Raw genomic sequence first — 54,768 nt, 5'->3', positions numbered from 1 at the left:
TCAGGCGTAGGCGCAGTCATTGAAACCTATGACTTCATCGGCTTCGGCACAGCCGCCGCACTGTACTTCGGTACGGCATTCTTCCCGGGCGCCGACCCGGTGACCGGTACGTTGGCCTCCTTCGCGACCCTCGGCGTCGGGTTCGCTGCCCGCCCGCTGGGCGGCATCATCGGCGGCCACCTTGGTGACAAGCTGGGCCGCAAGCCAGTCCTCGTTGCCTCGCTCATCCTCATGGGCCTGGCGACGTTCGCCATCGGCCTTCTTCCCACGTACCAGCAGGTGGGCCTCCTCGCGCCGGCGCTGCTGGTGATTGTCCGCATCATCCAGGGCCTCGCCTTCGGCGCTGAATGGGGCGGGGCCATCCTCATGAGCTACGAACACGCACCCTGGAAACGCAAGGGCCAGTTCACGGGCATCGTGCAGGCCGGCTTCCCCGTAGGCCTGCTGTTGGCGAACCTCGTGTTCCTGGGCAGCGTGGGCCTGGGCGGTGAATGGGCCTGGCGCGTTCCGTTCCTCGCCAGCATCGTGCTGGTGGCAGTCGGACTGATCATCCGCTCCAAGGTCCCCGAGTCCCCCGTGTTCGAGGACGTCAAGACCAAGGGCGACATTGTGAAGTCCCCGGTCGTCGAGGTCATCAAGACCGACTGGCGCAACATTGTCCGCGGCATCGGCCTCCGGGTCGCAGAAACCGCAGGCTACGCCGTTTCCGTGACCTACATGATCTCCTACCTGCACAGCAACCAGCTGGCCGACAAGACCCAGACCCTGGTGGCACTGTGCATCGCTGCCGGCATCGGCATCTTCGCCACCTACGCATGGGGTGTGCTGACAGACAAGGTTGGTCGCCGCCCGGTCTACATCTGGTCCACGGCCTTTGCTGTTGTCTTCGGCATTCCGATGTTCCTGATGGTCAACACCGGCCTCTTCATCTGCATCATTGCCACGATCGTCATCGCCTACGCCGTATGCCAGAACTCCCTCGCCGGTGCCCAGGGTGCCTGGTTCCCGGAGCTCTTCCAGGCAAAGACCCGCTCCTCCGGCGCCTCCCTGGCCTACCAGATTTCCGCCATGGTTTCCGGTTTCACGCCGTTCATCACCACCCTGCTGTTCGTGAGCTTCGGCTGGGTGGGTCCGGCCGCACTGTTCAGCATCTACGGCGCCATTGGTCTCTGGGCCGCAGTTGTCACCAAGGAAACCTGGGGCAAGCGTGAGCGTCAGCTCGCCGAAGAAGCCGCCAGCAAAACCCCCCAGACGGTAACCGCCTAAGCAACCACTCGACGTCGGGCGCGTTCTCTCCATCAGTGCGCGCCCGACTCCGGAAGGAAACCAGTGTCTCTTTCAGCAGCCCAGGCGGCTCCCACCGCCGCAACCTCGCCCGAGCGCGTCGAGCGTATCCGTGCCGCTGCGTACCGCATCCGCCATCACGCCCTGAACATGGGCGAAGTCCAGGGCCAGGGCTACGTGGGTCAGGCCCTCGGCGCGGCGGACATGCTCGCTGCGGTCTACGCCGATCAGCTCACGTACCGCATCGAAGACCCCCACTGGGAGGGCCGGGACCGGTTCCTGCTCTCCACCGGGCACTACGCAATCGGCCACTACGCGGCCCTGGCCGAGGCCGGAATCGTTCCGGTTGACGAACTTGAGACCTACGGCTCGGACGATTCGCGCCTGCCGATGTCGGGCATGTCCACGTACACCCCGGGCATGGAAATCTCCGGTGGTTCGCTGGGCCACGGTTTGACGATCGCCGTGGGCATGGCACTCGGTCTGCGGGCGCAAGGTTCCGCTTCCCGGGTCATCAACTTCCTCTCTGACGGTGAACTGGACGAGGGTTCCACCTGGGAAGCGGCCATGGGCGCGCACCACCACCAGCTCGGGAACCTGACTGCGATGGTGGACATCAACGCCCTCCAGGCCGACGGGGCCACGAACACGGTGCTGCGCACCGAACCGGTGACGGAGAAGTGGGAATCGTTCGGTTGGTACACCCAACGGGTGGACGGGAACGACGTCGGTGCGCTGCTGGCTGCGTTCGACAACATCGCCTCTGTTGCGGCTCCGGTTGGCCGGCCGTCCGTGATCCTGTGCGATACGAAAGTCGGCCGCGGCGTTCCCCTGCTGGAGACCCGCGAGAAGGCGCACTTCATGCGCATCGAAGAACACGAGTGGCAGATCTGCCGTGAGCAGCTGACCGCTGGATATGAAGGGACGGCCACGGCATGAGCACCGCAACAGAGGCCCGCAACACCACACGGGCTGCCAAGCCCAAGCTGAAGACTTCGGCGATGATCGCATCCTTCGCAGACCCCGGACAGAAGACCACCTCTGCTCCCTTCGGGCACGCACTGGTTGCCGCGGCCGAGGCGAATCCGAAGATCGTCGGGCTCACCGCAGACCTGGGCAAGTACACGGACATGCACATCTTCGCCAAGGCGTTCCCGGAGCGGTTCTTCCAGATGGGCATGGCGGAACAGCTGCTGTTTGGTGCGGCAGCGGGCATGGCCGAGACAGGGCTGGTGCCGTTTGCGTCCACGTACTCCGTCTTCGCTGCCCGGCGTGCGTACGATTTCCTCTGCCTGGACATCGCCGAACCGAACCTCAACGTGAACATCGTGGGCGGACTCCCCGGCCTGACCACGGGCTACGGTCCCAGCCACCAAGCCACCGAAGACATGGCGATCTTCCGCGGTATGCCCAACCTGACCATCGTGGATCCGTGCGACTCCGTGGACATTGAACAGGCAGTGCCGCAGCTTGCAGCCTCCGATGGGCCTACCTACCTGCGCTTGCTCCGTGGCAACGTGCCCACTGTGCTGGACGAGTACGACTACACGTTCGAACTCGGCAAAGCCAAGGTGCTGCGCGGCGGCAACGACGTGGTGTTCGTCTCCTCCGGGTTGATGACCATGCGCGCGTTGCAGGCAGCCGATGCACTGGCAAAGCACAACGTGGACGTGGCCGTGGTGCACACGCCCACCATCAAGCCTTTCGACTCCGCGACGGTACTTGCGGAGCTGAACACCGACCGGTTGGCCGTCACCCTGGAGAACCACACGGTTGTTGGCGGCCTGTTCGAAACTGTTGCCTCCGCCGTCGTGACCGCAGGGCTCGGCAAGCGGGTGGTTCCCATCGCGCTGCCGGATCAGTTCCTCGACGCCGGTGCGCTGCCAACGCTGCACGAACGCTACGGACTGTCCGTGGACCGGATTGTTGCGAAAGTGCTGTCCGAACTCGGCTAAGCACTTGTCCTCCAGGGGCGCGGGACCGGCATACTGCCGGTCCCGCGCTTCTGGCCGTAGTATCGACTGTTAACAGTCGCCCATTGACACCAAGGAACATCATGGCCCTGAGCGCATCCCTGCTGGGACTGGAAAAGAAGAGCCTCCGCGAGCAAGCGCTCTCGGCACTCCGTACTGCCATCACCAGCGGTGAACTCGAACCCGGGCGTCATCTGGTGGAAACCGAACTTTCCGACATGCTGCAGATCAGCCGCGGGACACTCCGCGAAGCCCTTCGCCAGTTGGAGCAGGAAGGGCTTGTATCCGCAGGAGCGCGGGGCCGCCTCTCTGTGCGGCACCTGGACGTCAAGGAGATCCGCGACATCTTTGCCGTCCGGGGCGTCCTGGAATCGCTCGCTGCGCGTACCCTCAGCGACATGCCGGACAAGGAGGCCGCGCTCGCCGAGTTGCGTGCCGCCGTCGACACCATGGCCAAGGCCGGGGAAGCCTCCCTGGAACAGCAGATCGAGGCCGACCTGGAGTTCCACCGCACCCTGTGCCGCCTCTCGGGCAACGAGACACTGCTGCATCAATGGGAGTCGCTGGAAGGCTCCATCCGGATGTCCATCATGTTCGCCGGCCTGGAACGCGCCACGAGGAACATGAGCGTCGGGCGGCACCACGACATTGTGGCCGCAATCGAGACAGGCGATGCCGCCAAGGCCCGTGAGACGATCATCGCGCACATGGATGGCGCGGCCGAGAACCTGGTGGGTTAGTTTCCCGCGTCCTTCAGCAGATGGTCCGGCAGCCGGTTTCCCGGGGCGCGCCCCCTGATTTCCAGCAGTTCGCGGGCATGCGCGTGGAGTTTCCTGTCCTCGTCAGACACCGGGATCCAGGCAGGAATGGGTACCGCGGTTCCGGTTTCGTCACGGGCCACCATGACTGTCAGGCAGTACGTGGTGAGGTTCATGTCCTTGGTCTTTGGATCACCGGAGCGGACATGTACCGCGATGTGCATACCTTTGGCACCCGTGTAGACGAGCCGGGCTTCTACCTCCACCACGTGGCCGATCAGGAGGGGACGGTAAAAGCGGACGCCTCCCGAGAACACGGCGACCGTGTCCTTGCCGCAGTAGCGTGAGGCGCATACGTAGGCGGCCTCGTCAATCCACTTCATGACGATGCCGCCGTGGACTTTGCCGCCCCAGTTCACATCGGTGGGGGACGCCATGAACCGCAGCGTGACGCGTTCGGCGGTACCGGCGTCGGTATATTCCTGGGCGTTCATGGCATTGACGATCTGCTCGCGGACTTCGATACGCGCCAAGGCATGGTCCCGGGCTTCGATTTCACCGGGTGTCTTTGGTTCGAACTGGGGGACGGGGATCGGCTTGCCGTCCGGGCCAACTGCCACGAAGATCACCATGCACTGGCTGTGCATCGTTTCCGGTCCGCCCTTGGGATCGTGGGAACTCACCACGGTGTGGATGTGCATTGAGGAGCGGCCCGTGTACACGATGGTGGAGGTTACCTCCACCATGTCGCCGCTGTTGACGGGATCAGCGAAGTGGATGTTGCCCACGTACGCCGTCACGCAATACGACTTTGCCCAGCCCACAGCCGCCGCGTAGGCCGCTTTGTCCACCCACTCAAGGACGGTTCCGGCGTCGACGGAGCCGCTGTGGCCCACGTCCATGGGGGCCGCGAGGAAGCGGAGGGTCACAGAATTCGCGGGGGACTCGCTCATGCTGGAAGTTTACTGGCGGGGTGGGTTTGTTACGGCTCTGCTCCTTGGTCGGCAGCCGATTTGCCCCTTATATGAGAATGAATATCATTTAACTCATGTCACTCCCTTCATTTCCTTTCCTGAGCCTGCCCGGACGCCGCCCCGGGACCAAGTCCATGATCGCCGTCGGGCTTTCCGCGCTTCTCCTGGCCGGCTGTGCCGGACCGGCCGCCAATCCCGGCGCCGCCCCCACTGAAACTTCCGCCTCCAACGCGAAGGAGGCCGGCGCGCCTACGCCCCGCCTCGTGTACACCTACGACGGCGGTGTGGCCGTCCTCGACGCAAAGTCGCTGGAGCCGGTAGGTGCCGCTGCGGAACTGGACGGATTCAACCGGCTGAATCCAGCCGGCGACGGACGCCATGTCTTCATCTCCACCGGCGATGCGTTCCGCGTGTTCGATGCCGGATCCTGGAGCGAACCCCATGGCGATCACAGCCACCATTACGTGGCCGATCCCAAGCTCACCGATCTCTCCTTTGAAGCGAACAAGGCCGGGCACGTCGTACGTCACGCCGGCAAGACGGTCCTGTTCAGCGATGGATCAGGCAAGGTGGAAACTTTCACGTCAAGTGAGCTCTCGGACGCGGCAGAAGAGGGCAAGCTCCCCGCCACGGACGTCTACACCACGCCTGAAGCCCATCACGGCGTGGCGGTGGAGCTGGAGGACGGCAAGCTGCTGGTCACCCTGGGAAATGAGGAAGGCCGCTCCGGGATCGCCGTCCTGGATGCCGGAAAGGGACAGGAGCGCAAGGAAATTCTCCGGAATGAGGAGTGCCCAGGCGTCCACGGTGAAGCTGTTGCTGCCGACGAGGCCGTGGTGGTTGGCTGCGAAAACGGCATGCTGATCTACAAGGACGGCAAGATCACCAAGGTGGCCAGCCCGGATGCCTACGGGCGAATGGGAAACCAGGCCGGCTCGGAAGAATCGCCGGTCATTCTGGGCGACTACAAGGTAGACAAGGAAGCCACCCTGGAACGGCCCACGCGCATCTCCTTGGTCAACACGGAAACCGCGACGCTCCAGCTCGTTGACCTGGGTGCGAGCTACTCCTTCCGTTCCCTGGGCCGTGGTCCGGCGGGCGAGGCCTTGGTGCTGGGAACGGACGGCGCGCTTCGAGTGATCGACCCTGCTTCCGGAGCCATCACGTCCACCATCCCGGTGGTTGGCGCCTGGGAAGAGTCCGAGACATGGCAGGACCCGCGGCCCACGCTCTTCGTCCAGGGCTCGACGGCGTTCGTCACCGAGCCTGCCACGCAGACCCTTCACGCTGTGGACCTGAAGGTTGGAAAGGTCGCCAAGTCGGCCAAGCTCGAGCACGTGCCCAACGAGCTGACCGGCGTTAAGGGCTAGCGTCCCTCTCTCACCTATCGGCGCCGTGAGCCGGATGCTCTCTCACCTATCGGCAGCGTGAGCCGGATGCTCTCTCACTTAACGGCAGCGTGAGCCGGATGCTCTCTCACCTAACGGCACCGTGAGCCGGATGCTCTCTCACCTATCGGCAGCGTGAGCCGGATGCTCTCTCACTTAACGGCAGCGTGAGCCGGATGCTCTCTCACCTATCGGCAGCGTGAGCCGGATGCTCTCTCACTTTCTTCAGGGGGTGAGAGAGCATCGGCGTTTTCGCGGTGTTAGGTGAGAGAGCGTCGGTGGAAAGGGGGTGTTAGGTGAGAGAGCGTCGGTGGAAAGGGGGTGTTAGGTGAGAGAGCGTCGGGGGGTGGGGTGGTTAGGCGAGGACGCGGAGCTTGGAGCCCGGGCGGCCGAACAGGGCGTTGTCGGCGGAGATCCGGCCTGCGCCTGCCAGGGCGAGTGCCAGGGCAGCTCCTGCGAAGAGTAGCACCAGTTCGTATCCGCCATTGGTGACGAAGACGCCGGCGGGGGCGTGCACCAGGAACAAAGCGCCCAGCATGTTGACGGTCAGGAGCGCCGCGAAGACCCTGGTCAGAAGGCCGACGATCAGCGCGATCCCGCCCACGAGTTCCAAAGTGGCGACGATGGGTGCTACCGCGGAAGCTCCGGGGACGCCCATCTGCGTGAAGGCTGCCTGCGTGCCGGCGATGGTGAATTCGTTGAACTTCTGCCAACCGTGTGCGGCGAAGAGAAATCCTGCAACAACACGCAGGATGGTCAGGGCTGTGGTGGTCAGGGTGGACTTGTTCATGTCTTCAACCCTCCCGAATAAAAGTTGAAGAGTCAACCAATCACGACTTAAAGTGACGCTTCCCACGCGGCCTTTGCAACCACGGCTGTAACAAACGGGTGGTGATGGGTAGGAAAATGTACGTCATCAGCGGCGTCAGAATCACGATCGTCAGCAGTACTTGCAAAACCAAGGGCCAGTCCTGTGTGAGCGGATGCAGGAGGAAGTTGGCCAGCAGGCTCAGCGGGAAAAATGGCAGGAAGATACTGACGGCCTGCTTCCAGCGCGGAGGCACCACGGTCTCCGGAACCACAACAGAGACATCCCCCGGCTGCGAGAACCAGCCCTCGATGCCGGTGCGGCGCTCCACCCGCGTGGTCTCCATCATGTCCCGGGCACTGTCGATCCACCACCGGCGTTCCTCCGACTGCTCCCAAGCCTGCAGGGTGTCAGCACTGGAGAAGCGGTACAGCATGTGCCATTCCGTGGAATCGTCGCCATTCCGAACCCAGCCCGACCCCAAGTATCCGGGCCATTCGCGGGCCAGCTCCTGGCCGGCATGTGCCCAAGCGTTGGCCTGCCGTGTATAGCCGGGAAGGATGGTGCGGGCTACGGAAACAGTGACGGGATGCTCGTGTGACACGCCCCAAATGTACCCGCCGTCCAGCGGTCTACCCTTGTTTAGTGCCTGAAACCACAACCACTCCCGCCCGATCCAATGCCCGCGAAATCCTGCGCCTTGCCGTCCCGGCCTTCGGAGCCCTCATTGCCGAGCCGCTGTTCCTGTTGGCTGACTCCGCGATCGTGGGCCATCTGGGCGTGGCAGAGCTGGCCGGCGTGGGGCTCGCATCCACTGTGCTGCATACGGCTGTAGGCCTGATGGTTTTCCTGGCGTACTCAACCACACCTGCGGTCGCCAGGGCGATCGGTGACGGGAAGCTCGGCAAGGCTTTGGCTGCAGGGCGCGACGGCGTGTGGCTGGCTGTGCTGCTGGGCGTGGTGCTGGCGGTCGTGGGGTGGATCATGGCCGGGCCGCTTGTTGGCCTGATGGGCGCCACTGGACAGGTGCGGGACTTCGCTGTCGATTATCTGCGCTGGTCCATGCCCGGACTGGTGGCAATGCTCCTGATCTTCGCCGGAACCGGTGTGCTCAGGGGTTTGCAAGACACCCGCACGCCGCTGTTGGTGGCAACTGCGGGGTTTGCCCTCAACATCGCCCTCAACTGGTTCCTGGTTTATGGGCTCGATCTGTCCGTGGCCGGTTCGGCAATCGGTACCAGCATTGCGCAGTGGGCCATGGCGGCGGTGTACCTGGTCATGGTGGGCCGCAATGCACGGAACCATGGCGTCTCCCTCAGGCCCGACTGGCGCGGCATCCGCGCCCTGACGAGGGTGGGCTCGTGGCTGATGCTCCGAACGTTGAGCCTGCGCCTGGCGATCCTGGCGACGGTGCTGGTTGTGACCGCCCAGGGCGAGGTGAACCTGGCGGCGCACCAGCTGGCCATGACCATTTTCTCGTTCCTGGCCTTCGCGCTTGATGCACTCGCCATTGCGGCCCAGGCCCTGATCGGCAAGGAACTGGGCGCGGGGAACGCGGTGCGGGTCCGGGAGCTGACCCGGACCATGGTCCGTTGGGGCCTCGGGTTCGGAGTGATCACTGGCGTCTTGCTGGCGATCGCTGCACCGTGGGCAGGATACGTCTTCACCTCCGACGCCGGCGTCATCAGCGCCCTGACTTTTGCCCTGTGGGTCCTCGCGGCGGGCCAGCCCCTCGCGGGGTACGTGTTCGTGCTGGACGGGGTGCTCATCGGGGCAGGTGACGCACGCTATCTGGCGATTGCCGGCGTCGTGAATCTTGCTGTTTACTTGCCGCTGTTGGCGGCGGTCCACTTGACGCAGCCCGACGGCGCGGCGGGGCTGGTGTGGCTGTGGCTCGCGTTTGCGCTGGGCTACATGCTGGCGCGGGGAGTGACCCTGGGGGTGCGTGCGAGGACCGATCAGTGGGTGGTGCTGGGTTCGCACTAAACTGGACGGGTGACTCTCCCCGCAAATTCGTCCCGGACTCCTTCTGCTCCTGCAGCTGATCTCTGGAAGCCCGTGCTGCTCCGGGCCGTGATTGCGCTGGTTTTTGGCGTGGTGACAGCTTTTTGGAGCAGCCCGTCGGTGCAGGTCCTTGCCTGGGCTGCGGGTCTCTACCTGCTGGCCACTGCCGGTGCCGTGTGGATGCTGCGCTCTCTTCCGGTTGTAGTTCCGGTGGTTGTAGCGCTGGGCGGAGTGGGTGCCTTGGTGACCCAGTCAGACGCCGGTGTTGCGTTGTCCGCGGTTGTTGCCCTGGGCGTCCTTGGCGTGGCCGAACTCGTGCAGGGGCTGCGCAAGCGCGATCAGCTGGCCCGCGACTGGCTGATCTCCGGCATTGTGGGTGTGGGCACGGCGGTGACTTTACCGTTCTTTATCGGGCTTGGTGCGCACGCGCTTCTGGGTGTTGCCGGGGGCGGCGCCATCATTGCCGGTGTGCTGTGGATACTGTCCGGGCTGAGCCTGCGGCACGATATGCGGTCGCGTAGCGGACACCATGCGCCCGGCGCTTCCCCGGAGGCCGTAAACTAGTAGCTGGACGTTCTACTGGCTGTAGAACTATTGCAAAACGGGCGGGAACCGAACAGTCCCGCCATCATTGGAGGAATGACCGTGGCTGACCAGACACCAGGAGAACCGCGCAAGATGCGGACCTCGGTCAAGGGACCGCTCATGTTCTCCGCGTTCTTCGGCGTCCTCGCGTTCTTCGCCGTGCTGATCTTCGCGTCCGGCGGCAGCGCCCGGGCTCCGCGGTTCGACCTCGCCTTCACGGGCGCGGGAATCGCGTTTATCGTGAGCCTCGTGATCGCAGCGATGTTGTCCATGAGCCACAAGGAGAACGCCGAGCACCTTGGCAAGGGGTCCGGCGTCAACCTCAGCTCCAAGCGTCCGGGCCATGGCGGTTCGCCCGCGCCTGGTGCCGCGGACCAGCCGGAAAACCCCGACGCCGACCGCTGAGTCCCAGCGCTTCTCCACTTCTGGTGGGGGAGCGCTTTTGTTTTCCCGCCAGCCTTGGTTGCTCCGGTAGCGCAGTCTGCCGGCCGTCAATGCGGAGCTAGTCCCCCTGGGCGGCTTTCCTTTTGCGGTAGGCCGCCACGTGGGCCCTGTTGGCGCAGTTGCCGGTATCGCAGTAGAGCTTTGAGCGGTTCCGGCTGAGGTCGAGCAGAATGGCGTCGCAGTCGTCGGCAGCACAGACGCGCATCCTGTCCATTTCCTTGCTGCGGATGACGTCGATGATGGCCATGGCGGCTTCCGTGCCCATGCGGTCCGCGAGTGGTGCTTCCGGGGTTGTGGCGTGAAGATGCCAGTCCCAGTGATCGTGTTTGACCAATTGGGGAAGGGCTTTGGCATCGGCCAGGAGCTTGTTCACTGACTTGGCGGCGGTATTTTCCTCGGCGGCCCAGAGTGCTGCCAATTCGCTCCTGAGGCGTTTGATGCTGCGGAGCTCGGCAGCGTCGTGGGTGCGTGAACCGGAGAATTGCTCGGCTGCAAGGAACGCATCCAGGTCGGCAGGGGTGGCCAATGCTTCTTCGCCGTTCGCGGCAGTGTTGACCAGGTTGACGACGCTGCGGAGGGCAACCTCAGTGTCAGGCGCAAAAAGCACTTTGACTCCTTACATGGTTCGGGAGTAATGTCATGACCATAAGCCCACTTTACTCCTGACAGGAGGCTGCTGTGTCAGCTGCAATGACCCCGGCTGATGCAAAGGGTTTCCTCGCATCGGGACTCGGCATCGCCCTCTTCTCATCCGCTGTCTTCGGCACCTCCGGTTCGTTCGCAAAGTCCATGCTGGAAACCGGCTGGTCACCCGGCGCGGCCGTTGCCGTGCGCCTCACAGGTGCGGCACTGATCCTGGCGATTCCCGCCGTCGTGGTTTTGCGCGGCCGCTGGCACCAGCTCAAGGACAACTGGCTCACCATCCTGCTGTTTGGCCTGATCGGTGTAGCGGGCTGCCAGCTCTTTTACTTCAACGCCGTGGCCCGGCTTTCCGTAGGTGTTGCGCTGCTGCTTGAGTACCTGGCACCGGTGATGATCGTGCTGTGGCTGTGGATCTCGAGCCGGCGCCGTCCCCGCGCCCTCACGTCCATCGGCGCGCTGCTTTCCCTGGGCGGCCTGGTCCTGGTTCTCGACCTGACGGGTGCCGTGAAGGTGGACTTCATCGGCGTGCTCTGGGGGATGGCCGCGGCTGTCTGCCTGGTGATCTACTTCTTCATCACTGCCAAGGAAAACGACACACTGCCGCCATTGGTGCTCGCTTCGGGCGGGCTGGTGGTGGGTGCCGGCGTGATGTGGTTGGTGGGCCTGGCAGGGCTGCTGCCCATGTCTTTCAACACTGCCGACACCAAGCTCGGCCCGTGGACCACGCCGTGGTGGGTCTCGGCCGCGGGATTGATCATCCTTGCCACCGTGCTGGCCTACGTCTCAGGCATCATGGCAGCCCGCAGCCTGGGTTCCAAAGTCGCTTCGTTCGTGTCGCTGACCGAGGTCTTGTTCGCCGTCGTGTGGGCCTGGCTCCTGCTGGGTGAGCTGCCCGGGCCGATCCAGCTGATGGGTGGGGCGCTGATCGTTGGGGGCGTTGTCCTGGTCCGTGTTGACGAACTACGGGGTGATCGGCGCAGTGGTGTGTCCCTGGCCGACACGGAGGCGTCGCGGGTGCTTGACCATGCCAACGACGTCGAACCGGTCCCATCCGGGCCCGTCACCAAGGGACCGCGCACTTAGCTCGCAGCGGCCTGAGCCACGAAACGCGGTTTCAGAGCCAAGAACGCTTAAAAGGCAAAATGCCCCGGACGACCATGCGTCCGGGGCATTCCCAACTGTCTTAGTTGGAAGCCTGCTGCTGCTGCTCGGCGTTCTTCTGAGCGCGGTCGCCGGCTTCGCGGAGGGCGTCAGCAACCTTCTTCAGGTTGGAAGCGTGCTGGCTGTCCCACTCGCCGCGGAACTTGTCAGCGTCCGGGCCCTTCCAGTCGGTGCCGTCAAGAGCGCCCTTGAGCTGGGAGCGCTGCTGCTCGATGTTCTCGGCACCGGCCTTCAGCTTGTTGCCGAGCTGGCGAAGCTGTTCAACGTCTGCACCCCAAATAGCCATGAGATATCTCCTTCTTTGTTCGGACCCGAGCTCTTCGGCATCCCCAGCGGCCTCCGGCTCATCCGGAAGATCCAATACCTAAAACCTATCCCGGGATTCCGAACATCGTCGATGGGCACCCCTCCCCATGCACGTCTGCCCATGGTTAGCATGGGTTTATGTGCCGCAATATCCGGACCCTCCATAACTTTGAACCGCGTGCCACCACGGAGGAAGTGGAGGCCGCAGCGCTGCAGTACGTGCGCAAGATCAGCGGTTCCACCAAACCTTCCAAGGCCAATGAGGAAGCCTTCGCCGAGGCTGTCCACGAGATCGCCCACATTACGCAGCACTTGCTGGACTCCCTGGTGAGCCACGCACCTGCCAAGAACCGCGACGACGAAGCGGCCAAGGCGAAAGCCCGGGCGGCCGTCCGCTTTGGAACGGCCTAGCCCGGACCGCTGTTTTTGCAGTGGCTGCTACTTCCCGAAGGAGCGCAGCCGCAGGGAGTTGGCGACCACCAGCACCGAGCTTGCAGCCATTGCTGCGCCCGCGATCATCGGATTCAGCAGACCGACCGCTGCCACCGGGATGCCGATGGCGTTGTAGAAGAAGGCCCAGAACAGGTTGGTCTTAATGGTGGACAGCGTCTTCCTGGACAGCTCGATGGATTGCACCAGTTGGTGCAGATCGCTGCCCATCACCGTAAGGTCCGAGGCCTCAATGGCCACATCCGTGCCCGAGCCCATCGCGATGCCGAGATCCGACTGTGCCAACGCTGCGGCATCGTTCACGCCGTCGCCGGCCATGGCCACGGTAGCGCCGGTTGATTGGAGCTTCCGGACGGCTTCCACTTTGCCTTCGGGCAGCACTCCTGCGAACACGTCCCCTTGCGGGATTCCGACGGCGGCCGCCACCTGCGCGGCCACTGCAGCGTTGTCGCCGGTCAACAGCATGGGGCGGATTCCGAGGTCCTTGAGCTGCTGAATGGCGGCGGCCGAACCGGGCTTGATGGTGTCCGTCAGGCTGATGATTCCAGCCGGTTGACCATCCACCGCTACCCAGATGGCGGTAGCTCCGACGTTCTCCTGCTCCGTCAGGGCTTCCCGCTGTTGGGCGTCCACGGTGATGGAGTTTTCCTCGAGCCACCCGGTACGTCCAACGACCACGCTCCTCGTGGTGCCATCAAGGGCGACGGTGCCGCGGACGCCACCGCCCGGTGCGGAGGTGAATCCGTCCACGTGCGGGAGGGTTGCGGACCCGGGAATCGCGGCGTGGGCCGCAGAAGCGATCGCCTGCGCAATGGGGTGTTCCGAGGCGGCTTCCACAGCGCCCGCCAGTGTCAGGACATCGGCGGGGGAGTGGCCGTTCAAGGCAGTGGTGTGGTCCACGGCCAGTTGGCCGGTGGTGACTGTCCCCGTCTTGTCCAGCAGGATCGTGTCAACATGGCGGGTATCCTCGAGGACCTGCGGCCCCTTGATGAGGATCCCCAACTGGGCTCCCCGCCCCGTGCCCGTCAATAGGCCCACTGGTGTAGCCAGGCCCAGGGCGCAGGGGCAGGCAATCACCAGTACCGCGACTGCGGCGGTGAACGCGGCGTTGGGATCGCCGGTCAGGATCAGCCACGCCAGGAAAGTGACGAGGGCGATGGCCAGTACGATCGGCACGAACACGGAACTGATCCTGTCAGCCAGTCGGGCGATAGGTGCCTTTCCCGTCTGGGCCTGGCTGACCAGGCGTCCCATCTGGGCCAGCGTGGTGTCAGCCCCGACGCGGGTGGCCCGCACCAGGAGACGGCCCGAGGTGTTGATGGTGGCTCCGGTGACCGAACTGCCGGGACCTACCTCCACTGGCACGGATTCACCAGTGACCAGGGAGGCATCGACGGCTGAAGCACCTGCTGTGACAACCCCGTCCGTGGCGATCTTCTCGCCCGGGCGGACAACGAAGACGTCATCCACCAGAAGCTGGTCGGCAGGGATTTTCTGCTCACGGCCGTCCACCAGGAGGGTGGCATCCTTGGCGCCAAGGTTCAGCAGTGCCTTCAGGGCATTGCCTGCTTTGGCTTTTGCGTTGGCTTCAAGATAGCGGCCCAGGAGCAGGAAGGTGGTGACCACAGCGGCAACCTCAAAGTACAGGCCTCCTCCGGACATGCTCTCCATGCCTGGGTGCTCGGTCATCCGGGGATCACTGAACAACTGCCACGCTGAGTAGAGATAGGCCGCGATGACACCAATCGACACCAGGGTGTCCATGGTGGAGGCGAGGTGCCGGGCATTGACTGCAGCGGCCCGGTGGAAGGGCCATGCCGCCCAGCTCACCACAGGCAGGGCGAGTGCTGCGGCAACCCATCCCCAGTGCGGGAACTGGAAGGCCGGAATCATGGACACGGCAAAGACCGGGACTGTGAGGACCGCGGCAAGGACCAGCCTGGGGCGCAGGGTGGACGCCGCGGGGCCGTGGTCCATGTGGTTCTGGTGTGCTTGGTGGTCTGTGGGTTTGTGTCCCGCATGTTCGGGCTGGTCAGGGTAATCGGACTGCTCAGGCTGCCCAGGCTGCGGAGGCTGCTTGGGCTGCTCAGGCTGCCCAGGGTGCGGAGGCTCCCCAGGCTGCGGGCGCGCATGCGCGGCAGGGGTTTGGCGGATGGTGGCCTTGTAGCCCGTGGCGTTGACCGTGTCTACGAGTTGCTGATCCGTGACGGTCGACGGGACGGTGACATGGGCTGACTCCAGGGGAAGGTTGACGGTTGCTTCGACGCCCTCAAGCTTGCCGAGCTTCCGTTCTACTCGATTGACACATGAGGCACAGGTCATGCCTTGGATGTCGAGTTCAACGACCCGGGTATCGGGTTTGCTGAAAATCTCCTGGTTGGTCAACAGAAACTCCTATGCCTGGTTGGCTACCACCACGTAGCCGGCTTCAGCCACGGCCTCGCCGATTTCCGACGGCGAGAGCTCGCTGGTGGATGTGATGGTCACGGCGGACAGGCCGCCGGGATTGAGGTCCACCTTGACGTCCTGGACGCCGCTGAGTGCCTCGAGTTCTTCACTGACGCTGGATACGCAGTGACCGCAGGTCATGCCGGAAACGTTGATGTTGGTCTGGATGGGCTCGCTCATGATGCGCTCCTTGGTTGAGAGTTGGATGGAGTGGTGTGTTCCGGCGGAGTTACCGCAGCAGGCGCCCGATGGCATCGGTAGCCTCCTTTACCTTGGCGTCGATATGTTCGGCCCGAAGGTCGGGGTCCGGCTCAGAGGCGGCACCCACCACGCAGTGGCCGATGTGCTCCTCAACGAGTCCCAGGCTCACCGCATGCAGCGCCTTGGTGGCTGCAGCCACCTGCGTGAGGATGTCGATGCAGTACTTGTCTTCATCGACCATGCGGGCGATGCCCCGTATTTGGCCTTCTATGCGCTTCAGGCGGCGCAGGTAGGCGTCCTTGTTGCCCGTGTAACCGTGGGGTGCTGCATGTTCAAGATCCACCTCCACGGTGGGCAGCGCACCCGGTTGGGTGAGGTCTGCGTTGGTCATGTAAACCAACATATACCCCCAGGGGGTACCGAATCAAGTACCCCCGGGGGGTATATTCCCAGCTGTGGCCAAGAAGTGAGATCACAAAAGGAACCGCATGAACTCCCAGCCTTGCCCAACCCGGGAAACGGGAAGCCATCCGCCCGCACCAGCTCCCGGATACAGGATCAGCGCACCGCCGGCATCCCGTGCCAGCACGTCCGGCCGGCCATCTCCGTTGAAGTCACCAGGCGCAACGAGTGCATTCATCACATTCCAGCCCTGGCCGACCTGCCGGCGTTCGCTGAGCCATCCTCCCTTGCCGTTCCCGGGGTGCAGCCACAGCGTTCCCGAGCCGTCGCGCGCCAGGACATCAGGCGCACCGTCCGTGTCGAAGTCACCCGGCCCCAGAATCGCGGTCGTTTCATTCCAGCCCGTACCAAGGCTGGCCCGCGGCAACCATCCTCCCTTGCCGTTTCCGGGGTACAGCCACAATGTTCCCGAGCTGTCGCGGGCCAGGACATCCGGGTGGCCGTCACCGTTGAAGTCGCCCGGTGTGGCAAGGGCAGACATGTCATTCCAGCCTGAACCGACCTGCAAGCGCGGCAGCCATCCGCCGGAACCATTGCCCGGATACATCCACAGATAACCGGCACTGTCCCGGGCCAGTACGTCAGGTTTCCTGTCGCCGTTGAAGTCGCCGGGACTTACGACGGCGGTCATCGGGTTCCAGTCGGAGCCCACCTGGGCGCGGGGGAGCCATCCGCCGGCGCCGTTGCCGGGATAAAGCCACAGCAAGCCCTGGGGGTCGATGGCAAGGAGGTCCGATGTGCGGTCCCCGCTGAAGTCGTTTTTCAGTGGGGTGGGCATGTCGCCGTCGATCACTGCCATGGGATCCTGGGACGTGGTGATGTATGCCTTGTTGGTGACGTAGTTGACCGCGAGATCATTGACGGGGCCTGTGCTGAACGTGGACAGCGCCGACGTCGCGGGGTCGTAGACACCAGCCCCTGCGCCCAATTTCAGGTATGCCTTCTTTGTCATGCGGTTGACGGCAACATCCCCGGGGGCCGACCCGGTGGGCACGTGCTTGGTGCCTGACCCGCTGAAGATCGACAGGACGCCTGTCTGCGACAAGGCTGCGGACCCGCTGTTCTGTGAGCGGCCCAGATACACGGTATTCGCCGTCTCATCGACAGCCAGTGCGGTCGGGTAGGAGTTGGAGTCGGAATAGAGGACGGTGGCGGCGTTGGTGGCGCCGTCGACAACCTCCAACACCATGGTCGACCGGAGGCTTGAGGCGACATAGACCTTGTTGTTTGACTGGCTGAGTGCAAGCTCCCTGATGGGCAGCACGCTGTTACCCAGCGGGACGGACGTCACCGAGTGGGTGATGCCGTCTATCGCTTTGAGCCCGCCGGCCACGGCATACACCCGGTTGCTTGCTTGATTGACCACCAGCTCGGACGGCCGGTCCATGCCGATGGCGACGGTGGAGTTGGTGTTTCCGTTAATGACGGAAACACCTGCGTTGGTAGCTACATATATCTTGTTGGTGAGCTGGTTGACGGCGACGGTTTTCGGCTCCGGACCTACGGCCACTTTGGTGACGGAGAGTGTGGCGCCGTTGAGCACCGCCACCGTTCCGCTGCCGGTCATGCTGGCGTAGATCCTGTTGCTGGCCGCATTCACGGCTATCGCCGCCGGCGCCCCACCCAGCGCCACGGTCCTGGTGGCGTGGGTCTTACCATCCACCACGGTCACCCCGGTCCGGGTGGCAACGTACACCGTGTTGGTGAGCGGATTGACCGCGACCCCTGCGGCACCGGACCCGGCGTTCACCCGGTGAGTGACGTCGTCGGCGTTTGCAGGACCGCCGGTAAGGCTGGAAGCCAGCAACAACGCTGTGGCCAATGCACCAAGCAGGACACGCCTGAAGCAGTGCCCCGCGCCCCTTGTAACAGGTTTCACCGCAATCCCCCCACCGCGCCGGTTACCGTGGTCGTGGCCCGGATTCTACCGGGAGCTGGAAGGCAGGAACAGCCCCGACGGCGGTACCAGCCCCGGTGCGCCCCGCGCCGGGGCCCGTTCATGTTTCCTTCACCATCAGTTGCTAGGCTGCCGCGCACAAGCGTGACGCAGAGATCGGCCGACCAGGAGGAACGCATGACGGACGCTACCCCGCCAACTACCGAACTTGACGATTGGTGGGTCCGGGACAACCTGCGTGAAACCATCGACCACCTGGTGGAGCTGGGTTACACCATCAACGGCGGGCAGGGCGAGGACCCGGACCTCATTGATCCCGGCGGATCCGCAGTGCAAACGTGGCACGAGGACTATCCATATGAACAACGGATGACCCGCGAGGAGTACGAGATCGAAAAGTACCGCCTGCAGATCGAGCTGTTGAAGTTCCAATACTGGGGGCAGGACCTGGGACTTAAGCACGTGATCGTGTTCGAGGGCAGGGACGCGGCCGGCAAGGGCGGAACCATCAAACGGTTTACCGAGCACCTGGATCCCCGGTCCGCGCGCACGGTGGCACTCGGGAAACCGTCCGACCGTGAGCAAGGCCAGTGGTACTTCCAGCGCTACGTCCAGCACCTCCCCACGGCCGGTGAGATCGTGATGTTCGACCGCTCCTGGTATAACCGCGCCAACGTTGAACGCGTCATGGGTTTCTGCACCGAGGACGAATACACCACGTTCATGGGTCAGGCGCCGGTCTTCGAAAAGATGCTGGTGGATGCGGGAATCCACGTCACCAAGTTCTGGTTCTCCGTGACGCGCCAGGAGCAGCGGACCCGTTTTGCCATCCGCCAGATCGACCCGGTGCGTCGGTGGAAGCTCTCGCCCATGGACCTCGCTTCGCTGGATCGGTGGCACGAATATACGGACGCGAAGGAACAGACCTTCCTCCACACTGACTCCGACCACGCGCCCTGGACCACCATCAAGTCCAACGACAAGAAGCGGGGCCGCATCAACGCCATGCGCTACTTCCTCAACCAGTTCGACTATGAGGACAAGGACACGTCCGTGGTCTACGCTGCCGATCCCCTGATCGTCCGCCGCGGCCGCGACGCCGTAGGCGACTGACGCCAGGCCGCGCCTTGGCCGGCCACCGGTAAACCACGACGCCGGCACTCAACGCGAGTGCCGGCGTCGAGCCTTGGCGGGTAGATCTGGAAAGTCCGTTACATTTTTCGGATTGCCGGACATTAACCGGTTATGAGCTTGCAAACGGGCCAAGGAGATCGCGTGGAGACAGCGAGGGAGAAGCGCTTTCTCGCAGCCCACACAGCCTGCCATGACGAGGTTTACCACTACTTCCGGCGTCGGACAGAAGGAATAACAACAGCCGAGGACCGCGAGGTTCTCCTGCTGACGTACTGGGACGGATTCACCTCCGCCGAGGTGTCCCAGCTGCTCAATGTCACCGCGCCAGCGGTAAGGATGCGCCTGCACAGGGCACGGAAGGAACTCAGCCGACTGCTTCTGTCGGATCAAGCCACGGAGGAACGCCAGCAATGAGCAGTAAGAAGATGTCAGCGCTTGACCGCCTCACGGCAGCCGACCCGGCCTTGTTGGTCATCGAAGAAGACCTGGTCCGCAGCCGCCGGAAAAGCCTGGCCGTCATGCACCGTGATGCGGACCAGCTCACCGTGAACGCCTCCGGGGCCGATCTTCACCACCGGCCTTCGTCCCGCCGTTTTCGGGTGACGGCGGGGATTGGGCTGGTGGCGGCCACGGCTGCGGTGTTTGCCGGAGTCGTTATGTCAGCCGTGCCGGCACCGCTGGCCGGAGTGCCTGCGCCGGGTGTGGCAGAAACTCCTGCCACGGAGCTTGGTATTGCCCCGGAAACAGGATCCGCCGACCTTCCGCCGATGCCCGTGGTGACGCCCGCCCCTTTGCCGACAGTGGAGGCCGGGATCGTTACCGGCCGTGCAGGGACGGTGGCCGTTTCCACGCCGGACATCGACCGTCAATTGACCGAGGGCATTCAGATGCGTCCGGATGTTCTTCGGCACCTGAAACTTGGCGCGGACCAGAACGGCTGCATCGGTCAGGGCTTCCTGTTCCCCACCGGCACCAAAGTCTCCGACAAAGGCTTGGTGATGCCCGACGGAAAATCCTTCAGCATGGGTGACGTCATCCAGTTCGGAGGGATCGAGCTGGAATCAAGGGCCGTGGGAGTATGCTCGGACGGCCGTCCGCTCGTCTATGTCGAGGATGTGCGGGCTGCCGACCAGGCCATGCCCGGACTTAGCGGGTGACGCCAAAACCCGACGCCGGCACCCGGCTTGAGTACCGGCGTCGAGCGCTTTATTCGGCGGGCTCGTCCTCTGCGACCGGCTCCCTCAAGACCAATGCCGTCCCCTGGAAGGCACCCAGTTCCAGGAAGAAGCTGTGGAGATCGTCCACCTGGCCCACGTCCTCGCCGCTGAAGAGGTCGTGGACGATGGATCCTGGCACAAGGTGCGGGGACTGGATGCTGCCGGAGATGTCCTGGTCGGAGAAATTCAGGACCGTCACCTCCAACGCCCCGGAACCAAGCTGGTTGACCAGGACCAGAAGGCCGCGATGTGAAACGTCCGGGACATCCAGGAGCGTGCTGGTGGCGATGCCCGATTCCTCACGCACCGTGAGGATCTTCTGCAGCCGCCGCGCGTAGGACTCCGGGTCCTTGAGCTGGTCAGGCAGTGAACCATAGAGGCTCCGGGCGCGGGGCATGCCCGCCAGTGAGGTCTTGGCTTCCGGGCTGGTTCCCATGAGGTCGTGCGCGCCGCGGTTGATCCAGCGGGTGTCGCCCTGTGAGGTCAGTTCGGCCACCCTGTTGCGATCCAGGGCGGTGACACCGGTCAGGTCCCAGCCGGAGAGCGCGAACACGCCCGGCTGCAGGGCGTTGTACATGGACAACAGCACGTGCGCGTCGAGAATCCGGGCTTCCTGCTCCTTGGTGATGGCCTCGGGATCCTTGATGCCCAGGGCTGCCATGATGAAACTGACGGTGGTGCAGGCGATGCCGTTGGTAGTGAAAACGGCGTTGTAGGGACCGTTTTCCCCGGTCAGCCGTTCGCGCATGGTGTTTTGGACCTTCTCCGCCACCTCGGCTCCGGTAAGTTCCTCACCGCCGAGTTCGAAGATGTCTTCCCGGTGGCCGGCGGCGAAATGCAGCAACTCGTAGGTCAGCTCATCGTGGTTCTGGAGCGCATGGACCAGGGAGGCCTGATCAACGCCGATCTCCATGGCGAGCTTGATGGTGAGGCGCAGGAACTCGGTGTCGGCGGTGACCAGTGCGTAGTGGTACGCCGGCCTGGTGATGAAGTCGTAAGACAGATCGGCGCCGGACACCGACTGGGCTTTGATGTCGTCGATGGTCAGGTTGAGTTCCTGGAAGGAGAAACCCCCCACCTTGCGGATCATCGAACCGATCAGCTGGTTGGCGGCCTCGGACAAGGGGTGGCCCTCGGACCAGCCCGGCTGCTCTTCCGCACTCTTTTCCACACCCAGGAATCCGTTGGCATCCAAGCGCAGGGCGCCGGTTCCGAGGTCCAGGAGCGAGTGCAGCGCATCGCCCACCACCAGGCGCATGCCGGCAAAGGTGGGGTCAAGCCAGTTGATGGACGGTTGCCCGGCTTTGAAGTAGTGGAGATAGACCCAGCGGCGCGTCTTGCCGGTGGTGTCCACGATGGGACGGGTGGCGCTCCAGTTGGTCTCCTTGACGCCCGGTTCGTAGAAGATGACGCGCTGGAGGCGTCCGATGATGTACCCGGCCTGCTGCAGCGCTTTCTCGGCCTCGGGACTGATGTTCACCGAGTCCGCACCCTCGGGAACGTCCGGCAGCAGGTGCCAGTCTTCCTCCGGGATGTCCACCATGTGGTAGATGCCGGGGTAGTCACGGAAGTTCATTTCGGCGAGCCGGAAGTCGGCTCCCTTGCCCGTGTGTCCCGGGACAATATCGTCGATGATCGTGCCGTCGTGGTCTGCGGCAACCTCGCACATCTGGCGGAACTCTTCCTCCGTGCCGAAGGCAGGATCGATCGCCATGCTGATGCGGTCGAAATGCCCGTCAACACTGGGCGTCTGCGACCATCCACTGATGCCGCCGGCCAGCTTGACCGGACCCGTATGGAGACCGCGGATGCCGATTTCACGGAAGGCTTCCCACAATTCCGGATCGCCCAGGGCGGAGAGGAAGGACTGGCCATCGCCGGTAATGAAGGACAACGGGTAAGCGGTGAACCAGACAGGTGCACGCTCTACCGCGGACCGTGGGTTGGGACGGGCGTAGGCGTTCTGCCACATGCTGGCCTGCCCGGAAAGCTGCCGCGCCAAGGTGTTGGCGTCGCCCAGCATGGACTGGTTGCGCAACCAGTCGACATAGGTGGCGTTGCGGCCGTCCAGTTCCAGCGACGGACGGGCGGCAAAGAACTGGCGACGGCGGGCGATGGGCCGCAGTGCCTTGGGCCGGGCCGGGTAGAACTGTTCGTCGAAGGTGATCTCGGCGGCGTCGCTGGCCGGGGTTTCTTCCGTTGCCTCCACGTCCTCCGCTTGGCTGGGGGCTTCCGCAGGCCCCGCAGTTGATTCCGACACACGCTCGCTGACTACAGGCTCCCGCACAGCATTCTCCTTTACGTGGCCACCGCGTCTACGGCGACCGTCCGAGGGGTCGTTCAAGAGGTCACGTACCCAGGCTTGCCGGGCGTATTCATGCTAAGCATCCTTGGCAGCTGTTTGTCGAGCCACCCATGTACATCCCACTTCACAACCCCGAAGCTTAAGGAACGGAATCCGGGGGAGCATCCATGTACAAGGCACCCAGCAAGGAAGCCACGGACACGTGGCTGGACCACGGTTTCTTTGTCCTGGCCGGAGCAGCTGCCGTGTGGCTGGCATTCCTGTTGGCGGGCGAAAGCCTCCAGCTCGGCTGGGGCCAGCTTTGGTCCTGGTTGGTGTTCTGGGCGTTCCTTGCCTACCTGCTTTTGCCGCGCCTCCACCGGATCCTGACCACGATCTATGTGCCGGGCTATTTCATTGGCCGGGCCCGGACCAGCGACGGACTGCTTGGTGATCCCGTCAATGTGGCACTCCTTGGGACCGAACGGCAGATCCACGCCATCATGAACCGTGCCGGCTGGACCATCGCGGACGACGTCACCTTTGCCAGCAGCCGCCGCATCGTCACCTCCACGCTCTTGCGGCAAAGCTACGAGCAGGCTCCGGTCAGTCCGCTGTACCTTTTCGACCGGCAACAGGACTTCGCGTACCAGCAGGAAGTGGACAACAACCCCGGCAAACGGCACCATGTGCGCTTTTGGCGCTGCCCCGAGGGGTGGATGCTCCCTGGTGGACACAAGGTGGATTGGCTTGCGGCCGGAACCTACGACCGCAGCGTCGGCTTCTCCCTGTTCACCCTGCAGATCACGCACAAGATCGAGCAGAATACCGACGTTGAGCGCAACCACATTGTCCGGACAGTGTCCGAGGGCGAGCCTGCGGTCACCGTGCGGGTCATTAAGGACTTCTCCACGGGTTACCACTCGCGGAATGGGGGCGGCGATTCCATCTCCACGGACGGTGACCTTCCCGTCGTCGACGCCCGCTCGGTTCCGGTGTCCGTCCCCAACGCGCCGCAGCAGACGGACAGCCGGGACCGTCGGCCCGCCCCCACGATCGTCGGTGCCGCCCTTGTGGTGGTGAGGGCGCTCGCCGCGCTCGCTTTGGCGGTCACGTTGTTCTCCTCTTCCAGCGAATTAGCCGATGTCACCCTTGGAGACGGTCCGGCGGATGCGCAAACCACGACGGCGGCAGTCACCTTCGTGGGTATCGCCGTCCTGGTGTTCGGCTTGGGTGAGGTGTTCCTGGCGTGGCGGATCTTCCTTGGCAGCAATGGTGCCCGCGTGATCGCGATGGGGCTGAGCTCGGTCTCCATCGTGGTCCAGGCCATTGATGCCTCCACCGGAACCACCAGCATCACCCTGGAAGCCGGGCTGGTGGGCTTGGCCACTGACATTCTGGTGCTGCTGGCACTTTCCAGCCAACGTTCCCGCGTGTACGCCAAACGCCAACGGGTCCCGGCTGTCCCGCCAAACCTCACCCCAAAGCGCCTCGCTTCTTGAGCCGTACTTTGCGCCGCGGGCGCAGGGACCGTAGCCTCACGAGGGTGAATGGGGACACAGAGCAAACATCAGGGCCGACGGCGAACAAGGATCAACGCGGGGGCTCGGCATTCCTGCCTGTGGGCATCGTCTTCGCAGTCCTTGCGGTGGCCATGGCCGTCATCGGAAACCCGGCCTGGATAGCCTTTGCAACCATGGGAGCCACCTTCTTGATCCTAGGATTTAGGGGCCGCGCAAAGAAGCAGCCCACAGACACGCCGCCGGACTAAACGGAACCGTAAGCGCCGTACTGCCACCACCAACTTTGAAGCCCGGCGCCGTCGAGGTCGCGGGAAAAGTCGGCGTGTCGTCTGGGGAGCCGGGCCAAAGTAGGTGGTGGCGGCACACGGCCCCTGGCCAACCACCCTTAAAACCCCGACGGCGGCACTCAGGTCGAGTGCCGCCGTCGGGCTTCCCGTTGGGTGAGAGAGCGTCGGCTCAACGCGTCGGGAGGTGAGAGAGCGTTCCCCAGAAAGGGGGTTTAGGTGAGAGAGCGTCGGTAGTTGCCCGACGCTCTCTCAACATGTCCGTGAAGGACACCCTGAAGACGTGGACCGTTCTGGAGACGGTGTTGTCCATTGTGGGCTTCGGGATGGCAGCCCTCCTGTACACCTTCGTGAGGTAGGCCTTCGCGCCTGAGGTGAGTGCCGCCGTCGTACGCTTGTACCGTCGCCACCAACTTTGAACCGAAACGGCCCCGACACGTCCGTCCCAGCGGCGTGTCGGGGCCGTTTGTGCGTCAAAGAAGGTGGTGGCGGTACGCCACGATCCCATGGAAACGCCGGGTATTAAACAAAAAGCTCCGGAGTGCGTTATTGGGGGATACGCACTCCGGAGCAGCCTTTGAGCAGGCGCTTTCGCTGACCTGCAGTCATTACTCTACGTGGGCCGGGACGGCATTGCCACCCACATGAATAAGTACTTTCACTTTAGTTTTTCGGTGGGCTGTCCGGCCGCCTTTTCTGGGGAACGATCAGCACGGGACGGCGTTGATGATGGCTTAGCCACGCGGCCACAGAGCCATTCAACGCCTCGGAAATGCGGTGCCCCAGGCCGGGTTCCGGGGTGCCGACAATAATCATGGAAGCATCGATGTCAGCCGCAAGCCGGCCGAGGGCCCGGGCAGGATCACCGGCCAGCAAACGCAGGGTCCAGTCGGCGGAACCGCCATCCATGGCTTCTCCGATGACCCGTCCCAGATCACCGCGCATGGCGGCAATGTCTTCGTCGTCCTTCTCTGGATGAAGCGACATCCTGTGGGTTTCCCGGGAGGGATCCCATTCAACCAGGTAGCTCGCCTCGTCCACGTAAGCACACACCAAGGGCACGCCGAGTTGCTCGGCCAGGGTCCGGGCGGTTTGCAGGACCTCCACGTGCTGATCCGGCAGGACACCCACCACCAGCGGAATCCGTCCACGGAAATTCTCGGCAGCCATACCTACATTGTTGCGCCGCGGCATGTGCTTGAACAGGCCGCAAGCTCACCCAACTGGGTCGCATTTGTGCGCGTTATGAGCGCTCAAAACGCGCACTAATGCGACCTACTTGGGTGAGGGGGGTGGGGCGGGCGGGTCAGGTTTGTTCCAGGTCAGGCTCACCCTGAAGTTGGACGCCGTGCTGGCCGAAGCAATGAACGCACCCGCCTCCGCATGAAGGTCGATCCCGAACTCCACGCTCACCTGGTCCGGCCGGTTTTCCAGGCTCAGCAGTTCATCGATCACACCCTGCACGGCGGGACGGACATGCGCCAGGGCACGCTCGAACGTCTGCTGCGCCCGTGCAAAAACCCCCGAGTGGTCCCCGACGTGGTCACCACCCCTGGTCACCAGGCTCCCGGCGGTGCTCGCCACCTCCACAACCACCGTGCCGCCGTCGTGGGTGCTGAACTCCACCAGCCGGCTCATGGCGCGGTTCCCGCACCCACAGCCGGCCGCAGGCGCCGGGCATTCACAAAGAACGCAATACCAACACCGCACAGCAGCACCAGATGCAGCAGCAACGGCAACGCCTGCGTCATGTACCAGCTCTCCATGAAAACGCCTTTCCCTTGGATCCAAATGATGGGTTGCAACACCGTGGGCAGCAGCAGGAGCCAGGCCAGGGTCTGCTGCGCCGGATACTTCATGGCCAGCAAACCCGCCCACAGGCCGAATGCTGCCACCGCGAAACTGCCGTAGACCGTGGCCGCTTCCACCGTGTAGTTGAGCCCCGCCAGCCCGAAGACCCCTTGCGATAGCACCAGTCCGGCCATCGCCAGGCGACCCTGGCCGGTGTTGTCCGGCAGCCCGGCGATGACCAGCAGCAGATACCCGAAGGCAGTAACCACGCCGTAGATGATGCGGAGCACGATGTCGCCGCCGACGTCCTGCCAGAAATACGTGTCGAACCAGATGAAGAACACCGCGAAACCTGCGCCAACCGCGCCTGCGGCCGCCAGCACAGCACCGGCCCAGGCCAGCGGGGAAGCGGCCAACTGCGGCGGTTCCTTCCGGACGGCTTCTTTAACGCCCTTAACGCCCGACGGCGGAACTCCCGCGGGTGCCTTGGCTTGGGTTGGTTGCGTGGTGGGGCGGGTACCGGCGGCTGGATCCGTCGGTGCTGACGGACGGGACGGGCGGGGTTTTCGCGGCGGGAGGTCGATGGCCGTGAAGGATCCACGTTCTTCCTCTTTCTGAACCGGGGCGGCCCCTTCCGAGTCCTCGGTCTTCCGGAGTTCCGCCCGGGCAGCCGTGGCAAGACCATCCGGGTCGGCAGCCTTCGGATCCACTCCGGCCAGTTCCTGTGCGACGTCCACCACCGCCTCCCACGCACCCAGGGACGAGTGGTAGCGCAGCTCACCCTGAAGGTCGGAGACGCGTTGCCGGCGCTCGCAGTCCCTTTTTCGCTGGGCCGCGTCGGGGAAGGCAGGGTCGTCCTCGACCTGTGCAAAGCCATCTGCGGCAGCCAGCCAGTCCCCGGCCTCCTCGGCTTCCAGCGCCGCACGGTAGGCCATGGTCAGCTCCAGCCGTTTCCGGGCGTTGTCCCTCAAAGCTGCGGCATCCCGGTAGTCCGGCTCGAGGGTCAGGAGGTCCTCCAGCAATTCAAGGGCCGGTTCAAACCGCCGTGCCCGCAACTCCGCTGATGCCTGGACGTAGAGTGCACGCAGCTGGGCACGCCTGCGGGCTTCGGCTGCATCTTGTGCAGGGACCGGTTGGTCCGCTTTCCGGGCGGGGCGCGCCTGCTGGTGCGGGACGTCCTGCCCCGGTGCGAAGGCGGGCTGCCCGGTCAAGGTGCCGGTCGGCGTCGCGGTTTGATCGGTTGGGGTGGGCCGGGCCGGTACGGTGCGTACCGGCGTCGTACCTTCCGCAGAAGCAGCCGCGCGCGGGGTGCCGTTGAGGGTGAACAGTTGCGTGGAACCGCCCCGGACGTAGAGGGCGGGCGTGACCCATTCGAGGGTGCCGTCCGGGCTGGCCATCACGGAGATACGGCCGATCCGTGCGGCCTCATCAACGGTGCGGCCGTTGGCGATGGCTGCGTAAAAGCCGTGGGCGAAGGCGATGGCGGCGTAGTCGCTGATGGCGAACTGCATGGCAGCCACGGCCCCGATACCGCTCCTGACCAGTGATGATGCCGTGCCGGAGAAGAGATCGCTCTGGCCCATCTCCCCTGAAGAGCAGGAGTTAAGGACCACCAGCCGCGGGCGCGGTGCGGCGACGCTGAGGAGGGCCATGAGCCTGACGGCACGCACCATGGCCGCGCGGCCATCCTGGCCGACCAAAGCGATCCTGCCTTCGTCGGTGCGTGAGTCGTAGTCGCCGTGACCCACGAAATGCACCACATGCCACGGTCCGGAAAGCAGCGTGGATTGGATGTCGTCCCACGTGCCGCTCCTGGTCCAGACAAGTTCCACCCGCCCCTCGTCCACAGGACCGGCCAAGGCGCGGCCCAGGTGGTCCTTTTCCGCTTGGACGTCCAGGGCAGGGAGGTCGCGGGGCGAGGCGACGATGCCCAGGATCCTCAGTGGGGGAGCGACATCCAGCGGATTCTGATGGTAATCCGGGGCAGGAACGTGGCGCAGCAAGGGTTCGGTCTGGCAGAGGTACGTTTCCGTTTCGGGGTCGAACAGCGTCTCCCAGGGCATGGTCGCAAGCTCCGGCGCGGCGAGCCTCAGCACCACGCGAAGCTGCTGGCCGGCGTGCTGGGCCGCGCCGAGGCTGGCCCTGTATGTCCCGTACACCTCGCGGGTAAACAGCGACTGGAAGAGTTGCCGGCCCACGTCCCGGACCGCCACCTCGGCCACCGGCAGCGTCCTCCGCGCCGCGACCGCAGACGCGAGGACCGTGGCCTCCAACTGGGGGAGCCGTTCAATGATCGCGTCGACATCCAGGGTAAAGACGCCGGAGGCGTGGCCTCCCGCCGGCGCACGGACCACGTGCACCGTATATTCACCGCGTGCAGAGCCGGCGCCGATCTCCAGCTCGATGTCACAGTCCATCGCGGGTCCCTTGTAGCGGCCCATTGCCCGGGCCCTACGTACAGATTGGCCCCGGACCGGGTTGCTTACAAGGGTTTGCCGGGAACTCTTGCTGGTGAATCCGGCCCGTCCTACGGTTAATCCGGGGTGTTGATCCGGGTCTCCAGTGGAAGGTGGCGTGCGATGGAAATCTTCATGTGGTGGCTGGACCTGCCCTTGGCCAGCAAGGAATGGCTGCGCGAAAACCTGCGCGCCGAGGAGCTCCCGCTACAGGTCCTGCAACACATTGCCGAGGCCGGCGGACCCCACCCGGACAGCCTCGGCGGCGGGCTGACGGAGCGGGACTGGGACTTCATCGAGACGCAATCGGAGTTTGTGGACTGATCAACCCGCCGGCTTCCACCCCAAGGCCGGGCCGAGCCTTTCCGCGATGTCGGTCAGGATCTGCACGTAGTCCTCGTGGTCGAAGCTGAACGGCAGCGCGAAGGCAACCTCGTCGACTTCCTGGAAGCCCTGGTGGGCGTAGAGCTGATCCGCGATTTCCCCGCTGGTGCCAATAAGGTCCTGGGCGAACATCATGCGCTTGGGACCCTGCGGCGTTGTGGTGCGCGGCGTCCGTTCGTCCACGTAGCGCCGGTACTTTTCTCGCTGTGCATCTGTTGCGGAGTCGGTGGGGATCACCACCAGGCCTTGGGACACGCGACCCTTGTTGCCGGATGCTTCGCGGTAGGCACGGATCTGCGCCTGCTGGACACGGGCGAAGTCCGGCTCCTGCCCTTCTTCGGGGAAGATGACGCTGCTGGAGAGCAGGTTGAAGCCGTTCGCTCCCGCCCAGATGGCTGACTTGAGGCTGCCGGCGCCGTACCACAGGCGGTCCCGGAGACCGGGGGAGTGCGGTTCCACGCGGTTGGAGAACTCCTCCACCACGCCCTGCTTACCGGAGAAGTCCCTGACTTTGTCTCCCGCGACCAGCCGCGCGAACCGTTCCACGCGGGCGTAACTGAAGTCCTCCGTGCCGGCGGTGTCCGGGTAGAGCTCGTGGCTGACGGTGTCGTAATTCATCGGTTCCCCGACGCTGACTCCGGGGTTGATGCGCCCACCGCTCAACAGGTCCACCGTGGCCAGGTCCTCCGCCAGGCGAAGCGGGTTTTCCCAGCCGAGCGGGGTCACCGCCGTGCCCAGCTCAATTCTGGACGTGCGCTGGGTGGCGGCGGCCATCACGGCCACGGGGGACGAAATTCCGAACTGCAGGTGCCGGTGCCGCAGCCAGGCGCTGTCGAACCCGAGCCGCTCCCCGAGTTCGATGACCTCCAGCGTGGACCTGTGGCCTGCCGCCGGGTCAGCGGCATCAAACAGGCCGATAGTGAGGAAGCCAAGCTTGAGGAGCGGCTGGTCGGGCTTGGGCATGCGGATTCCCTTCACGTCTCTGGCGGCGGCTACTGCCCACGATATGCCCACCAGCAGAGCACGACGGCGGGAGGTTACCTTTTGTGATGGGGCTGCGGCTCCGGCGTTCTGGACTGCGTCCTAGTTCAGTGCAGGGGTGTCCTTCGGGATGACGCCCGAGCCATACAGGTCCGTGGCGAGATCCTGCAGGGCACGCAGCGCAACACGCTGGGTGAAAGGTCCGTAGGAAACGCGTGCTACTCCGAGCTGCTGCAGTTCTGCGGCCGGCAGTGCTCCCGGTGCACCGATCACGGAAAGTTTGCCGTGGCCGAGTCCTTCCACCAGCGGTTCGATGACATCACGCGTCAGGGCGCCGGGAACGAAGACCAGCGAGGCTCCGGCATCGAGGAAGGCGCGGCCACGCGCAATGGCGTCGTCGATGCTTTCCTGGATCGGCCGGTCGCCGCCCCTGGCGATGGCGTCGGTACGTGCGTTCAACTGGAAGGGAATGCCTTCATCGTCCGCTGCCTTGACGATGGCCCGCACGCGGGAGACAGCTTCGTCGAAGGGCCGCAAGCGGTCTTCCACATTGGCACCGACCACACCGATCGCAATCGCCCGGCGGATGGTTTCGGCAGGGTCTTCGTAACCGTCGTCGAGGTCTGCGGTGACCGGGAGGTCAACTGCCTTGACGATTCGTTCCACGCCGCCCAGTGCGACATCCAGCGGCATGGTTCCGTCGGCGTAGCCAAACGCCGATGCGATGGAGTGCCCGGCCGTAGCGATTGCCTTGGTTTCCGGGAGGGCGGCAATGGTGGTTGCGCTGACGGCATCCCACACGTTGACCACGCTCAGGATTTCCGGTGCCTCATGAAGGGCTTTCAGTTGTTCTGCGCGGGCTTGGGTACTTGCTTCGGTCATGGTGTTCTCCGTCATCCTCGGTTGGGAGTTGTGCCAAAGCCAGCCTAGACGGCAGGAGCCTTTGCAGGGCAAGGCGGGGTCAGGCGGCGTAACAGGGGTATCAGCGTGGGCCCCTGCAGCAGTGGTCCTGCCGTCTATCCCTTCCTTGGTCTGCCTCCAGTCATGAATCCCGCAACCCTTCAAGAAGGGCTCGGAGGCTGACGTGCAGGTGCCACCAGCATGTGTTTGCTGGCGGCACCTGTATGGTAAGCGCTGCAGGGCCTGTCAGGCTCTGCGTTTCCGCAATCCACGGAGCAGGATGGCTGCGAGGCCTCCTGCCGCCAGTACCCAGGGGGCGCCGACGATGATCGGATCCATCCACTGGTGGCTGAGGTCGGTGCGCTTTTGTCCCACCCGGGAACGGACCCCTCCACGGGTGAACTCACTGAGCACCCCCGTCTCGGTAATGGGGTTGTCGGGCCGAAGGGTGGCGAATGAGCGGAGGTGGTGCTCAAACGCGTCAACCCTGTCTGCTGCGACGAGCAGCAGCCAGTGGGCTGCCCGGCCCTCGCTGTACTTGTAGGCGTACTTCCGGATAGCTCCCGAGACTCCGGCCGGAGGCGTGGACGTCCCGAAAACCGGAGGCAGGAAGGCGTGTTCCACCGACCTTTCACGCGGCCATTTCTCCGGCTGGCGTTCCGGGAAATCCCAGCGCGCACCCGTCTCGATGCCGGGTTGTTCGCGGGGGTAGGAGGGGCGGTCAGCGGGGTCGAGGTCGGCGCCCCACCCCGGGATACGGGCCCGCAAAGCCTCTGCGGACTCCTTCAAGCCAGACTTGCTGGCGACGTATGGTGTGGCTGTTTCAGTCAAGGTGCGCTTCCCTTCAGGACTGGCCGGCGACAACCAGCGGCTTGATGATGTTGTCCAGCTTGGCGGAGAACATGTGGTAGCCCTCCGCGATATGTTCAAGCGGAATGCGGTGCGTGACAATGTCGCTCGGCTTCAGGTACCCGTTGCGGACGTGCTCGAAGAGCCGGGGCCATTGACGTTTCACAGGACACTGGTTCATGCGCAGGGTCAGGCCTTTGTTCATGGCGTCGCCAAACTTCACGGCACTGAAAAGCGGACCATAGGCGCCTACCACCGAGACCGTGCCACCCTTCCTTACGGAGTCGATAGCCCAGTTCAGGGCGATGGGAGAGCCGCCCTGGAGCTTGAACTTGCTGCTGGTGACGTGCTGCAGGAAGTTTCCGTCGGCCTCGGCCCCCACGGCGTCAATAACGACGTCGGCACCCAGGAAGTCGGTTTCCTTCTTGAGGTGCACCACGATGTCGCCGTACTCGGTGAAGTTGTACGTCTCGGCGTGGGCGAAGCTGCGTGCCTTCTCCAATCTGTACTCCAGGTGGTCAATGACGATCACCCGTCCCGCGCCCATCAGCCAGGACGACTTGGCGGCAAAGAGTCCCACTGGGCCGGCGCCGAATACCACTACGGTGTCGCCTTCCACTATGTCCCCAAGCTGGGCGCCGAAGTAGCCGGTGGGCAGGGCGTCGGTCAGCAGGACCGCGTCCTCTTCCTCCATCCATTCGGGAATCTTTGAAGGTCCCACGTCCGCGAATGGTACGCGGACGAACTCGGCCTGGCCGCCGTCGTAACCACCGCAGGTGTGTGAGTAGCCGTAGATGCCGCCCACCGCCGTCGCGTTCGGATTGACGTTGTGGCAGTTCGAGTACAGTCCCCGGGAGCAGAAGTAGCACGAACCGCAGTACACGTTGAACGGCACCATGACACGGTCGCCTACGGCGAGGTTCTCCACGGACGAGCCCACTTCGTGGACAGTTCCCACGAACTCGTGACCGAAGGTCATGCCAACCCGGGTGTCCGGCATCATGCCGTGGTACAGGTGCAGGTCGGAGCCGCAAATGGCGCCCGCGCTGACCTTGACGATCGCATCGTTCGGATGCTCGATTTTGGGAATGTCCTTCTCTTCGACCCTGACCTTGTATGGGCCGCGATAAACCATTGCTCGCATCAGTACCCCGTTCTGGACATTGCTTGTTCAGACATCTGAAAAGTCCCTCAGACTCCGGCTGGGTGGAGGACAACCTTCGTCCAGCCGTCTTCCCGGCTGTCGAAGTTCCGGTAGCCCTCTGGAGCCTCGTCAAGGCTCAACTCGTGGCTGACGATGAAGGACGGGCTGGCCTTTCCGCCGGCTACGAGGTCCCGCAGTGCGCGGTTGTACTTCTTGACGGGACACTGGCCCGAGCCCATGGTCTGACCCTTGAACCAGTAGTTTCCGTAGTCGAAGGCAACCTGGCCTTGCTTCTCGAGTTCGTCGGGGGAACCCGGATCCTGCGGCAGGAAGACACCCACCACACCCAGGCCGCCCACAAAGCGGACTGAGTCTACGAGCCGGTTCAGGGTTTGGTTGGGGTGTTCGTTGCCTTCGGGATCGTGGGCCTGGTAACCCACGCATTCGCATCCCCGGTCCGCGCCGAATCCCATGGTCTGGTCCTTGACGAACTCCACAGGATCAACTTCGGCGTCATTGACGGGAATGGCGCCGATCTGTTCGGCCAGCTTCAGCCTGTCTTTCTGGCGGTCCACCACCATGACCTTGCCTGCACCTTTGATGATGGCGGAGTAGGCGGCCATGAGTCCCACCGGTCCGCCGCCGTAAATGACCACGGAGTCGCCCGGGTAGACGCCTGCCATTTCGGTTGCGTGCCAGCCTGTGGGGAAGATGTCTGCGAGCATGACGTAATCGAGTTCCTTCTCCTCGGCGTCCTCCCCCAGCCGCAGGCAGTTGAAGTCGCCGTAGGGAACCCTGAGGTACTCAGCCTGCCCACCCTGGTAGGGACCCATATCCGCGAAACCGTAGGCAGCGCCGGCAAGCTTTGGCTCGGGCTGCATGGTCAGGCAGTAGTTCGTGAAGCCGCGTTCGCAGTTCTTACAGAATCCGCAGGCGATGTTGAAGGGCAGAACCACCCGTTCACCCACTTTGACTTTGCTGACCGCGGGGCCAACCTCAACCACCTCCCCCAGGTTCTCGTGTCCGAAGGAGCGTCCCGGTTCGAAGCTCGTCCTGCCCTCGTACATGTGCAGGTCCGAGCCGCAGATATTGGCCGAGGTGATCCTCACCAATACATCGGCCGGGTGTTCGATCTTGGCATCGGGGATTTCTTCGACGCTGACATCGTTTGGTCCTTTGTAAACTACTGCCTTCACTGTTTCGCTCTCTTCCTTGGTTTATCCCAAGGGCCTTACGTGGCATCCGCGAAGCTGTTTGGAGGCGCGCGCCATCAGGCCGCGAAGGAATGTGATACGCAGAGGACCTCGGGTGCCCGGAAGGCGTGAGGCCCAGGATTCAAGACGACTGGCTGCCCCGGCACATTCCCGGTTGCCCAGCCTGTTTACAAGGTGAAACCGATCAAGACTTAATAATAAGGAACCTTATTAACGATGTCGAGGGGTTACGCAAATGGATCCGGCGCAACCCCCCCACCGGCCGCCGGCAACATCCTCCCGCAAGCTATGGAAGCTGCTGGTTGATGCTCGCCGGTTGGACCGATGGGAGCCCCCGTCGAACTACCCCTGGTGCGCTGCCGGTGGCCCTCAGACCGATGCTGCCGGGAAGCGCTCCCACGCCCGGTGGGCAGCCAGCAGGCCCGTCAACTCTGCCACCACGGCGTCTGCATCCTTTCCGGCAACAACGCCGGGTGCATCCTGCGGGATACCTGCTGCCGTCACGGCCGATGCGGCGCTGTCCAGGGAGGCAATGGCCTTTGCGTGGCGGAAAGCCTCACCAAGGAGCAATCCAGCCCGCGGATCCAAGGTGCCGGCGGGAGTGCCGGACTTGGCGTCCAAACCGGGTTCGGCATCGGCAGCCGGCGTGGCGGCCGTGGCCACGATGACGGCGTCGAACTCTGTTGAGCGGGCGGTGAGGTAAGTACGCTGAACGGGGATCCCGCCGTCGTTCTCTGATCCCAGGAAGCCGCCTTCCGGGGCGATAACCAGCGGGACGATGCCCTCTGCGTCCAGGGCTTTCCGTGCCGCGGCCACCGCAGAAAGGTCGCTGTCCTGGTCGGCCAGAATTCCGACAATGCGGCCGGCGACGGGCCAGGTCTTCCCGACCTGCGACAGCGCCGGGCTGGGTTCGACCTCCGGCACTTCGACGGTTGCAGACGGCGCAGGGAGGCCGAGGCCCTTGGCTACCGCGGCGCACAATCCAGCGTCCACGTTGGCCAAAGCTGCAAGCTGGCGTTCGCGGATCGACTTCTCGTAGCACTTGCCGAGCTCAAACGTGTAAGCCTGGATCACGTGGTCCTGCTCGATCGGGCTGAGGCTGCGGAAAAACAGCCTGACCTGGCTGTAGTGGTCGTCGAAGGAGGCAGGGTTCCGGCGTTCCTTGAGGGACGCGGCGAGTTCCTCCGGGACATCGATGAACGCTCCCATGTCCTGGCCGGCGTGGAACGGGCAGCCGCCGTCGAGGGAGTTGGGGCGGTACGGCGCAACGCCACTGTGGTCTGCCTGCTGGTGCATGCCGTCGCGCAGCATGTCGTTGACCGGAGTCTGTGGCCGGTTAATCGGAATCTGTCCAAAGTTCGGCCCGCCCAGGCGTGAGATCTGGGTGTCCAGGTAGGAAAAGAGGCGTACCTGCAGCAGTGGGTCATTGGTGACGTCGATCCCGGGGACAAGGTGGCCGGGGTGGAATGCCACCTGCTCGGTTTCGGCGAAGTAGTTGGTGGGATTGGCGTTGAGGGTCATGACGCCGATGGGCTGGACCGGCGCCAGTTCCTCCGGCACGAACTTGGTGGGATCCAGCAAATCGATCCCTTCGAACATCTGGTCCTCGGTGTCCGGGAACGTCTGGACCCCCAGCTCCCATTCCGGATAGGCACCTGCCTCGATGGCGTCGGCCAGGTCGCGGCGGTGGAAGTCGGGGTCCATACCGTTGATGATCTGCGCTTCTTCCCACACCAGCGATTGGACGCCTTGCTTTGGCTTCCAGTGGAACTTCACCAAAGTGGTGCGGCCCTCGTCGTTGATGAACCGGAAGGTGTGGACGCCGAAGCCTTCCATGGTCCGGTAGGAGCGCGGGATTCCACGGTCGGACATGTTCCACATGGTGTGCGCCTGCGCCTCGGTGTGCAGGGAGACGAAGTCCCAGAAGGTGTCGTGGGCACTCTGCGCCTGCGGAATTTCGCGGTCCGGATGCGGCTTGGCGGCGTGCACGACATCGGGGAACTTGATGCCGTCCTGGATGAAGAAGACGGGAATGTTGTTGCCTACCAGGTCATAGGTTCCCTCGTCCGTGTAGAACTTCGTCGAAAAGCCGCGGGTATCACGGACCGTATCCGCTGAACCGCGGGAGCCGAGGACGGTGGAGAAGCGGACGAAGACGGGAGTTTCGACATCCTTGGCCAGGAACCCTGCCCGGGTGATGTTGGCGGCCGTCCCGTAGGAGCGGAAAACTCCGTGGGCTCCCGCGCCGCGGGCATGCACCACACGCTCCGGGATGCGCTCGTGGTCGAAGTGGGTGATCTTTTCCCGGAGGTGGTGGTCCTGCAACAGAATGGGACCGCGCGCACCTGCCTTCAGCGAGTGGTCGGTGTCGCGAAGGCGGAGACCCTGGGCTGTTGTCAGGTACTGGCCTGACTGGGCGCGGGAGGTGGCGGGGGCTCCCGTGGGCGTACCGGTCGGGGAAACCGCCTCGGGTCCGCGCTGATCCTGCTTGGGCGGCAAGGGTTCCCTGGGTGTCGTGGGTTCTTCCAGGCTGGCCGGTTCGCTTCCCGGCACGCCTGGAATGTCGATGCTGTTCTTCTTTTCCGCCATGAATTTCTCCTCAGGATGGGCAAAACCAGCAGTATTCGACCGATGGCCGAAATGCTAAGCATACTTAGCATGCTCTGCACCCTAGGGAAGATTCTTCAACTCCACAAATTTTGCCCGGAATCCGGACCGGGCATACGCGACAGGAAACCAAGCCCCGCACTACTCATCCGTCACGTGCGCCAGCCGCGTCACCACGTGGCCGTTCCGATGCTGTGGATCCGGGATGGATGCCCACCCGCATGGGAGGAGCAGGCGCCCCCGACGATCTCCGGCTGGGACACCTCACGCAAGCCTGGCTTGCAGCCGGCTCAGGGCCGGAAACGCACGGAACCGGCCAGTACTGGTACCACCGGAAAACCCTTGAACCGCACCCGTCGGTCCACGATCATCGCTTTCAGGACGCGTTGCTTGCCTCGCTGTCCGAACACACGGGAAGCGCCATCCGTTGAACCACGACGGCGGATGGTCACCCAGGCGACCATCCGCCGTCGGGCGTTTCTAGCCGATGCGGGACGCGTCCGTGAGCCGGTGGAACCACCGGTCGTGATAGACCAGCGGGTCTGCTGTGCCGGGCTGGCCGAGGATCTCCAGTACCTCTGCGGCCAACAGGATGGACGTACCCACCGGTACACGGTGCGTGATCCGGCAACGCAACGCCCACGGTGCTGCTCGGAGCAGCGGCTCACCCGTGGGCAGCGTGGCCCAGTCCATGGCCGTGGTGAAGCGCTCTGTACCTGGCTTGGAGAAGGTTTTCACCAGGTCCAACGGTCCGGCGTCCATCATGTGGACCACCACTGTTTCGGCCTGGATCAGCTGCTCGGCCGACCTGCTCCCGGACAGGGAGAAGGAAAGCGCCGGCGGCTCGGCGGACACCGATGCTACGGAGGAGGCAGTGAGCCCCACAGGCCCCACTTCACTGGCCGCGGTCACTATGGCAACGCCGGCAGGATGTGAGCGGAAGGCGTTGCGGAAAAGGTGGTGTGTTGTGTCGGCCGGGGCGCTGGAGAGGGGCATAACCTGTGCTTTCGTTGCGGGCCCAGGATTTTCGGGGCCGTTACAACCCTAAAACCTCAACATTTGTTGAAGTCCAATCGAGGCAGGCCGACTGGGAGAGCGGGAACAGCAGGCCATCCCCGCCACCAATGCCGACGCCCTGCCAGCCCCGCAGCCCACCCGGGCCGGGGAAATCACCCCCGAAGCGGTCAACGCCGCGAGCTGGGACGACATAGGAGGCATGTACTCCACATACGGCGACGACCCCGAAGCCCTGGAGAAACTGCAACTCCTGGTCGAGGAACGCGAAGCCCGCGAGGACGCCGACGTATGGGGCACCGGCACCGCCCCCACCGTGGGCGAAGGCGACACCATCACCAACCCCACCCAACGCAAAGAGCGCAAGCTCACCCCGCACGAGGTAGCGAGGGAGAAGTACGACCACTACGTCTATTCCCAGTACCGCAGGTGCGAATCCGAACTGTCGTTCATGGTCAACAAGGAAGGCCAAGCCAAAGGCATCGACAGTTTCAGCCTGTTTTCCGGCCCCGTTTCCCGCGTCAAAAAGTACGGCAGCGAAGAACTGCAGGCGTGGTTCGCAGCCAACGGCAGGCACACACTAGGTTCTTTCAGGCACGCAATGTTCGGCTGGGCCTCGGACGCGAATGCGGCCCGCAACGCGCGTCTGGAAGGATTTGAGAATGTCGCACACACTTTCTAGAGCTGAGATCCTTCAATGCCAACAAGAGGGCTACAACGCCTACCTGGAAGGCAAACAACCCACAGCCTGCCCCTACATACTCGGAACCCCCCAAGGTGAGGCCATGGGAGACGCCTGGTTCCGGGGGTATGCAGCATCCAAAACCGACCGCGCCAGGGCAAACCGCCGGGCAGCGGAAGCGGAAAACCAATAGCGGCTTAGGCAACTAGTCTTTAGGGGTTATGCCTGCAAAAATACAACCCCCCTGGTGGCGCAACCGACGCCGAATTATCGAATTGATCGGCCTCTTGGTGGTGATTGTCGGGTTGGGCCTACTCCGGTGGCTCACACTCTCCGAGCCGAGGTACTTCTGGCCCAAAAAGGCTGAGGACTGGTCAGCCTGGGGAACCTGCCTGGGGGCCATCGGGACCATCTTGGCTGTCGTGTACGCCGCCAGGACATTCAAATCCACTTCACAAGCGCAGTTGGAAGAGCGCCAGGACCGCCGGGCTGAAATGAGCTTCATTGAAGCTAGAGAAGCAGCGGAAGCGATCAAGCTTCGGCCAAACGTCAACGGCATCGCTCTGCGCGGGGATGAGCATGGCGGTAGTTTCGAGTTGAAAGGCGCTCTCATCTACGTAGAGAATCGCTCAGACCACGCTTTCCATGACGTTCAGGTGTACGTTCCTCCCACGTCTTTGAAGGAGGGAGTAACTCTTTCAAACTTCAAATTCTTTGAAGCACCCTTTGAATGGGAATATAAGGCTGATGAGTCCCGTGAGCCCAAAAGAGGAACTTGGGCGGACATGCCGGCACCCGCTCCACCAATCCCAGATTCAAACCTCTTTACTTTGGGAACAGTTGAGCCAGGCAAGGCCCGTAGCGTCATGTTCGACTTCGAGTTCAAATCCGATGATCTTGTAGAGGACACGATGAAATGGGGACACAAGCCCAGAGCATCAGCGGATGAATTTGGGCGCGAGGTGCTGCTTGTCATCTCATTCACTGACCGCAACGGTAGGACGTGGGAACGAACTTCCCACGACGGCGGCAAGATCAAGAGGGTTAGACACTCAGAAGCGACGCTTTAGGCGGCTTGTGGCGCGGCGTATGGGCGAAGTGTCCAGGCGGTCCGCTCTGAGCTGTGAATCAGGTCAACGGTCACCAGCTCCCCGCGCCTGCCTAGCTGTGCTTGAACGCGCCACACTTCCAGGTCAATTCGCGGCGGGTTATCGCGGGGGTAGCGCTAGAAGACGTTCCACCAGTCGATGCGCTCAAACCAGCGGACAGGCTCCGCAGCAACGCGCCAGGTACGCCCGTTGTACTCGAAACTCACCGGCACGCCGGATGCCGATGTTTGCACTAGAACGCTTTCCACCCAAGAAGGGTACGCCCAGACGCCGACAGTAAACTGAGGCCAAAATCAGCATGGGGGAGGAACACAGTTTGGACTTGGCTTTTTGCATAGAGGACGATGCGCCGTGGGATGCGCGGAAGCTCAGCGACGAGGCGCGAAATCACCCCAAAGATTGGCTGGATAAGCGCCGCCCAACCTTCAGGTGCCCAGGTTGCGAGAAAAAGGCCAGGTTCGTCAACGCGACCAAGCGCATCCCCCATTTCGGGATTGTGAACGACGACCACGACGAAGATTGCGACTACCTGGGGAACCCTGCCGGGCGCAACAATAGGCCAGGGGCTCCGCTGCCCGACCGCGCCCCGGCAGAAGGAAACAAGGAAGTCCGCTATGCCAAGCCCGGCCCGCTCCATCCCCCTGTAGCAGGAGGGAACGGTGGCAACAACGGAGGGCGTGGAAACGGCGGCGGGCAGGGCGCAGCCATCGGGCCGTTGCACGAAACAACCAAGCTGGGAACGCTCCTAAAGAACCTCCGCAACCGCCCCGATTACCCGCCGGAAAACTTGTGGCTGGACGTGCCCGTGAGGGGTCCAGCCGTGCGGGCCACGGACTACTTCCACAAGCTTTCAGACGTGACCAGGGAAACCACTACAGACGGGGTAACCCGCGCTTTCTGGGGGCACATCAGCAGTGCCCAGGAAAACAGCGGAACCAAGGGCAAGGAAACGCTGTGGATCAACTGCGATGCACGCGGGGAAATAGTGACAATCCGCGTGCCCTTCGATGTGAAAGACGAACTCTACAAATCAATGGGCATCACAAGGCCGCACGAGCTGAACAACGCCCATGTGATCGTTGAGGGCATCCTTTCCCAGGGAGCCAGGAAGCACTCAGTCACGTTGACCGAGGTAGAAAAGATAGCGTTCCTCCCGCCCCGAACGTAGCGTGAGCGCATGAGCGAAGACGTGCCAGCTTCACTACGCCCACCCGTGGAACTGGCACTAGCCAAAGTGGCCGACGCCGTACCGGCAGAGGGAGCGCTACCCGGCGGCTGCCTGTACGAACCAAAGTGGGACGGCTACCGCTTATCCATCTCCGTAGGCGCCGGGGGAGCGTCCCTATGGAGTCGCCAGGGCAAAGACCTATCCCGCTACTTTCCAGAGCTTCTAAGAGCCGCAGAGGCCCAAATCCCGCCCGGCTGTGTGCTCGATGGAGAGGCCGTGATCTGGACGGCTGGCCGTCTGGACTTCGACGCCCTACAAAAACGCCTGGTGACCGCGCATAGTGCCTTACCCGCGCTCGCCAGGAAAAGCCCTGCATCGTTCGCCGCGTTCGACTTGCTGGCCGTCGCCGGGCATGACATTAGGGGCACTCCGCTAGCTGGCCGCCGACTGGCACCCGCCGCTGAATCTCTCACCCGTAACCAGGGAACGCAGCGAGGCGCTGACCTGGCTTGAAGAAATGCCCGCCGTAGGGGTCGAGGGGGTCATGGTCAAGGCCGCCGGGCAGGAGTACCAGCCAGGCATGCGCCAATGGTGGAAGGTCAAGAGCCGCGAAACCGTAGACGTGGTGTGTGCCGCCGTCATAGGCCCCATCACACGCCCTGAATACATCGTGGCCGGGCTGCCCATCGAAGGCCGGCTAAAAATCGTTGGCCGCTCCAGCGCCCTCACAGCCGCAGCCGCCCGGGCGCTCGCCGCGCAGCTCCAGGAACCCACCGACCCGCACCCGTGGCCCGAGGTCATCACGGAAACGATGCTCAACAGATTCAGCAAGGACAAAGGCCCGGTTCACCTGACAAGGGTGGAACCGATCGTCGTTGAAATCTCGGCCGATGTTGCATGGTCGGGCAACTCATTCCGCCACTCGGTGCGCTATCTCAGGGCGCGCCCCGAGCTGGAACCCGCAGACGTGGAACTGCCCGCGCATGTTCCCCCGTTCTAGGCTGGAACCATGGGTCTGAGAAGTCTTTTCCGTCGTAAGCGTGCCGCAGCAGCTCCGGCACGAACCGCGCCAGTAACTCCAACTCCCGAAGAACCGCTATCCCCGGAAGCCCTGGAGGAAATAGAAGCCGCCTGGGCCGACCTGGAAGAAGCTGCCAAGGAATCAGGCGTGAAAGGCATTCACGCATGTTCCCGTGGCGGGCAGCCATGGCAGAAAGACCCCGCCGCCGTGCGGACAATCGCAGCAGCGATTAGGGCCTTGCCCGAGGCGGCGGAGGAACGTGCAGAGTCCAGCTAATACCGGATTGATACTTTGAAATCCTCGGCTGGTCAGCCCGTGAGCGTGGAAGCTGACTCAGCTACGGCAGCGGGAATTTCACGGATGTTCGCGGCCTGAACGAAAAGGGCCGGCAGCTCGATAACTCCGATGGTCAACCGCCCATCTGTGGCCTCTTTGATATGGGCAGTAAGTTCCATGATTCCCCCGGTAGCGCTTTAGCCGTACGAAGCAAGCCTACTGAGGCAGCCCCAGCGAGCATTAAAAGGCAGGCCGCCGACGGGATTGGGGGAACCGTCAGCGACCTGACCGGTCAGCGTATCAGTGACGCTTGGGTGTGTTTCAGATCAGGACGACGGCGCGGCCCGCCGGAACAGATAAATGCCCATGACGTCGCCCTCCAGTTGCCCCTCGGTTCCCTGGAAGATGCCGGGGGTAGTGCTTGAGTCTGTTTGCAGGAAAACAAATCCCGCATGTTCCAACCGCCAGCCGACAGCCTCAATCTGGCCCAGGAGGCCTCCAGGCGCAGCACCTGGGAAGACTCTGCTGTTGCGGACTTGACTCACCGGAAGCTCCAGCTGAAAAAAGCCGTCGCCATTCCGGTGTGCTGCCTCGGCCCTGCCCATCGGGCTGGCCGCGTATGCAGCTTGATCCTTCAGAGCCCGTTCGGCCTGCTTCTGTTCCTCTGATTTGCCCCAAGCCATCGGACGCCTCCCTGCCTCAATGGAAGGATTATCCGCCCACACGAAGAGGTAGGAAACACTCGATTCAAAATAGGTTACACATGTAACCTATTTGTGTTAGGCTAAGTACATACCAACGAACAAGGGGGGTGAAGATGGCAAAAGACAAGCGGCTCAAATGGCTACTTGAAGAACTGGAAGCGCAAGGATTCAGGCTCCGGGAAATCAAGTCAGGATGGATGGCGATGCCACCGGATAGGAGCAAACCGGGGGTAACGATCCACAAGACTCCTAGCGACGTGAGGGCATGGGAAAACATGCTGGCGCAGTTGCGAAGGGTTGGATTCATTCACAAAGCCAAATGAGGCCCACGGCCCCGCACCAACGGTGCGGGGCAAAGGGCTTCCAATCGAACCGCTAATGCCCGCTTCACCCCCCCCGACACAGGCACAAAAGAATGACAATGGCGAAAGGTACCAACCATGACTAACCAGACATGGTTTGTTGACTTGGATTTGAAGTTGGACGAACCAGTCAGTGACGCTTTACTTGATGACCTTGTTGAGGTCGTTGAACCCTTCCACGGCGCGATCTCCGCAGGCGACGAGCCCAAGCTTGGGCTGTCCCTGGCTTTCGAAGCAATCGACGCTTGGGCCGCCACAGCATCGGCCCGCACTTTCCTTGAAATGGATCTTTGCCGGATCGTTTCGAAGGTAGAAATAAGCTCGTGCCGCGTACTGGACGAGGCGACCAGGAACGCCGAGAACGAGGAACCGACATTCCCGGCATTGGTGGCAGTGCCCGATATTGCCGAAATGCTGGGAGTAAGCCGTCAGCAGGCACACCGCCTGTCTAGCCGCGAAGGATTCCCCGCTCCCGCGCTGGAGCCTCGCACCGGCCCGCTGTGGCTGCTCGCCGCCGTCGAGGCCTGGAGCCAGCACACAGAACGCAAAGCAGGCAGGCCCACAAAATCGGCGGCCACCAAAGAGGCGGCCACAGATGCAGCGCTTGAAGCACTGGGCGAATTCAAGGGCCAGGTGGAAATCGCCGTCAAAGAAGCAATGGGACGCAGCAGAGAGGCAGTGAAGACACGGACCAGCGGCCAGAAGGTAGTCAAAAACCCTGGCAGCAGTAGCAAGGTAGTGAAAGACCCCGGCAGCAGCAGCTACACACGCACAATCCGCGGATAAAGGCACACTCAGCGAATGGATGGAACACTGAACCGCGTCAGGCACGCGCTCGCAGAGCTGCCTAGTCTGCCATTGAGAGTCGAGGAATCCATGAAAGACGGATTCGGTGCGATCACTGATTCGGGAGAGGTTCCGTCGTTTGTGTTCCGCAATTGCGGAGACGCCGAAGCCGAGGCCATCGTGGAAATTCTCAATGCCACTCCAGCCCTCTTAGCGGAACTGGAGCTGCCTAGAGGAGCCGCGACGGAAGAAACCGGAGACTCAGGCCGCCTAGCCAAGGCTCAACTGGTGACGGCCTACTTCCGGGACAACGGCACTTTGCCCATGGCGTCGGCGGCCCCGGATTCACTGGAAGCCGAAGCGTATAAAGCACTCGCCAAATTGCGGCAGCTCGCCCGCAAGGGAGAGCTGGAAAAGGCGGCATCACGGATTCTAGATAGGGCATGCCCCGGCTGGCACGACGGCTTAGGTTACCGATTGGATCGGGCGTGGCAGACACGTCGGGATGAACTTATCCGATGGATGAAAAAGCACAAGCGGCCACCGCACTATTCGTCCGGTGATCGTGCCGAACGGCGACTAGCAAGCTTTGTTGCCGGGTACCGCCGACCCCAACGCCGGGCAGACTTCCCGGAGCGCATCAAGGAGCTAGACACGCTAGCCCCTGGATGGGACGAATCGCCCGTGTGGGTGCCGCAGGCAGTACCTACGCCGCCAGGAGGGTAAGTTGTGTCTGAGGGCCGGTAAGCGTCTTTGCCCCCAATAGGACGCGTGCCGGCCCTTTCGCTGCCCGGAGCCGCGTCAAAGTTTGTTCATCAAGCCCTTCCCACACAGCACGTTCTAGAGGGCGCTCACTGGGGCTTATGAATCTGAATCTGAATCTTGCCCTGGGATCACTCGTGACCGTTGCTACTGCCTTGCCTGAACTCTCGCCGTTACAGCGCGAACTAGCAGCGGCGGTCTTGTGCTGGGCTCTGGGAATGCACCGCAAGCCTATGGAGCCTTAGTGGGCCGGCCCCGGCCGGCAGGGGGAACAAGCCGGTTTAGGGCAATAAGGCGGGTAGGTGCATCTTGACTGAGATACATTTGGCTCGACTTGTGTGTGTTTCTAGATGGGGTGTGGTGTGGCGTCGAAGCTTTCTCTGGCAGAGATTAGGGCCAATGCGGGCAGGTTTGCCCGGCGCTGGAGTGACGCGAGCAGAGAGAACGCCGACACTCAAATGTTTTGGGCCGAGTTCTTCGCGGCCTTCGGAATCGATGCGCGTCGTTTCGTCGTCTTTGAGCATCACGCGAGTCGCTTCACAACTGGCCGGTCAGGACGCATTGACGTGTTCTGGCCTGGTGAACTTCTCGTAGAGCAAAAGTCACGCGGTGCCGACCTTCGCAAGGCGGCCGATCAGGCATACGACTACCTGGATTCCCTGGACGACAAAGACCTACCCCGGCTGATCGTCCTTTGCGACTTCAACAAGTTCGTAGTCCACGACGTATCCGTGACGCCGAAGGTCACGCACGAATTTGACCTGAAATCCTTGCCGAACCGCATCGGTCTTTTTACCTGGATGGCTGGCTACACGCGGGAGCCATCTGTTGTTGTTTCAGAGCAGGCAGCGAACGCTAAAGCGGTGACCAAAATGGCCCAGCTCTATGACGCTTTGGCCGACGACAAGCTGTCTGATCATCACGTCTCAGTTTTCCTTACCCGCATACTCTTCCTGCTGTTCGGGGAAGACACGGGCCTTCTGGAGCGCGGATTATTCCGCCAGATCATCGCGGACAAGACTGCCGCTAACGGGTCTGACCTGGGGGCTTGGATTCAACACATCTTCCAAACACTCGACACTGCCCAGAACGACCGTTCAGCCCGTACAGACGAGATGCTTCTGCGTCTGCCCTACGTCAACGGATCGATCTTCACCGAAGTCATTCCAACAGCGCACTTCGACCGAACAATGCGCGAAGCGCTCCTGTCTGCCTGCGATTTTGAATGGGGCCTGATATCGCCCGCCGTCTTCGGCTCGATGTTCCAATCCGTGAAGTCAAAGGAAGCCCGCCGAGCACTGGGGGAGCATTACACAACCGAGCGCGACATTCTGCGGGCCATCGGCCCCCTTTTCCTCGATCAGCTCCAGTCAGAGTTCAAAGCGGCACAGTTCAGCGTTAAGAACCTCAACGCGCTCTGGAACAAGATCGCCGCCTACAAATTCCTCGATCCAGCCTGCGGCTGCGGCAACTTCTTGGTGGTCACCTACAGGGAGCTGCGAGCTCTGGAACTGAGGATTATCGAGCAGCTGCAGCAGCTTCAGGCCGGCGGCGGGCAAACAGTCCTCCTTGGCGAAGAAATGGGCCTAAAAGTCAGCCTCGCCCAAATGCACGGGATCGAGCTGGAGGAATGGCCTGCCAGGATCGCAGAGGTTGCGCTGTTCATTGCCGACCACCAAGCGAACCGCCACATGATGGAAACAGTTGGGTCCGCTCCTGACCGCTTGCCCCTAACGACGTCGGCAAAGATTGTCAGGGACAACGCCCTGGGATTCGACTGGAACATCGTTCTTCCCGCCGGGGACGACGTTGTTGTCGTGGGAAATCCGCCCTTTATCGGCATCAGCCTGCGGACAAACCAACAGACAACCGATTTGAAAGCAGTATGGGGAAAGAAGCTCTATCACGGCAGCCTCGATTACGTCAGCGGTTGGTACATCAAAGCCGCTGACTACATGGGCACACACAAGGGCCGAATCGCGTTCGTTTCCACGTCATCCATCTGCCAAGGCGAACAAGTAGCCCCTCTATGGGGGCCGATTCTGGCTCGCGGGTTCGAGATTGATTTCGCCCACCGCACCTTTGCCTGGACCTCCGAGGCAAGCGGCAAGGCCTCCGTCCACGTCGTCATAGTCGCCTTCTCATACGGCGGCGTTCTCGGGCGTAAAGTGCTGTTCGACTACCCGAACATCAAGGGCGAACCGGACACCATGGACGTATCAAACGTTTCCCCGTACCTGGTCGAAGGGCCGTCAGTTGTCGTCTATCCGCAATCGAAACCCCTCAGTCGTTCATTGGGGCAGGTGAGATACGGCAGCAAGCCCACAGACGGCGGCGGCTTCTTCATCGGGCCGGACGAATACGCAGAGTTCATGAATGACCCAGCGGCCGCCAAATATGTTCGGCCTTTCGTGGGAACCAAGGAGCTGCTGCACGACATTCCCCGCTGGTGCCTGTGGATGGTTGACCTAGATCCCGCCGACTTGAAGGCTTCGCCCCTGCTGCGCGAACGGCTGGAGCACGTCAAAGCCTTCCGCCTGGCAAGTGACGCGGCCTCAACGCGTGAATACGCCACGATGGCCCGTTTGTTCCGCCAGATCGCCCAGCCCGAAACCAACTATCTCTGCATTCCCAGGCACGTTCTGGAGCGCCGCCTGTTCTTCACCGCAAAGCGACTTGGACCGGAAACCATTTCCGGGGACGCCAACTTCGTAGCCGACGATCCCGACGGCTTCATGTTCGCAGTAATCTCCTCCACGGCTTATGTCGTCTGGCAGAAGACAGTTGGCGGACGAATCAAGAGCGACCTGCGGTTCTCTAAACTCGGCGTCTGGAACACACTTCCTCTGCCAACCGTTACGCCCGAGCTGCGCAAAGAAATCGTCGCCGCCGGTGAAGCAGTGCAAAGCGCTCGCGAGAATCACCCGAGCCTTTCCCTGGCGCAGATGTATGACCCTGACGCTATGCCTCTGGACTTGATCCGGGCGCATGCCGCACTCGATAAAGCCGTGGATCGAGCCTTCTTTGGCCGCAAATCAGTACAGACGGACGAACGGCGCCTAACTCTGCTGTTTGAGCAGTACAAAGCGCTCGCAGGCAATCAAGACGTAGCTGCCTAACGGTCTCTGATGGGATCAGCTCTGAGGGTTCGCTAGGCTACCAAGGCCGTTCTTTAGCGCCTGCGTCGCGGCTGGAGACTTCGCATTGAGAGTTCCTCGGCTGAAGTCGTAGACGAACAAGGCTATGCCCGTCTGCGTGGCAAATTCGACGGCTGCAGTCGAGTAACCCGACAGCGAGAAGAAAAGGGCCCTTTTCTTCTCAGCGGCGGCGACCCCAAAAATCTGTCGTACAAGACTGGGCGGCACAGGGGACGAATGGTGCTTGACCTCAGCAACAAACTGGGCGGAAACAACGTCCATGCCGCCGTCTCGTGTAGCACTCGAAACCTTGGAACCGCCTGCGCCCAAATACAGCATCCAATCGCGTGCCAGGAACTCCGCCTCCCTGTCAGTACATGAAGCTCGTGGCCGTGGGCGCTCCCCCTGGGGCGTCCACGGCAGGGGAGCCCTAGGGGCTGCTGCAAATCTCCTGAGGAGCGACAGTCGGTATCGGGCGTAGATAGGCGTCCCAGGCCTCACGGATGGCCGTTTCTAGAAGCCTGTGTAAGTCCCTCTCTAAGGGGCCGCGGTCCTTACGGCGCGGGTCGTACCTTTCCCAATACCGGCGCACAGCTTCCCGGTGCATCTTTGACCAGATGCCGGCCAAAATCCATACGAAAATGTACGCCAACCAAAAGACCACTCCAGCGGTGATGATCCCGCCGTTCTTTGCAGGATTGCCCGATGCTGGCCCCAAGATGAATACAGAAATCATCACGCAGGGCGCGGCAAGAAAAGCCATTGCCATGGGGTTTATGAAGGGCTCTCGAGGGACCGGAGGTAAGGGACCGGGGCTGGGAAGAATCTGCTGCGTCTTGTTCTTAGCCCATTGCCGCGCCGCATCACGCTCTGATTCGGGACGCCTGCCAGCTCGCACGCAATAGTCAGCTATAGATTTCACTTCGCGGTCTAGCTCTGCCGCGTCAACCCCCGAAGAAACCAAGAGGGGCGTCCAAATCATCCACATGGCCGAGTACATGGAAGTTCCATATCACGGACCAGCGACGCTCACCCTGTTTGTGTCGGGACTGCTGGCACGTGGGATGGACGGCGGATGCAGCTTTTCCGCATCATTTCTGTATTTCTGTCTTTCCGTGCCAGCGCGTCAGTTGCGGTTGTATCCGAACTGCCGTGTAAGAAGCGCTCGTTTGTAGTGGGCTTCGGCGGCGTCTACCTGAGAGGCCGGCGTGCTTGGGGAGAAGACTTGAAGGATGCTGAACTGGAAGTGCTGCGGGTGTGAAAGGTCCAGAGCTGCCAACTCCCTTAATGCCACGTTTCCGCCGTGGCCGGTTCTGGCATAAGTGCTCCAACGTCCCAGGAACCGCTCGTTGCCGTCAGCCTTGCCGACGTAGAGCTGGCCGCTCTTGCTGTCAGCGATCAGATAGATGCCTTGGACGGAACTGAGCGCGGTCTGCCACTGGCTGTAAGAGTCGTCTTCGAGGATGGACCGCAACTCGTCGAAGTTCACCAGCAACCGGTCGTAGCCAGGGAAAGGTTTTACCCTTGGATTAGCGATCTCTACGACGTCTAACGAGCTGGCGGCCTTTCCCGACTTTGCCCAATTCACTGTGTCGCCGGGCCATTCAATGACCAGGCGACGGCGTAGAGACTCAAGCGCCGGGGAAGGGCGGAGGTCGAAGAATCGCAGTGTCGGCGTGCGCTCCTCGGCCACCTCCCCGTGATTCTCGAAAGCTGTCAAGAATCTGGCCCGACGCCCAGTAGTCGCGAGAAAATTCAGCCAGATTTTGGGCGGGTTCTTGCCGAGCTTGTTACCGTGCCCTTGCTCGCGGGTGTAGGCAAGAAGCTTGGGGCCATTGGCTTCGGCCTGCGTGGTCAGACCTCCAGAGGTGAGGGTGTGACGGATGGCCACCACGTTTTCGGTACCCAATCCAGCAGCAAACAGGAGGTGCCCCAACTGGAGCCGTCCAGATATATCCGTCAACATAAGGCCCCGATTTCCCTTTTTCTGTTTTGAACAACGGGAGAAATTCTAATTCAAGCTTCTTGTGACGGCTTCTGTTGCCCTGTCACTGCGGGCAGTTACAGGGGAACACGGGGGTCCAGTCGACAGTTCGACGCCTGGCGGCTTCTATCCAGGAGCATTCCGGGGCATGCTCGCCTTTGTTCCACACGCCTATCGACCACGGTTCAGCCTCGCATTCCACGCAAACGGGGGCCGTGGCCTCTTTCCATTCAATGTAGTCAAGGGGCATTTCGGACTTGAGCTGAACTGTTCCACAGCCGTGGCACCAGCCAACGGCTTCGCGTTCAAGGCATTTTTCGTCATATTGGCAAGCCTACGGTCGTTCGGGTGCTAAGTCTCTAAAGAACTCAGACACTTCCCTCTTGGTGTGTGACGTTCTACGGTGTTGCTCATGGCGAGGATGACACCCAAGGAAGCTACTGCCGTCAACGTGCTGCTGGGCTACTTCGCAGGTCGAGCCGAGCAACCTCCTGCTGAGGTCGTGCGATCACTCGAAATGCTTGCGAGTCGGGCTCACAACCGTTTGCAGGCGGGATGGGATGAGACTGCTGTTCAACGCCAGTGGCCCTACGCATATCAAGCTGGAGACGATCATTCTTCAGCGATGCCAACATGAAGCCGTGGGTTGCATCCCCTACGGCTTAAACCCATACATCTCATAGTAGAGGGCAACCAAACCAGCGGTCACCGCTGCGTAGAACAGCCAAGCATACTCGAATTTGACGCGCTGTTTTGGGCGTAAACCTTCACGAATATTGGTGTCTGCCAGTTCGATGTTAGGTTGGCAACGGGGTGCCCCTTCACAGATGTAGGAGGCACGAAAACTGAATTGCTTGGGCAGCAATGCTGGAGCAAGCCTGATTGTTGATTCATTTTGAGTGAAGTCGAGCCGGGCGCTGAAATTGCTTTGGCTGGCGTCTTGATCAACCTCATCCAAGACAGGTACGCCCAAATCGAATAGGACGGGTTTCTGCCCGTCAAAGTTTGATGAAGAAATGTCTGCTCGTCCTGTTGAGGCCACTTCAATGGTAACCAGATGAGGATTTGGAACTGCTCGCCCGTCGTAGGCCACTGACAGTTTGGGCAGGCCGTGGACTCGGCTGGCCACGAGTGGAGCGTAACGTACTTCCCACGAAAACTCCCGTCGAGGGTGCTCTCTGAAGTGCACGTAGAGGGTTACGAATACGGCGATTAGTCCGGCAACCCCGGCAACCATACTGACGATAAAGCCCGGGAGGGCAAGAAGTTCACTCACGACAACAGCGAATGACAGTCGATTAGCGGCTTAGGGCATATGACGGCTAGGAGTGCGTCTAGCTTGGCGCGGGCTTCCTCGTAGGTAGCACCCTCGGCGCTGATGTAGTCGTACTGGTCTTCGGTGGTGGTTATGGTGCCGGTGAGTATCATGCCCTGAGTGTAGGCTGCTGGGGCGTAGCTCGGGGCGGTTTGTGTGTGTGGGGACTCAATCGGTGTGGTGAACACCCTGGGACCCTGACTTAAGAGGGAGGAAATCCGAATGACGGACTTTAACTGGAACGCGGTCCAGCGACTCGTCGAAGCCAAAAAGCAGGCCATGGTTCGCCAGATGGAAGCTGAAACTAAGTGGCGGGCGGAGTATGAGCCGGTCGTCCGGAAAGTCGCGAACGAAACCGTGCGCTGGACGGTCGCCGAGGTTGCGAAGGCACTGCTCACGGAAGATGAAGTGGAGGAGAGGTTGGCAGATGCGCTCCGTGAGCGTCACGCAGTCGTCGATCCGCTCGCATCGGAAATCGTCGCAACTGTGCGATCGGTCATGTCCGCGATAGTGGCGGAAATCATTGATGGACCGGGCGAAGATTCGGATGCGGGCCCGCTACGGTGCGTAGGTGGGGCCGTCCCCACCAGCACTGCACTGTCCAGCACAACACTTACAGGGGGCGGCCCTGTTTGAGCCTACACGGCTACTCGCGCTCAGGCGGTGCCAACGTTCTGTGTTTCTGTGTTTCTGTGGTGGCGCTTGGTGCCATGCCCTGCTTTGCCCCCGCCCGTGTCCGTCGCGTGGGGTCGGGTGTGTGTAGGTTCCTCGTTGGCAGACCAGGGGGTCGGTCTTCCGACCCCCTGGTCTGTCTTGCCGGGCGTTAGGTGCCCCTGTGGCCCTGGCGGGATGCCCTGTATTCCTGTGTCAGGCGCTCGTGTGCCGCGTAGGCCTCGTCGAATGACGGTGTAAGGAAAGGTACTTCGGTTTCTGATCGCATCCAGGGCCAGTCGTCGTTCCGTCGCGAGCCGTTCATATGTGCGTCTTCTGGCACTGGCACATCCTCGCCTAGTCCGTCGAAGACAAGCTCATCAACGATCCCGCCAACAGTGAACGGATAATCGCAGCGCTTCGCGTAGAACACTTCACCATCTCGGACAAGGCCAACAAGGTAGAACTCGTGCACCCCCACGAAACTTCCCCCGGGAGCGGGCAGGTAGGCAATTTGAATCCTGATATCCCAATTGGAGGCGAACGCCTCGCGTAACGGCAGAGTCAGGTCATACCCCTGCCGGGCCTCCTTCAAGTGCTCGATCAGTTCATCGTTGAATGAATAGTATTCGGCTAGAGGCGACGATCCAGGGGTAGCTTCTTCTTGGTCAGTCAAGTGCTGCGTCCTTTCAGGAGGGGCGTGTAGTTCGATGCTATGGGTCTGTCCTGCTGCCTGACGCTTCTAGGCTCAGGGCTCCCGGCACTGCTTTGGTGCTCTTATTGCGGGCGGCCCGCGCCATTTCGGTTCCGCATGCCCTCGGCGCTGATGTAGTCGTACTGGTCTTCGGTGGCGCCCCTTGGTGAGTTCCAGGCCTGCCTTCACCGCCCTCGCCCCGCGTCCTGCCTTGCCGTCGCCCTGGCGTTCCCCCGCCCGCTTGGCGGCCGCGCGCTCGCTCCTGTGTCTGTGTTTCTGTGTTGCCCCGTTGTTGTGGTGGGTGGCGGGCGTTTCCTGGCCCCGTGCGCGGCCCTGATTGAGGCTGTTTTAGGTGGTGGGCCGGGGGAGTGTGTGGGGTTTCCCGGCTGTTTGCGGCCCCTGGTGGCCCCCGGCAGGGGTTTCCAGGGGCTCCTGGGGTGCGAGGGTGTGCCGTCGTCGTGCTGGTGCCCTGGTGGCCTGGTGGGCTGTCGCTTGGGGGAGTGGATCGGGTGTAGCTCGTCGCGCCGTCGTGCAGTTCGCGGCTGTTTGCTGCCGCCTGGGCGGCTGTGGGCGGCCCATGCAGGGGCCGGCACTTGCGGGGTAGCGAGGGGCGGGGCGGGCCGTTAGGCCCGGTTTTCCGGGGTTTTGCACGCCACTAGTGGGGGGACAAGACAGTTTAGGGGAGCGGCCAGGGGCTGGCACCGCCAGCGCCGCGAGGCCGCTGCAAGCGTCTCTAAGCGCCCGGCGGGGGCGCGGCCTTACAAATACCCCACCCGCACAGGGGAGCGGCCAGCGGGTGCCCTGGGGGAGCGGAGAGAGGCCAAAACCGGTTTAGACCCGGCCCCCGATCCGGGAGCGCGGAGCGCCCCGGCCAGCACCAACCCCCACGACTCCCCCCACCCACACCCCCCAAAACCCCAGCAACAAGGCGACACACACACCCAAACCAGCCACCACCCCGCACCACAGGGCACGCAGTGCCCCCGGAACGCCTAGCACCCAACCCAGCCACCCACAGGACGCCCGGAGGGCGTCGAGAGGCACGGAGTGCCTCGGGCAGGCAAGGCGCGGAGCGCCGCCGCACTGCCCCCCCAGCCTCCCACGTGCTGCCATCCTCCAGCATTTAAGGACTGGGAGACGAAGTTTTGGCAATCGTTACCGAATTGCCTGTATGCACCGTTTCGGCCGAAGGCCCAGTAACGTGCGTAATTTACCATCGCCGTGTAGTTGTAACCTGCGGCGCGCGAGATTTCCTGATCACTTTTCTGAGGTACAGGCGACCTTGACTTGTGGCGCATGGCTGTTCGCAGCCTCAGCCTTCGCTGGGTCCGCCTTTTGGCCGGACTCAATATGGAGTGCGGCGTTAGAGCCAGGCGGGTTCTTCGAATAGGAAAGCTGCTCCGCGCTGACAACTGTAGATGGAAGAATTCCTTCCGAAGACTTTGGTTTGATGGCATCGATGACCCAGCCTGTGCCTGATCTTGAGAAATCCACGACCTGTTCGTACTCGTAACTTTCTGGAGGTCCGCCAGTTGTGTATGTCAGTTCAGTTCGTTCAGTGACCTCTGCGGTGGCGCGGTCTCCAGTGACTTGGAATTTCTCCGATTCAAAGTTCGTACTAATGCCGGAGTAGCCCTGGCCATACCCTGCCAACCTCTTCTTTCGAGCCTTGAGTTCGCTGTACTCAGCTGCGACCTTACTTTTGGACTTGGTACTAAATCTTTGCAGACTCATCTGGTCAGTGGAGTCAAGGCTTTCGCCAACCAGCATCTGCTGGTTTCGCTCATTGATGGCCGACTGCAGGATCGCTGATAGCTCCTTGATTTCGGCCGGTGTTGTCTGAACGGGTTCTGGAGAAGCAGATGCAACTGCAGGTTCGAATGCGCTCAAACCTACGACCACTGCTACTAAAGCGGCGCCTACATGCTTTGCTCTCGTCACTACTTGTCCCCTCTGCGATTGCGGCCGGAGTTTGCAATGCTGAAGCCGGGAATCGATTCATACGTGGATGTCGGCAACCTTCAGTGTTACTCCGCTGATGATCTGAAGTGGCGGCCGTCACCACAAAGTGATGCGTCTCACTGGAAATGGTTTCAACTCGTTGGGTTCGCCGCTGACTATCCACATAGCCGACAAACCCATTGCCCTCCCCAGCCCGCGATGGTTCGATGGGACTCATGGCAACCCCAAATACCGCAGAGAGTTATGTCTTGGCGATCGGGACCAAGAAAGGTCTGTGGCTGGCAACCAGCCCGGACCGCAAGGATTGGTCCCTCTCCGGCCCGCACTTCCTGATGAGCGAGATACCAAGTATCGGGATTGATACGCGGGACGGCACAACACGAATCATGGTGGGTGTCCGTTCCGAGCACTGGGGACCCACTGTTGCCCACTCCGACGACCTCGGCAAGAGCTGGACCGAGCCCGAACACGGCGCCATCACCTTCCCGGACGGCACCGACGCCGCCCTGGAGCGAATTTGGCAGATCTACCCCGACGCCGACTCCCGCCCTGGTGTGGTTTGGGCCGGTTGTGAACCAATTTCGGTCT

Annotated in this window: 60 protein-coding genes (2 of these 60 running past the window's edge); 30 read left to right on the top strand and 30 right to left on the bottom strand. The window is 62.6% G+C overall.

Translation table 11 applies throughout. The annotated features are described in order from the left end of the window. The 4 genes from ACPFL9_RS20655 to ACPFL9_RS20640 form a co-directional block, all read left to right on the top strand. On the top strand, nucleotides 1–1,266 hold the 3' portion of the coding sequence (locus tag ACPFL9_RS20655; RefSeq protein ID WP_426004928.1) for an MFS transporter. The gene continues 72 nt to the left of window position 1, outside the view; only the last 1,266 of its 1,338 coding nucleotides appear in the window; its start codon lies off the left edge, out of view; the stop codon is at nucleotides 1,264–1,266. Between the two features lie 63 nt (nucleotides 1,267–1,329). Continuing rightward, nucleotides 1,330–2,223 carry a transketolase gene (locus ACPFL9_RS20650; protein WP_426004927.1) on the top strand — a complete coding sequence of 298 codons (894 nt, stop codon included), beginning with the start codon at nucleotides 1,330–1,332 and terminating at the stop codon, nucleotides 2,221–2,223. Continuing rightward, complete coding sequence (locus ACPFL9_RS20645; protein WP_426004926.1) at nucleotides 2,220–3,239, top strand: transketolase family protein; 1,020 nt, start codon at nucleotides 2,220–2,222, stop codon at nucleotides 3,237–3,239. Before ACPFL9_RS20650 ends, ACPFL9_RS20645 begins: the two co-directional genes overlap by 4 nt. 101 nt (nucleotides 3,240–3,340) lie before the next feature. Further along, the gene (locus tag ACPFL9_RS20640; protein WP_426004925.1) at nucleotides 3,341–3,997 is read left to right on the top strand and encodes a GntR family transcriptional regulator; all 657 of its coding nucleotides are present in this window, start codon (nucleotides 3,341–3,343) and stop codon (nucleotides 3,995–3,997) included. Here the strand turns inward: ACPFL9_RS20640 and ACPFL9_RS20635 are convergent. Then, on the bottom strand, nucleotides 3,994–4,968 hold the full coding sequence (locus tag ACPFL9_RS20635) for an acyl-CoA thioesterase (RefSeq protein WP_426004923.1): 975 nt from the start codon (nucleotides 4,966–4,968) through the stop codon (nucleotides 3,994–3,996). The two genes, ACPFL9_RS20640 and ACPFL9_RS20635, sit on opposite strands and share 4 nt — an antisense overlap. Nucleotides 4,969–5,063: 95 nt before the next feature. On the opposite strand from ACPFL9_RS20635, the gene aztD reads away from it, so the two are divergent. Beyond that, nucleotides 5,064–6,359, top strand: a complete 1,296-nt coding sequence (gene aztD / locus ACPFL9_RS20630; protein ID WP_426004921.1) for a zinc metallochaperone AztD — start codon at nucleotides 5,064–5,066, stop codon at nucleotides 6,357–6,359. 373 nt (nucleotides 6,360–6,732) lie between these two features. On the opposite strand, the gene ACPFL9_RS20625 is transcribed toward aztD, so the two are convergent. Beyond that, nucleotides 6,733–7,167 carry a DoxX family protein gene (locus ACPFL9_RS20625; protein ID WP_426004920.1) on the bottom strand — a complete coding sequence of 145 codons (435 nt, stop codon included), beginning with the start codon at nucleotides 7,165–7,167 and terminating at the stop codon, nucleotides 6,733–6,735. 40 nt (nucleotides 7,168–7,207) lie between these two features. Further along, entirely contained in the window at nucleotides 7,208–7,789 is a 582-nt protein-coding gene (locus ACPFL9_RS20620; protein ID WP_426004919.1) for an antibiotic biosynthesis monooxygenase, read from the bottom strand. A 41-nt stretch (nucleotides 7,790–7,830) separates the two neighbouring features. Between ACPFL9_RS20620 and ACPFL9_RS20615 the strand changes: the two genes are divergently transcribed. The 3 genes from ACPFL9_RS20615 (at nucleotide 7,831) to ACPFL9_RS20605 (ending at nucleotide 10,179) form a co-directional block, all read left to right on the top strand. Then, on the top strand, nucleotides 7,831–9,171 hold the full coding sequence (locus ACPFL9_RS20615; RefSeq protein ID WP_426004917.1) for an MATE family efflux transporter: 1,341 nt from the start codon (nucleotides 7,831–7,833) through the stop codon (nucleotides 9,169–9,171). A 9-nt stretch (nucleotides 9,172–9,180) separates the two neighbouring features. Further along, nucleotides 9,181–9,753, top strand: coding sequence for a hypothetical protein (locus tag ACPFL9_RS20610; RefSeq protein WP_426004915.1), 573 nt, complete (start codon nucleotides 9,181–9,183; stop codon nucleotides 9,751–9,753). Nucleotides 9,754–9,828: 75 nt separating this feature from the next. Further along, nucleotides 9,829–10,179 carry a hypothetical protein gene (locus tag ACPFL9_RS20605; RefSeq protein WP_426004914.1) on the top strand — a complete coding sequence of 117 codons (351 nt, stop codon included), beginning with the start codon at nucleotides 9,829–9,831 and terminating at the stop codon, nucleotides 10,177–10,179. 97 nt (nucleotides 10,180–10,276) lie between these two features. On the opposite strand, the gene ACPFL9_RS20600 is transcribed toward ACPFL9_RS20605, so the two are convergent. Further along, nucleotides 10,277–10,825: a CGNR zinc finger domain-containing protein gene (locus ACPFL9_RS20600; RefSeq protein WP_426004913.1), complete on the bottom strand. Its 549-nt coding sequence runs from the start codon at nucleotides 10,823–10,825 to the stop codon at nucleotides 10,277–10,279. Between the two features lie 71 nt (nucleotides 10,826–10,896). On the opposite strand from ACPFL9_RS20600, the gene ACPFL9_RS20595 reads away from it, so the two are divergent. Further along, the gene (locus tag ACPFL9_RS20595) at nucleotides 10,897–11,943 is read left to right on the top strand and encodes an EamA family transporter (RefSeq protein ID WP_426004912.1); all 1,047 of its coding nucleotides are present in this window, start codon (nucleotides 10,897–10,899) and stop codon (nucleotides 11,941–11,943) included. Nucleotides 11,944–12,043: 100 nt separating this feature from the next. On the opposite strand, the gene ACPFL9_RS20590 is transcribed toward ACPFL9_RS20595, so the two are convergent. After that, a complete protein-coding gene (locus tag ACPFL9_RS20590; protein WP_426004911.1) occupies nucleotides 12,044–12,307 on the bottom strand; it encodes a WXG100 family type VII secretion target in 264 nt (87 codons plus the stop codon). A gap of 158 nt (nucleotides 12,308–12,465) precedes the next feature. Between ACPFL9_RS20590 and ACPFL9_RS20585 the strand changes: the two genes are divergently transcribed. Beyond that, entirely contained in the window at nucleotides 12,466–12,738 is a 273-nt protein-coding gene (locus ACPFL9_RS20585; protein WP_426004909.1) for a DUF2277 domain-containing protein, read from the top strand. Nucleotides 12,739–12,765: 27 nt separating this feature from the next. On the opposite strand, the gene ACPFL9_RS20580 is transcribed toward ACPFL9_RS20585, so the two are convergent. The 4 genes from ACPFL9_RS20580 to ACPFL9_RS20565 form a co-directional block, all read right to left on the bottom strand. Next, on the bottom strand, nucleotides 12,766–15,162 hold the full coding sequence (locus tag ACPFL9_RS20580; RefSeq protein ID WP_426004907.1) for a heavy metal translocating P-type ATPase: 2,397 nt from the start codon (nucleotides 15,160–15,162) through the stop codon (nucleotides 12,766–12,768). A 9-nt stretch (nucleotides 15,163–15,171) separates the two neighbouring features. Further along, nucleotides 15,172–15,405, bottom strand: a complete 234-nt coding sequence (locus tag ACPFL9_RS20575) for a heavy-metal-associated domain-containing protein (RefSeq protein WP_426004906.1) — start codon at nucleotides 15,403–15,405, stop codon at nucleotides 15,172–15,174. A 49-nt stretch (nucleotides 15,406–15,454) separates the two neighbouring features. Continuing rightward, nucleotides 15,455–15,817: a metal-sensitive transcriptional regulator gene (locus ACPFL9_RS20570; RefSeq protein ID WP_426004905.1), complete on the bottom strand. Its 363-nt coding sequence runs from the start codon at nucleotides 15,815–15,817 to the stop codon at nucleotides 15,455–15,457. Between the two features lie 81 nt (nucleotides 15,818–15,898). After that, complete coding sequence (locus ACPFL9_RS20565; protein WP_426004903.1) at nucleotides 15,899–17,767, bottom strand: FG-GAP-like repeat-containing protein; 1,869 nt, start codon at nucleotides 17,765–17,767, stop codon at nucleotides 15,899–15,901. A 195-nt stretch (nucleotides 17,768–17,962) separates the two neighbouring features. Between ACPFL9_RS20565 and ppk2 the strand changes: the two genes are divergently transcribed. The 3 genes from ppk2 (at nucleotide 17,963) to ACPFL9_RS20550 (ending at nucleotide 20,076) form a co-directional block, all read left to right on the top strand. Continuing rightward, a complete protein-coding gene (gene ppk2 / locus ACPFL9_RS20560) occupies nucleotides 17,963–18,898 on the top strand; it encodes a polyphosphate kinase 2 (protein ID WP_426004902.1) in 936 nt (311 codons plus the stop codon). 162 nt (nucleotides 18,899–19,060) lie between these two features. Beyond that, on the top strand, nucleotides 19,061–19,333 hold the full coding sequence (locus ACPFL9_RS20555; RefSeq protein WP_426004901.1) for a sigma factor-like helix-turn-helix DNA-binding protein: 273 nt from the start codon (nucleotides 19,061–19,063) through the stop codon (nucleotides 19,331–19,333). Continuing rightward, nucleotides 19,330–20,076 (top strand): hypothetical protein, encoded by a 747-nt coding sequence (locus ACPFL9_RS20550; RefSeq protein ID WP_426004900.1) that lies wholly within the window; start codon nucleotides 19,330–19,332, stop codon nucleotides 20,074–20,076. The genes ACPFL9_RS20555 and ACPFL9_RS20550 overlap by 4 nt, the downstream gene beginning before the upstream one ends. Nucleotides 20,077–20,125: 49 nt before the next feature. Here ACPFL9_RS20550 and treS read toward each other — a convergent pair whose 3' ends face one another. Then, nucleotides 20,126–22,423 (bottom strand): maltose alpha-D-glucosyltransferase, encoded by a 2,298-nt coding sequence (gene treS, locus ACPFL9_RS20545; RefSeq protein WP_426004899.1) that lies wholly within the window; start codon nucleotides 22,421–22,423, stop codon nucleotides 20,126–20,128. Between the two features lie 185 nt (nucleotides 22,424–22,608). Here treS and ACPFL9_RS20540 point away from each other — a divergent pair, with 185 nt between their 5' ends. Both ACPFL9_RS20540 and ACPFL9_RS20535 read left to right on the top strand, forming a co-directional pair. Further along, nucleotides 22,609–23,922 (top strand): LssY C-terminal domain-containing protein, encoded by a 1,314-nt coding sequence (locus tag ACPFL9_RS20540; RefSeq protein WP_426004898.1) that lies wholly within the window; start codon nucleotides 22,609–22,611, stop codon nucleotides 23,920–23,922. A gap of 568 nt (nucleotides 23,923–24,490) precedes the next feature. After that, entirely contained in the window at nucleotides 24,491–24,586 is a 96-nt protein-coding gene (locus ACPFL9_RS20535) for a hypothetical protein (RefSeq protein WP_426004897.1), read from the top strand. A 304-nt stretch (nucleotides 24,587–24,890) separates the two neighbouring features. Here the strand turns inward: ACPFL9_RS20535 and ACPFL9_RS20530 are convergent, their stop codons facing one another. The 3 genes from ACPFL9_RS20530 to ACPFL9_RS20520 all read right to left on the bottom strand — a co-directional run bounded on the left by ACPFL9_RS20530 (nucleotide 24,891) and on the right by ACPFL9_RS20520 (nucleotide 28,459). After that, nucleotides 24,891–25,397 carry a universal stress protein gene (locus tag ACPFL9_RS20530; RefSeq protein ID WP_426004896.1) on the bottom strand — a complete coding sequence of 169 codons (507 nt, stop codon included), beginning with the start codon at nucleotides 25,395–25,397 and terminating at the stop codon, nucleotides 24,891–24,893. 105 nt (nucleotides 25,398–25,502) lie between these two features. Then, nucleotides 25,503–25,865 (bottom strand): CU044_2847 family protein, encoded by a 363-nt coding sequence (locus ACPFL9_RS20525; protein WP_426004894.1) that lies wholly within the window; start codon nucleotides 25,863–25,865, stop codon nucleotides 25,503–25,505. Next, on the bottom strand, nucleotides 25,862–28,459 hold the full coding sequence (locus ACPFL9_RS20520; protein ID WP_426004893.1) for a CHAT domain-containing protein: 2,598 nt from the start codon (nucleotides 28,457–28,459) through the stop codon (nucleotides 25,862–25,864). The genes ACPFL9_RS20525 and ACPFL9_RS20520 overlap by 4 nt, the downstream gene beginning before the upstream one ends. A 138-nt stretch (nucleotides 28,460–28,597) precedes the next feature. On the opposite strand from ACPFL9_RS20520, the gene ACPFL9_RS20515 reads away from it, so the two are divergent. Beyond that, nucleotides 28,598–28,798, top strand: coding sequence for a hypothetical protein (locus ACPFL9_RS20515; RefSeq protein ID WP_426004892.1), 201 nt, complete (start codon nucleotides 28,598–28,600; stop codon nucleotides 28,796–28,798). On the opposite strand, the gene ACPFL9_RS20510 is transcribed toward ACPFL9_RS20515, so the two are convergent. The 6 genes from ACPFL9_RS20510 to ACPFL9_RS20485 all read right to left on the bottom strand — a co-directional run bounded on the left by ACPFL9_RS20510 (nucleotide 28,799) and on the right by ACPFL9_RS20485 (nucleotide 36,535). Further along, complete coding sequence (locus ACPFL9_RS20510) at nucleotides 28,799–29,821, bottom strand: LLM class flavin-dependent oxidoreductase (protein WP_426004891.1); 1,023 nt, start codon at nucleotides 29,819–29,821, stop codon at nucleotides 28,799–28,801. Nucleotides 29,822–29,941: 120 nt separating this feature from the next. Next, nucleotides 29,942–30,721 carry an isocitrate lyase/PEP mutase family protein gene (locus ACPFL9_RS20505; protein ID WP_426004890.1) on the bottom strand — a complete coding sequence of 260 codons (780 nt, stop codon included), beginning with the start codon at nucleotides 30,719–30,721 and terminating at the stop codon, nucleotides 29,942–29,944. 264 nt (nucleotides 30,722–30,985) lie between these two features. Continuing rightward, on the bottom strand, nucleotides 30,986–31,570 hold the full coding sequence (locus ACPFL9_RS20500) for a hypothetical protein (RefSeq protein ID WP_426004889.1): 585 nt from the start codon (nucleotides 31,568–31,570) through the stop codon (nucleotides 30,986–30,988). A gap of 13 nt (nucleotides 31,571–31,583) precedes the next feature. Then, nucleotides 31,584–32,732 (bottom strand): zinc-dependent alcohol dehydrogenase, encoded by a 1,149-nt coding sequence (locus ACPFL9_RS20495; RefSeq protein ID WP_426004888.1) that lies wholly within the window; start codon nucleotides 32,730–32,732, stop codon nucleotides 31,584–31,586. 47 nt (nucleotides 32,733–32,779) lie between these two features. After that, complete coding sequence (locus ACPFL9_RS20490; RefSeq protein WP_426004887.1) at nucleotides 32,780–33,928, bottom strand: glutathione-independent formaldehyde dehydrogenase; 1,149 nt, start codon at nucleotides 33,926–33,928, stop codon at nucleotides 32,780–32,782. A gap of 387 nt (nucleotides 33,929–34,315) precedes the next feature. Continuing rightward, on the bottom strand, nucleotides 34,316–36,535 hold the full coding sequence (locus ACPFL9_RS20485; protein WP_426004886.1) for a catalase: 2,220 nt from the start codon (nucleotides 36,533–36,535) through the stop codon (nucleotides 34,316–34,318). A gap of 227 nt (nucleotides 36,536–36,762) precedes the next feature. Between ACPFL9_RS20485 and ACPFL9_RS20480 the strand changes: the two genes are divergently transcribed. Next, entirely contained in the window at nucleotides 36,763–36,984 is a 222-nt protein-coding gene (locus ACPFL9_RS20480; protein WP_426004885.1) for a hypothetical protein, read from the top strand. 49 nt (nucleotides 36,985–37,033) lie between these two features. Here ACPFL9_RS20480 and ACPFL9_RS20475 read toward each other — a convergent pair whose 3' ends face one another. Further along, nucleotides 37,034–37,549, bottom strand: a complete 516-nt coding sequence (locus ACPFL9_RS20475) for a flavin reductase family protein (RefSeq protein WP_426004884.1) — start codon at nucleotides 37,547–37,549, stop codon at nucleotides 37,034–37,036. 220 nt (nucleotides 37,550–37,769) lie between these two features. Here ACPFL9_RS20475 and ACPFL9_RS20470 point away from each other — a divergent pair, with 220 nt between their 5' ends. The 3 genes from ACPFL9_RS20470 to ACPFL9_RS20460 all read left to right on the top strand — a co-directional run bounded on the left by ACPFL9_RS20470 (nucleotide 37,770) and on the right by ACPFL9_RS20460 (nucleotide 39,319). After that, nucleotides 37,770–38,249, top strand: coding sequence for a hypothetical protein (locus ACPFL9_RS20470; protein ID WP_426004882.1), 480 nt, complete (start codon nucleotides 37,770–37,772; stop codon nucleotides 38,247–38,249). Then, on the top strand, nucleotides 38,194–38,442 hold the full coding sequence (locus tag ACPFL9_RS20465; protein WP_426004881.1) for a ribosome modulation factor: 249 nt from the start codon (nucleotides 38,194–38,196) through the stop codon (nucleotides 38,440–38,442). The genes ACPFL9_RS20470 and ACPFL9_RS20465 overlap by 56 nt, the downstream gene beginning before the upstream one ends. Nucleotides 38,443–38,524: 82 nt before the next feature. After that, the gene (locus ACPFL9_RS20460) at nucleotides 38,525–39,319 is read left to right on the top strand and encodes a hypothetical protein (protein ID WP_426004880.1); all 795 of its coding nucleotides are present in this window, start codon (nucleotides 38,525–38,527) and stop codon (nucleotides 39,317–39,319) included. Nucleotides 39,320–39,474: 155 nt separating this feature from the next. Here ACPFL9_RS20460 and ACPFL9_RS20455 read toward each other — a convergent pair whose 3' ends face one another. Beyond that, a complete protein-coding gene (locus ACPFL9_RS20455; protein ID WP_426004879.1) occupies nucleotides 39,475–39,606 on the bottom strand; it encodes a hypothetical protein in 132 nt (43 codons plus the stop codon). A 74-nt stretch (nucleotides 39,607–39,680) separates the two neighbouring features. Here ACPFL9_RS20455 and ACPFL9_RS20450 point away from each other — a divergent pair, with 74 nt between their 5' ends. The 4 genes from ACPFL9_RS20450 to ACPFL9_RS20435 are packed head-to-tail and all read left to right on the top strand — an operon-like array spanning nucleotide 39,681 to nucleotide 41,823. Further along, nucleotides 39,681–40,526, top strand: a complete 846-nt coding sequence (locus ACPFL9_RS20450) for a hypothetical protein (RefSeq protein WP_426004878.1) — start codon at nucleotides 39,681–39,683, stop codon at nucleotides 40,524–40,526. A gap of 9 nt (nucleotides 40,527–40,535) precedes the next feature. Beyond that, nucleotides 40,536–41,039 (top strand): hypothetical protein, encoded by a 504-nt coding sequence (locus ACPFL9_RS20445; RefSeq protein ID WP_426004877.1) that lies wholly within the window; start codon nucleotides 40,536–40,538, stop codon nucleotides 41,037–41,039. Nucleotides 41,040–41,043: 4 nt separating this feature from the next. Continuing rightward, complete coding sequence (locus tag ACPFL9_RS20440; protein WP_426004876.1) at nucleotides 41,044–41,526, top strand: hypothetical protein; 483 nt, start codon at nucleotides 41,044–41,046, stop codon at nucleotides 41,524–41,526. 9 nt (nucleotides 41,527–41,535) lie between these two features. Continuing rightward, nucleotides 41,536–41,823, top strand: a complete 288-nt coding sequence (locus tag ACPFL9_RS20435) for a hypothetical protein (protein WP_426004875.1) — start codon at nucleotides 41,536–41,538, stop codon at nucleotides 41,821–41,823. A 32-nt stretch (nucleotides 41,824–41,855) separates the two neighbouring features. Here ACPFL9_RS20435 and ACPFL9_RS20430 read toward each other — a convergent pair whose 3' ends face one another. Then, a complete protein-coding gene (locus ACPFL9_RS20430) occupies nucleotides 41,856–42,002 on the bottom strand; it encodes a hypothetical protein (protein ID WP_426004874.1) in 147 nt (48 codons plus the stop codon). Between the two features lie 147 nt (nucleotides 42,003–42,149). Continuing rightward, nucleotides 42,150–42,506, bottom strand: coding sequence for a hypothetical protein (locus ACPFL9_RS20425; protein ID WP_426004873.1), 357 nt, complete (start codon nucleotides 42,504–42,506; stop codon nucleotides 42,150–42,152). A gap of 134 nt (nucleotides 42,507–42,640) precedes the next feature. Between ACPFL9_RS20425 and ACPFL9_RS20420 the strand changes: the two genes are divergently transcribed. The 4 genes from ACPFL9_RS20420 (at nucleotide 42,641) to ACPFL9_RS20405 (ending at nucleotide 47,556) form a co-directional block, all read left to right on the top strand. Next, entirely contained in the window at nucleotides 42,641–42,850 is a 210-nt protein-coding gene (locus ACPFL9_RS20420) for a hypothetical protein (protein ID WP_426004872.1), read from the top strand. Nucleotides 42,851–42,967: 117 nt separating this feature from the next. Further along, nucleotides 42,968–43,675: a helix-turn-helix transcriptional regulator gene (locus ACPFL9_RS20415; protein WP_426004870.1), complete on the top strand. Its 708-nt coding sequence runs from the start codon at nucleotides 42,968–42,970 to the stop codon at nucleotides 43,673–43,675. A gap of 15 nt (nucleotides 43,676–43,690) precedes the next feature. Beyond that, complete coding sequence (locus ACPFL9_RS20410; RefSeq protein ID WP_426004869.1) at nucleotides 43,691–44,401, top strand: hypothetical protein; 711 nt, start codon at nucleotides 43,691–43,693, stop codon at nucleotides 44,399–44,401. A gap of 398 nt (nucleotides 44,402–44,799) precedes the next feature. Beyond that, entirely contained in the window at nucleotides 44,800–47,556 is a 2,757-nt protein-coding gene (locus ACPFL9_RS20405; protein ID WP_426004868.1) for a class I SAM-dependent DNA methyltransferase, read from the top strand. A 15-nt stretch (nucleotides 47,557–47,571) separates the two neighbouring features. On the opposite strand, the gene ACPFL9_RS20400 is transcribed toward ACPFL9_RS20405, so the two are convergent. From ACPFL9_RS20400 to ACPFL9_RS20385, 4 genes are all read right to left on the bottom strand, one after another. Further along, nucleotides 47,572–47,913, bottom strand: a complete 342-nt coding sequence (locus ACPFL9_RS20400; RefSeq protein WP_426004867.1) for a restriction endonuclease — start codon at nucleotides 47,911–47,913, stop codon at nucleotides 47,572–47,574. A gap of 787 nt (nucleotides 47,914–48,700) precedes the next feature. After that, a complete protein-coding gene (locus tag ACPFL9_RS20395) occupies nucleotides 48,701–49,483 on the bottom strand; it encodes a GIY-YIG nuclease family protein (protein ID WP_426004866.1) in 783 nt (260 codons plus the stop codon). A gap of 730 nt (nucleotides 49,484–50,213) precedes the next feature. Further along, nucleotides 50,214–50,834 carry a hypothetical protein gene (locus tag ACPFL9_RS20390; protein ID WP_426004865.1) on the bottom strand — a complete coding sequence of 207 codons (621 nt, stop codon included), beginning with the start codon at nucleotides 50,832–50,834 and terminating at the stop codon, nucleotides 50,214–50,216. Beyond that, on the bottom strand, nucleotides 50,831–50,986 hold the full coding sequence (locus tag ACPFL9_RS20385; RefSeq protein ID WP_426004864.1) for a hypothetical protein: 156 nt from the start codon (nucleotides 50,984–50,986) through the stop codon (nucleotides 50,831–50,833). Before ACPFL9_RS20385 ends, ACPFL9_RS20390 begins: the two co-directional genes overlap by 4 nt. A 109-nt stretch (nucleotides 50,987–51,095) precedes the next feature. Between ACPFL9_RS20385 and ACPFL9_RS20380 the strand changes: the two genes are divergently transcribed. Further along, nucleotides 51,096–51,509 carry a hypothetical protein gene (locus ACPFL9_RS20380; RefSeq protein WP_426004863.1) on the top strand — a complete coding sequence of 138 codons (414 nt, stop codon included), beginning with the start codon at nucleotides 51,096–51,098 and terminating at the stop codon, nucleotides 51,507–51,509. Between the two features lie 187 nt (nucleotides 51,510–51,696). Here the strand turns inward: ACPFL9_RS20380 and ACPFL9_RS20375 are convergent, their stop codons facing one another. The 3 genes from ACPFL9_RS20375 to ACPFL9_RS20365 all read right to left on the bottom strand — a co-directional run bounded on the left by ACPFL9_RS20375 (nucleotide 51,697) and on the right by ACPFL9_RS20365 (nucleotide 54,108). Then, nucleotides 51,697–52,200, bottom strand: a complete 504-nt coding sequence (locus tag ACPFL9_RS20375; RefSeq protein ID WP_426004862.1) for a hypothetical protein — start codon at nucleotides 52,198–52,200, stop codon at nucleotides 51,697–51,699. Between the two features lie 1,010 nt (nucleotides 52,201–53,210). Next, nucleotides 53,211–53,435 carry an amidase domain-containing protein gene (locus tag ACPFL9_RS20370; RefSeq protein ID WP_426004861.1) on the bottom strand — a complete coding sequence of 75 codons (225 nt, stop codon included), beginning with the start codon at nucleotides 53,433–53,435 and terminating at the stop codon, nucleotides 53,211–53,213. A gap of 40 nt (nucleotides 53,436–53,475) precedes the next feature. Next, a complete protein-coding gene (locus tag ACPFL9_RS20365; RefSeq protein ID WP_426004860.1) occupies nucleotides 53,476–54,108 on the bottom strand; it encodes a hypothetical protein in 633 nt (210 codons plus the stop codon). A 278-nt stretch (nucleotides 54,109–54,386) separates the two neighbouring features. Between ACPFL9_RS20365 and ACPFL9_RS20360 the strand changes: the two genes are divergently transcribed. After that, on the top strand, nucleotides 54,387–54,768 hold the start of the coding sequence (locus ACPFL9_RS20360; protein WP_426004859.1) for a WD40/YVTN/BNR-like repeat-containing protein. The gene runs 863 nt beyond the window's last position; the window shows 382 of its 1,245 coding nt (coding positions 1–382); its start codon is at nucleotides 54,387–54,389; the stop codon falls past the right edge of the window.

Origin of the sequence: Paenarthrobacter sp. NyZ202, from assembly GCF_049860755.1 — a bacterium.
In the GTDB taxonomy this organism is placed as follows: Bacteria; Actinomycetota; Actinomycetes; order Actinomycetales; family Micrococcaceae; genus Arthrobacter.
This window is presented reverse-complemented; position numbering and strand designations above follow the sequence as displayed.

Bases quoted from the DNA above. Each gene is read 5' to 3' on its own strand.
- ACPFL9_RS20415 (WP_426004870.1), top strand. From the start codon at position 42,968: ATGACTAACCAGACATGGTTTGTTGACTTGGATTTGAAGTTGGACGAA.
- ppk2 (WP_426004902.1), top strand. From the start codon at position 17,963: ATGACGGACGCTACCCCGCCAACTACCGAACTTGACGATTGGTGGGTC.
- ACPFL9_RS20410 (WP_426004869.1), top strand. From the start codon at position 43,691: ATGGATGGAACACTGAACCGCGTCAGGCACGCGCTCGCAGAGCTGCCT.
- ACPFL9_RS20385 (WP_426004864.1), bottom strand. From the start codon at position 50,986: ATGATACTCACCGGCACCATAACCACCACCGAAGACCAGTACGACTAC.
- ACPFL9_RS20370 (WP_426004861.1), bottom strand. From the start codon at position 53,435: ATGGTAAATTACGCACGTTACTGGGCCTTCGGCCGAAACGGTGCATAC.
- ACPFL9_RS20520 (WP_426004893.1), bottom strand. From the start codon at position 28,459: ATGGGCCGCTACAAGGGACCCGCGATGGACTGTGACATCGAGCTGGAG.
- ACPFL9_RS20495 (WP_426004888.1), bottom strand. From the start codon at position 32,732: ATGCGAGCAATGGTTTATCGCGGCCCATACAAGGTCAGGGTCGAAGAG.
- ACPFL9_RS20475 (WP_426004884.1), bottom strand. From the start codon at position 37,549: ATGCCCCTCTCCAGCGCCCCGGCCGACACAACACACCACCTTTTCCGC.
- ACPFL9_RS20445 (WP_426004877.1), top strand. From the start codon at position 40,536: ATGAGCGAAGACGTGCCAGCTTCACTACGCCCACCCGTGGAACTGGCA.
- ACPFL9_RS20605 (WP_426004914.1), top strand. From the start codon at position 9,829: ATGACCGTGGCTGACCAGACACCAGGAGAACCGCGCAAGATGCGGACC.
- ACPFL9_RS20625 (WP_426004920.1), bottom strand. From the start codon at position 7,167: ATGAACAAGTCCACCCTGACCACCACAGCCCTGACCATCCTGCGTGTT.
- ACPFL9_RS20530 (WP_426004896.1), bottom strand. From the start codon at position 25,397: ATGGCTGCCGAGAATTTCCGTGGACGGATTCCGCTGGTGGTGGGTGTC.
- ACPFL9_RS20465 (WP_426004881.1), top strand. From the start codon at position 38,194: ATGCGGCCCGCAACGCGCGTCTGGAAGGATTTGAGAATGTCGCACACA.
- ACPFL9_RS20420 (WP_426004872.1), top strand. From the start codon at position 42,641: ATGGCAAAAGACAAGCGGCTCAAATGGCTACTTGAAGAACTGGAAGCG.
- ACPFL9_RS20635 (WP_426004923.1), bottom strand. From the start codon at position 4,968: ATGAGCGAGTCCCCCGCGAATTCTGTGACCCTCCGCTTCCTCGCGGCC.
- ACPFL9_RS20640 (WP_426004925.1), top strand. From the start codon at position 3,341: ATGGCCCTGAGCGCATCCCTGCTGGGACTGGAAAAGAAGAGCCTCCGC.
- ACPFL9_RS20575 (WP_426004906.1), bottom strand. From the start codon at position 15,405: ATGAGCGAGCCCATCCAGACCAACATCAACGTTTCCGGCATGACCTGC.
- ACPFL9_RS20510 (WP_426004891.1), bottom strand. From the start codon at position 29,821: ATGCCCAAGCCCGACCAGCCGCTCCTCAAGCTTGGCTTCCTCACTATC.
- ACPFL9_RS20515 (WP_426004892.1), top strand. From the start codon at position 28,598: ATGGAAATCTTCATGTGGTGGCTGGACCTGCCCTTGGCCAGCAAGGAA.
- ACPFL9_RS20550 (WP_426004900.1), top strand. From the start codon at position 19,330: ATGAGCAGTAAGAAGATGTCAGCGCTTGACCGCCTCACGGCAGCCGAC.
- ACPFL9_RS20485 (WP_426004886.1), bottom strand. From the start codon at position 36,535: ATGGCGGAAAAGAAGAACAGCATCGACATTCCAGGCGTGCCGGGAAGC.
- ACPFL9_RS20505 (WP_426004890.1), bottom strand. From the start codon at position 30,721: ATGACCGAAGCAAGTACCCAAGCCCGCGCAGAACAACTGAAAGCCCTT.
- ACPFL9_RS20480 (WP_426004885.1), top strand. From the start codon at position 36,763: ATGCCCACCCGCATGGGAGGAGCAGGCGCCCCCGACGATCTCCGGCTG.
- ACPFL9_RS20525 (WP_426004894.1), bottom strand. From the start codon at position 25,865: ATGAGCCGGCTGGTGGAGTTCAGCACCCACGACGGCGGCACGGTGGTT.
- aztD (WP_426004921.1), top strand. From the start codon at position 5,064: ATGTCACTCCCTTCATTTCCTTTCCTGAGCCTGCCCGGACGCCGCCCC.
- ACPFL9_RS20380 (WP_426004863.1), top strand. From the start codon at position 51,096: ATGACGGACTTTAACTGGAACGCGGTCCAGCGACTCGTCGAAGCCAAA.
- ACPFL9_RS20470 (WP_426004882.1), top strand. From the start codon at position 37,770: ATGTACTCCACATACGGCGACGACCCCGAAGCCCTGGAGAAACTGCAA.
- ACPFL9_RS20430 (WP_426004874.1), bottom strand. From the start codon at position 42,002: ATGGAACTTACTGCCCATATCAAAGAGGCCACAGATGGGCGGTTGACC.
- ACPFL9_RS20400 (WP_426004867.1), bottom strand. From the start codon at position 47,913: ATGCTGTATTTGGGCGCAGGCGGTTCCAAGGTTTCGAGTGCTACACGA.
- ACPFL9_RS20645 (WP_426004926.1), top strand. From the start codon at position 2,220: ATGAGCACCGCAACAGAGGCCCGCAACACCACACGGGCTGCCAAGCCC.
- ACPFL9_RS20540 (WP_426004898.1), top strand. From the start codon at position 22,609: ATGTACAAGGCACCCAGCAAGGAAGCCACGGACACGTGGCTGGACCAC.
- ACPFL9_RS20590 (WP_426004911.1), bottom strand. From the start codon at position 12,307: ATGGCTATTTGGGGTGCAGACGTTGAACAGCTTCGCCAGCTCGGCAAC.
- ACPFL9_RS20440 (WP_426004876.1), top strand. From the start codon at position 41,044: ATGCCCGCCGTAGGGGTCGAGGGGGTCATGGTCAAGGCCGCCGGGCAG.
- ACPFL9_RS20585 (WP_426004909.1), top strand. From the start codon at position 12,466: ATGTGCCGCAATATCCGGACCCTCCATAACTTTGAACCGCGTGCCACC.
- ACPFL9_RS20425 (WP_426004873.1), bottom strand. From the start codon at position 42,506: ATGGCTTGGGGCAAATCAGAGGAACAGAAGCAGGCCGAACGGGCTCTG.
- ACPFL9_RS20570 (WP_426004905.1), bottom strand. From the start codon at position 15,817: ATGACCAACGCAGACCTCACCCAACCGGGTGCGCTGCCCACCGTGGAG.
- ACPFL9_RS20435 (WP_426004875.1), top strand. From the start codon at position 41,536: ATGGGTCTGAGAAGTCTTTTCCGTCGTAAGCGTGCCGCAGCAGCTCCG.